Source organism: Bradyrhizobium diversitatis (genome assembly GCF_016031635.1).
In the GTDB taxonomy this organism is placed as follows: domain Bacteria; phylum Pseudomonadota; class Alphaproteobacteria; order Rhizobiales; family Xanthobacteraceae; genus Bradyrhizobium; species Bradyrhizobium diversitatis.
In genome coordinates this window covers 1-41291 of record NZ_JACEGD010000052.1, presented here as the reverse complement: position 1 = coordinate 41291, position 41291 = coordinate 1, and the positions used below count along the sequence as shown (strand labels likewise).

The 41291-nt window shown below is 64.8% G+C and carries 39 protein-coding genes and 3 pseudogenes; 24 read left to right on the top strand and 18 right to left on the bottom strand.

Annotation, left to right across the window (positions count from 1 at the left end; translation table 11 throughout):
* Positions 1-286: transposase (locus tag H1B27_RS35995; protein WP_197965649.1), on the top strand; the 286-nt coding region annotated here is incomplete at its 5' end.
* On the opposite strand, the gene H1B27_RS35990 is transcribed toward H1B27_RS35995, so the two are convergent.
* Genes H1B27_RS35990 through H1B27_RS35975 form a run of 4 tightly spaced genes read right to left on the bottom strand, consistent with a single transcriptional unit; the run spans position 270 to position 3070 of the window.
* Entirely contained in the window at positions 270-446 is a 177-nt protein-coding gene (locus tag H1B27_RS35990; protein ID WP_197969308.1) for a hypothetical protein, read from the bottom strand. The genes H1B27_RS35995 and H1B27_RS35990 overlap by 17 nt on opposite strands.
* A gap of 47 nt (positions 447-493) precedes the next feature.
* Positions 494-865, bottom strand: coding sequence for a dimethylsulfonioproprionate lyase family protein (locus H1B27_RS35985; RefSeq protein WP_197969303.1), 372 nt, complete (start codon positions 863-865; stop codon positions 494-496).
* A 27-nt stretch (positions 866-892) separates the two neighbouring features.
* Entirely contained in the window at positions 893-1531 is a 639-nt protein-coding gene (locus H1B27_RS35980) for an RraA family protein (protein WP_197969302.1), read from the bottom strand.
* Between the two features lie 21 nt (positions 1532-1552).
* Entirely contained in the window at positions 1553-3070 is a 1518-nt protein-coding gene (locus tag H1B27_RS35975) for an AMP-binding protein (RefSeq protein ID WP_197969301.1), read from the bottom strand.
* Positions 3071-3301: 231 nt separating this feature from the next.
* On the opposite strand from H1B27_RS35975, the gene H1B27_RS35970 reads away from it, so the two are divergent.
* Entirely contained in the window at positions 3302-3925 is a 624-nt protein-coding gene (locus tag H1B27_RS35970; protein ID WP_197969300.1) for a hypothetical protein, read from the top strand.
* Positions 3926-4000: 75 nt separating this feature from the next.
* Here the strand turns inward: H1B27_RS35970 and H1B27_RS35965 are convergent, their stop codons facing one another.
* Positions 4001-5038, bottom strand: a complete 1038-nt coding sequence (locus H1B27_RS35965; RefSeq protein WP_197969299.1) for a 2-dehydropantoate 2-reductase — start codon at positions 5036-5038, stop codon at positions 4001-4003.
* A gap of 166 nt (positions 5039-5204) precedes the next feature.
* Between H1B27_RS35965 and H1B27_RS35960 the strand changes: the two genes are divergently transcribed.
* Complete coding sequence (locus tag H1B27_RS35960; protein WP_197969298.1) at positions 5205-5786, top strand: YidB family protein; 582 nt, start codon at positions 5205-5207, stop codon at positions 5784-5786.
* Between the two features lie 90 nt (positions 5787-5876).
* Entirely contained in the window at positions 5877-6149 is a 273-nt protein-coding gene (locus tag H1B27_RS35955; protein ID WP_196236584.1) for a GlsB/YeaQ/YmgE family stress response membrane protein, read from the top strand.
* Positions 6150-6351: 202 nt separating this feature from the next.
* On the opposite strand, the gene H1B27_RS35950 is transcribed toward H1B27_RS35955, so the two are convergent.
* Entirely contained in the window at positions 6352-7137 is a 786-nt protein-coding gene (locus H1B27_RS35950) for an SDR family NAD(P)-dependent oxidoreductase (RefSeq protein WP_197969297.1), read from the bottom strand.
* 247 nt (positions 7138-7384) lie between these two features.
* Here H1B27_RS35950 and H1B27_RS35945 point away from each other — a divergent pair, with 247 nt between their 5' ends.
* The 3 genes from H1B27_RS35945 to H1B27_RS35935 are packed head-to-tail and all read left to right on the top strand — an operon-like array spanning position 7385 to position 10481.
* On the top strand, positions 7385-8449 hold the full coding sequence (locus H1B27_RS35945; protein ID WP_197969296.1) for an acyl-CoA dehydrogenase family protein: 1065 nt from the start codon (positions 7385-7387) through the stop codon (positions 8447-8449).
* Positions 8450-8466: 17 nt separating this feature from the next.
* Complete coding sequence (locus tag H1B27_RS35940; protein ID WP_197969295.1) at positions 8467-9627, top strand: acyl-CoA dehydrogenase family protein; 1161 nt, start codon at positions 8467-8469, stop codon at positions 9625-9627.
* A gap of 41 nt (positions 9628-9668) precedes the next feature.
* The gene (locus H1B27_RS35935; protein WP_197969294.1) at positions 9669-10481 is read left to right on the top strand and encodes an enoyl-CoA hydratase/isomerase family protein; all 813 of its coding nucleotides are present in this window, start codon (positions 9669-9671) and stop codon (positions 10479-10481) included.
* Between the two features lie 199 nt (positions 10482-10680).
* Here the strand turns inward: H1B27_RS35935 and H1B27_RS35930 are convergent.
* The 3 genes and pseudogenes from H1B27_RS35930 to H1B27_RS35920 form a co-directional block, all read right to left on the bottom strand.
* Positions 10681-11432: pseudogene (locus H1B27_RS35930) on the bottom strand (VOC family protein).
* A gap of 2 nt (positions 11433-11434) precedes the next feature.
* Positions 11435-12226: an enoyl-CoA hydratase gene (locus H1B27_RS35925; protein ID WP_197969293.1), complete on the bottom strand. Its 792-nt coding sequence runs from the start codon at positions 12224-12226 to the stop codon at positions 11435-11437.
* A 177-nt stretch (positions 12227-12403) separates the two neighbouring features.
* Positions 12404-13609, bottom strand: a complete 1206-nt coding sequence (locus H1B27_RS35920; RefSeq protein ID WP_197969292.1) for an ABC transporter substrate-binding protein — start codon at positions 13607-13609, stop codon at positions 12404-12406.
* 287 nt (positions 13610-13896) lie between these two features.
* On the opposite strand from H1B27_RS35920, the gene H1B27_RS35915 reads away from it, so the two are divergent.
* On the top strand, positions 13897-14667 hold the full coding sequence (locus H1B27_RS35915; protein WP_376709021.1) for a thermonuclease family protein: 771 nt from the start codon (positions 13897-13899) through the stop codon (positions 14665-14667).
* A 36-nt stretch (positions 14668-14703) separates the two neighbouring features.
* Positions 14704-16197 (top strand): M48 family metalloprotease, encoded by a 1494-nt coding sequence (locus H1B27_RS35910; protein WP_197969291.1) that lies wholly within the window; start codon positions 14704-14706, stop codon positions 16195-16197.
* A gap of 282 nt (positions 16198-16479) precedes the next feature.
* Here H1B27_RS35910 and H1B27_RS35905 read toward each other — a convergent pair whose 3' ends face one another.
* The gene (locus H1B27_RS35905) at positions 16480-17808 is read right to left on the bottom strand and encodes an MFS transporter (RefSeq protein WP_061882597.1); all 1329 of its coding nucleotides are present in this window, start codon (positions 17806-17808) and stop codon (positions 16480-16482) included.
* A 181-nt stretch (positions 17809-17989) separates the two neighbouring features.
* Here H1B27_RS35905 and cyoA point away from each other — a divergent pair, with 181 nt between their 5' ends.
* The 7 genes from cyoA to H1B27_RS35870 are packed head-to-tail and all read left to right on the top strand — an operon-like array spanning position 17990 to position 24930.
* Positions 17990-19150 (top strand): ubiquinol oxidase subunit II, encoded by a 1161-nt coding sequence (gene cyoA / locus H1B27_RS35900; RefSeq protein ID WP_197969290.1) that lies wholly within the window; start codon positions 17990-17992, stop codon positions 19148-19150.
* 12 nt (positions 19151-19162) lie between these two features.
* The gene (gene cyoB / locus H1B27_RS35895) at positions 19163-21160 is read left to right on the top strand and encodes a cytochrome o ubiquinol oxidase subunit I (protein ID WP_197969289.1); all 1998 of its coding nucleotides are present in this window, start codon (positions 19163-19165) and stop codon (positions 21158-21160) included.
* Positions 21161-21790, top strand: a complete 630-nt coding sequence (cyoC, locus tag H1B27_RS35890; protein ID WP_197969288.1) for a cytochrome o ubiquinol oxidase subunit III — start codon at positions 21161-21163, stop codon at positions 21788-21790.
* The gene (cyoD, locus tag H1B27_RS35885; protein ID WP_061882601.1) at positions 21787-22167 is read left to right on the top strand and encodes a cytochrome o ubiquinol oxidase subunit IV; all 381 of its coding nucleotides are present in this window, start codon (positions 21787-21789) and stop codon (positions 22165-22167) included. The genes cyoC and cyoD overlap by 4 nt, the downstream gene beginning before the upstream one ends.
* A gap of 13 nt (positions 22168-22180) precedes the next feature.
* Positions 22181-23032 carry an SURF1 family protein gene (locus H1B27_RS35880; protein ID WP_197969287.1) on the top strand — a complete coding sequence of 284 codons (852 nt, stop codon included), beginning with the start codon at positions 22181-22183 and terminating at the stop codon, positions 23030-23032.
* Complete coding sequence (locus tag H1B27_RS35875) at positions 23004-24407, top strand: ATP-binding protein (RefSeq protein ID WP_197969286.1); 1404 nt, start codon at positions 23004-23006, stop codon at positions 24405-24407. The genes H1B27_RS35880 and H1B27_RS35875 overlap by 29 nt, the downstream gene beginning before the upstream one ends.
* Positions 24397-24930: a response regulator transcription factor gene (locus H1B27_RS35870; RefSeq protein ID WP_061882604.1), complete on the top strand. Its 534-nt coding sequence runs from the start codon at positions 24397-24399 to the stop codon at positions 24928-24930. The genes H1B27_RS35875 and H1B27_RS35870 overlap by 11 nt, the downstream gene beginning before the upstream one ends.
* 282 nt (positions 24931-25212) lie before the next feature.
* Here the strand turns inward: H1B27_RS35870 and H1B27_RS35865 are convergent, their stop codons facing one another.
* The 4 genes and pseudogenes from H1B27_RS35865 to H1B27_RS35850 all read right to left on the bottom strand — a co-directional run bounded on the left by H1B27_RS35865 (position 25213) and on the right by H1B27_RS35850 (position 30648).
* The gene (locus H1B27_RS35865) at positions 25213-26040 is read right to left on the bottom strand and encodes a CarD family transcriptional regulator (RefSeq protein ID WP_197969285.1); all 828 of its coding nucleotides are present in this window, start codon (positions 26038-26040) and stop codon (positions 25213-25215) included.
* A 344-nt stretch (positions 26041-26384) separates the two neighbouring features.
* On the bottom strand, positions 26385-26723 hold the full coding sequence (gene fdxA / locus H1B27_RS35860; protein ID WP_018643465.1) for a ferredoxin FdxA: 339 nt from the start codon (positions 26721-26723) through the stop codon (positions 26385-26387).
* A 132-nt stretch (positions 26724-26855) separates the two neighbouring features.
* Positions 26856-27119: pseudogene (locus H1B27_RS35855) on the bottom strand (RNA-binding S4 domain-containing protein); the annotation flags it as partial.
* Positions 27120-27201: 82 nt separating this feature from the next.
* Positions 27202-30648: a helicase-related protein gene (locus tag H1B27_RS35850; protein WP_197969284.1), complete on the bottom strand. Its 3447-nt coding sequence runs from the start codon at positions 30646-30648 to the stop codon at positions 27202-27204.
* 114 nt (positions 30649-30762) lie between these two features.
* Here H1B27_RS35850 and H1B27_RS35845 point away from each other — a divergent pair, with 114 nt between their 5' ends.
* Positions 30763-30990 carry a hypothetical protein gene (locus tag H1B27_RS35845; RefSeq protein ID WP_197969283.1) on the top strand — a complete coding sequence of 76 codons (228 nt, stop codon included), beginning with the start codon at positions 30763-30765 and terminating at the stop codon, positions 30988-30990.
* A 484-nt stretch (positions 30991-31474) separates the two neighbouring features.
* Here H1B27_RS35845 and H1B27_RS35840 read toward each other — a convergent pair whose 3' ends face one another.
* A complete protein-coding gene (locus tag H1B27_RS35840; RefSeq protein ID WP_197969305.1) occupies positions 31475-32284 on the bottom strand; it encodes a DUF3108 domain-containing protein in 810 nt (269 codons plus the stop codon).
* A gap of 526 nt (positions 32285-32810) precedes the next feature.
* Here H1B27_RS35840 and rpmB point away from each other — a divergent pair.
* The 3 genes from rpmB (at position 32811) to H1B27_RS35825 (ending at position 35903) form a co-directional block, all read left to right on the top strand.
* Complete coding sequence (gene rpmB / locus H1B27_RS35835; RefSeq protein ID WP_061882608.1) at positions 32811-33119, top strand: 50S ribosomal protein L28; 309 nt, start codon at positions 32811-32813, stop codon at positions 33117-33119.
* 596 nt (positions 33120-33715) lie between these two features.
* A complete protein-coding gene (locus tag H1B27_RS35830; protein ID WP_197969282.1) occupies positions 33716-34441 on the top strand; it encodes a hypothetical protein in 726 nt (241 codons plus the stop codon).
* Positions 34442-34535: 94 nt separating this feature from the next.
* On the top strand, positions 34536-35903 hold the full coding sequence (locus H1B27_RS35825) for a T6SS phospholipase effector Tle1-like catalytic domain-containing protein (RefSeq protein ID WP_197969281.1): 1368 nt from the start codon (positions 34536-34538) through the stop codon (positions 35901-35903).
* Positions 35904-36100: 197 nt separating this feature from the next.
* Here the strand turns inward: H1B27_RS35825 and H1B27_RS41130 are convergent, their stop codons facing one another.
* The gene (locus H1B27_RS41130; protein WP_311977596.1) at positions 36101-37192 is read right to left on the bottom strand and encodes a helix-turn-helix transcriptional regulator; all 1092 of its coding nucleotides are present in this window, start codon (positions 37190-37192) and stop codon (positions 36101-36103) included.
* A 31-nt stretch (positions 37193-37223) separates the two neighbouring features.
* Between H1B27_RS41130 and H1B27_RS35815 the strand changes: the two genes are divergently transcribed.
* The 4 genes and pseudogenes from H1B27_RS35815 (at position 37224) to H1B27_RS35800 (ending at position 39113) form a co-directional block, all read left to right on the top strand.
* The gene (locus H1B27_RS35815; protein ID WP_131872640.1) at positions 37224-37538 is read left to right on the top strand and encodes a hypothetical protein; all 315 of its coding nucleotides are present in this window, start codon (positions 37224-37226) and stop codon (positions 37536-37538) included.
* A gap of 269 nt (positions 37539-37807) precedes the next feature.
* Complete coding sequence (locus tag H1B27_RS35810; RefSeq protein WP_061882615.1) at positions 37808-38227, top strand: DUF6647 family protein; 420 nt, start codon at positions 37808-37810, stop codon at positions 38225-38227.
* Between the two features lie 130 nt (positions 38228-38357).
* A pseudogene (locus H1B27_RS35805) lies at positions 38358-38591 on the top strand (caspase family protein); the annotation flags it as partial.
* A 276-nt stretch (positions 38592-38867) separates the two neighbouring features.
* Positions 38868-39113 carry a PilZ domain-containing protein gene (locus H1B27_RS35800; protein ID WP_165936267.1) on the top strand — a complete coding sequence of 82 codons (246 nt, stop codon included), beginning with the start codon at positions 38868-38870 and terminating at the stop codon, positions 39111-39113.
* A 265-nt stretch (positions 39114-39378) separates the two neighbouring features.
* On the opposite strand, the gene H1B27_RS35795 is transcribed toward H1B27_RS35800, so the two are convergent.
* Entirely contained in the window at positions 39379-39786 is a 408-nt protein-coding gene (locus H1B27_RS35795; RefSeq protein ID WP_197969279.1) for a hypothetical protein, read from the bottom strand.
* Between the two features lie 341 nt (positions 39787-40127).
* Positions 40128-41240 (bottom strand): NADH:flavin oxidoreductase/NADH oxidase, encoded by a 1113-nt coding sequence (locus H1B27_RS35790; protein WP_197969278.1) that lies wholly within the window; start codon positions 41238-41240, stop codon positions 40128-40130.
* Positions 41241-41291: the final 51 nt, after the last annotated feature.

Below are 41291 nucleotides of genomic sequence, written 5' to 3'. Positions count from 1 at the left end.
CCGAATCTTCATCTCTGGCCAGAAGCGCGGCGTCTTCGGTGTCATCAAGCGCGAGCTGCGCCGCCGTTCCGCCATCGAACCCATCATCGGACACCTGAAGACCGATGGCCACCTCGGCCGCTGCTACCTCAAAGGCCGCGCCGGCGATGCGGCCAACGTCATCCTCTCAGCCGTCGGCCACAACTTCCGCCGCATCCTCGCCTGGATCAGAGAACTCTTGTGCCTGTTCCTGATCCAGCTCTGGCGCACGCGCGCCTGTCCGGCCCCGCTCAATTCGGCTTCTTAACGGACGACTGCAGATTGCTCTGCAGCAGCCGCGCCATCGCGTCGGTCGAGCCGCCCGGCGGGAACGGCACCACCAGCGTAATCTTGCCGGCCTGCGCCGACGATGGCGCGATTGCGAGAATAGCGGGCGCTGTCAGCAGCGCCCGTCTTGTGATCGTCATCGTCCCCTCCCTCGTGTCTCCGCGCCCGGCTTTTGCTCTTTGGCGCTTCAGGTCGTTCCGAAACCCGACCCTGCTTTTCTGTATTCTGGCCGAGGCGGACTGAAGATGTCCAGCACCCGGGCGCCGTCGGGGCCGGCGCGCATGGTGTGCGGCACGTTGCCCGGCGTGCGCCAGAAATCGCCCTTCTTCACCGGGATCTCCTCGTCGCCCTGAACGCGGATGGCGGAGCCGTCGAGCAGCACGCCCCATTGCTCCTCGGGATGGTGATGCAGCGTGCCCTGCGCATGCGGCGCCAGCGTCACCACCGAGAGCATCGCCTGCTCGCCGGAGAAGATGCGCGTCGTCACTCCGCTTGCGAGCTCGCGGAACAGCCCATCGCTGGCATCGTCGACGTTGTGGAATTCGTCCTTCTGGCTCACACCACCCTCCCCTTCACGCGTGTCTGATCAGGCTTTGCCATAAGAGCCCTGGTAGCGGCCCTCGCGGATCGCCTTCAGCGTCTCCTCCTCGCGGGCGACCTGGGCGCGCACCGCGTCCAGCAGCGCGGCGGCGCCGGCGGCGGGAAACGACACCACGCCGTCCTCGTCGCCGACGACGATGTCGCCGGGCGAGATCACGCTGCCGCCGATGGTGACAGGCACGTTGATCTCGCCGGGGCCGTTCTTGTAGGGACCGCGATGGATCACCGCGCGCGCAAAGCAGGGAAAGTCGTCGGCCGCGAAAGCGGCGACGTCGCGGATGGCGCCGTCGATGACATAGCCTTCGGCTTTGCGCCACTGCGCGATGTTCTTCATGATCTCGCCGACCAGCGCCCGCGTCTCGTCGCCGCCGCCGTCGACCACGATGACGTCACCCGGGCCGACCAGGTCGAGCGCGCGGTGGATGGCGAGATTGTCGCCGGGGCGCGTGCGCACGGTGAAGGCGGTCCCCACCAGCTTGCCGCCGCGGTGATAGGGCTTCAGGCCCACCGCGCCCGGCAGCCGGGCGAGATTGTCCGAGATCACCGACGTCGGCGCGCCCCTGAAACCTTCGATGATATCGGCCGGCGGCTTCGGCACGCTGCTCGCCGCAATGGTGATCGTCATGTCAGTCCTTCCGTGTTTGTCTTACTCGACCTGCGCCCGCGCCTTCGAAGGCAAGATCCGGAAGGCGCGCCCCTCCTTCATCCACGCCGCGCGCTCATCGCGCAACAGCGTGCGGCGGACTTTACCGGAATCATCGCGCGGCGGAGCGCCGACGAACTCGAAACTTTCCGGATGCTTGTAGCGGCTCAGCCTGTCCTTCAGGAAGCCGGCCATGCCGTCGGCGATGGCCTGGCCGTCGGCATCGGGCTCCGGCTCGATGATGGCGTGGACACGCTGGCCCAATTCCGGATCGGGCAAGCCCACCACGACGCAGGAGCGCACGCCGGGGCAGGCAGAGACCGCGGCCTCGACCTCGGCCGGATAGATGTTGGCGCCGCCGCGCAAGACCATGTCGGCGAGGCGGTCGCCGAGATACAGATAGCCTTCCGCATCCAGCCGGCCGATGTCGCCGAGCGATTCCCAGCCATCAGTGCGGCGCTTCGGCTCGGCACCGAGATAGTGATAGGTGGCGTCCTTGCCGTCATTGTTGAGGAAGTAGATCTCGCCGGTTTCCCCGGGCGCAACATCGTTGCCGTCCTCGCCGATGATGCGAAGCTTCGCCATGTCGCCGATCTTGCCGACCGAGCCCTTGTGCGTCAGCCATTCCGTGCCGGAGATGATGCAGGCGCCCTGGCGCTCGGTGCCGCCATAGAGCTCCCAGATCCGCTCGGGCCCGAGCCAGGCGATCCAGTTCTCCTTCAGCCAGGGCGGCATCGGCGCGGCCATGTGGAAGACCGTCTGCAGGCTCGACACATCGTAGGCGTTGCGCACGTTATCCGGCAGCGCCCAGATCCGGTGCATCATGGTCGGCACGAAATTGACCCATTGCACGCGCTCGCGTTCGATCTGGCGCAGCGTCTCCTCGGCATCGAACTTGGTAAGGCCGGTGAGCTTGCCGCCGACGAACAGGGCGTAATGCGACACGATGAACGGTGCATTGTGGTAGAGCGGGCCGGGATTGAGCAGCGAAACCCCGAAGGGGATGTTGAGCGGCGGCGCGGCGACCGTGTCGGTCACCGCCGGCTGATGGTCGAGGATCACCTTGGGACGGCCGGTCGAGCCGCCTGAGGTCATCGCTTTCCAGTAGCGCGCCACCGGCGCATTGAGCGGCTCGTCCGAGAAACCTTCCGGCACGAAGTCCGCAGCCAGCCGGTTCGGCGCATTCCAGTCGGCCTCGCCGCCGACCACAAGCGTCGGCTTCAGAATATCGAGCACCGCGGCGGCTTCGCCGCGCGGCAGCCGCCATGACAGCGAAGTCGGCGTCGCCCCGCACTTCCATACCGCAAAGGAGGTCTCGAAGAACGTGTTGCCGTTCGGCAAGCCGATCGCCACGAAATCGCCGGGCTTGACGCCCCTGGCCGCGAACGCCCGGGCGCGCCGGTTGGCGCCACGCTCGAGCTCGTCCCAGGTCAGCGTGTCCTGCCCGTGACGGATGGCGATCGTGCCATGCGGTTTGCGTTCAGCGTACCAGCGCGGCACGTCGGACAGGGGCAGCAGCATCAGGCGTTTCCACTTCGTCTTCTTGGCGACGCCTCGGGAGTGAGGCGCTCACGGCATGAGTGTAACAGTCTGCCGGCAGGGCGCGGTGACTCCGGCGCCACGTCAAGCACAAAATGTCAGCATTGCAGCCATGAAATTTCCGAGTTCCATGGGTGACAAGGCGGCGATAAAGGGGCAAAAATCCGTCTCGACTCAGTTCGGGTTGAGTCTTGCAAGGAATGCTCTCGTAGAATGTCGGCCGTGGCTACATCGCGTCGTGCGGCGCTGTTTCTTGTGACCGCAGCAGGGTCTCTCCTGCTGACGCATGCGCACGCCGAGGCGCAATGGTGGAAACGCGCGCCGGTCGATTTCGAGGAATGCGCCGACGCCGCCGAGAAGGCCGCAACCAAATCCGAGAAGACTGCCGCGCTTGCCGATTGCAACGCCAAGTTTGCCGGCCGCCGCAAGCCGGGCGGCGGCTATTCCTATTACGACTTCCTTCAGGATCGCACCTTCGACATCGCCGGCCCCAATCCGACGCCGGAGGAACAGAAGAAGATCGACGAAGCCTACACCGCCTATCTCGCCAGCCAGCGCCGCAGCAATGAAGCGGCCCAGGCCACCGCTCGCCAGCAGCGCGAGCAGCAAGAGCAATTGGTGCAGCAGCTTCAGCAGGTTGCACTGCGAACCGAAGTCGAGCGCGTGCCTATTCCGGTCGAGCGGCCGAAGGTCCAGCAGGCAGCAGGCCCGAGGCCGAAGGGCGCGCCCTGCACCAAGGGCTCGTTCTCCTGCGAATGGCCGCGGCTATCGGAAAGCTTGAACGATCTGAAGAAGCTGTTCAACCCGACCCCGAGCAAGCCCGCGAAGAAGGGCTGAACTGGGGCCAAACACTCCGCTGTCGTCCCGGACAAGCGTAAGCGCAGATCCGGGACGACAGCGGAGAATGCAGCGTCAGTTCGTGCGCTTCTTCTTGCCCTGCTTCGGTTTGGCCACCGGCGTACTCGCAGGCTCCGTTACCGTCGGCGAACCACCCAACTGCGACCTGCTCTCCTGCAACCGCCTGTCGTAGCCGGGCGAGTTCATGACCGTCGGCGGGTTCCGCTCGGCGAGCGCGATGACCGCGCCCTGGAGATAGTCGATCTCGGTCCTGCGGCCCTGCTTCAGATCCTGCCACATCGAGGAGCGCGCCTCGGGATCGATCTTCATCGTGCGTCCCAGGATCGCATTGAAGATCGCATCGGGCAGCCGCAGCAAGGCCGGAGACCAGCTCATCGGGATCGGCGTCGCCGAGACCGGCGCGATGCCGGCCGCCTTCAGCGCGGCGAGCCCCTCGGCCATCTGGTCGGCGAACAATCTGCGCCAGTCGCGGTTCGCCAGTTGCGCGGCGAGCGGCAAGTCCGACAACGCGCTGAGCGCATTGTTCAAATTGATGATCAGCTTGCCCCATTGCACCCCGGTGATGTCGCCGCTCGCGCGCATCGTGAGGCCGGCGACCGAGAGCTTTCCGGCCGTGTTCTCCGCATCCTCCCCAATATGAATGTCGCCGGAGGTCGAGCGGTGGAAGCGGCCCCCGCCCATCGCGATCACGTTGAACGGCGCCATGCCGGCCAGCACGCGGCGGCCGCCGAGCCGCTCGCGCAGCACAGCGACATTGCCGACGCCGTTCTGAAGCGAGACGATGACGGCATCCTCAGGCGCATGCTGCGCGATCTGCTCGGCGACAGCGGCGGTGTCGGCGCTCTTCACCGTCACCAGCACGATGCCGGCGCTGTGGAAGATCGAGGGATCCTCCGACAGCGCCAGTTGCCCCGCACCGAGCCTCTTCTCGGAGCCGTCGAAATCGGTCAGAAGCAGGCCGAACCGTTCGATCTCGGTCTTCACCCGCGGCCGCACCAGCAGCGCGACGCGGCGGTCGGCGGCCGCCAGCATGCCGCCGACGAAACAGCCGATGGCGCCCGCGCCGGCGACTACGATCGGTCGATTTGTCATAACTCGCGTTGCTCAACCTGAACGGCCCGCCTTCGATAGCAGAGGCCAGGCCGGCAACCAATCGCGGTGCATCCGACTTGTAACGGTCATGCGTGCCCCATATGTTTTCGCTCCGGGGGCAGTCAGCGGCGAGCGCTCGCCGAACCAGAGGCCAAAGGAGAGCACCATGGGTCTACTCGACGTCCTCAATGGCATGCAGAACGGCCCGCGCGGCCCGAGCACACCGAGCTCCGAGAAATCCTCCGGCGGCATGTCGCCGATGACCATGGCGCTGCTCGGCCTGCTCGCCTGGAAGGCATTCAAGCATTTGACGGCAGGCCAGCAGCCCGGTGCGGCGCCTGCCCCGCAACCGCGGTCGCCGCTACCGCCTCCGACGCAGGCAAATGCGGGCGGCCCCGGCGGCGGTCTCGGCGATTTGCTCAAAGGTGGCCTCGGCGGCCTGCTCGCGGGCGGCGCGGCCGGCACCGTGCTCAGCGGTGGGCTCGGTGATCTCCTCAACCAGCTCCAGCAGGGCGGCCAGGGCGAAGCCGCGAATTCCTGGGTCGGCAGGGGCGAGAACAAGCCGATCGCACCGGGCGATCTCGCCAGCGCGCTCGGCGCCGACCAGATCGACAGCCTATCCGCCCAGAGCGGCCTGTCACGCGAGGAACTGCTCTCCGGCCTCAGCCAATATCTGCCGCAGGTGATCGACCATCTGACGCCGGACGGACGGCTGCCGACCGAGAACGAAATCTCGGGCCGAATCTGAACTTCTTGGTCTGAGCATGATCTATTCGGAGAACCGCGACACACTTCTCCGGATCATGCTCGAAGCGTTCTCGGGAAGGGGAGCACACTCATGAGCATGGGCGGCCTGTTGTGGATCATCGTCGTCGGCTTCGTCGCCGGCCTCATCGCGCGCTGGCTGGCGCCGGGACCGAACAACCCGAGCGGCTTCATCCTCACAACCATCCTCGGCATCGCGGGCGCATTTCTGGCGACTTTCATCGGCCAGGCCATCGGCCATTACAGCCCCGACCAGGGCGCTGGCTTCATCATGGCCACGATCGGCGCCGTGGTGGTGCTGTTCATCTGGCACCGGCTGGTGGCGAGCGGCGTGATCAAGGGGTGATCACACTCGGTGTCGTCCCGGACAAGCGCGCCCCAAGCGCGCGCCGATCCGGGACCCATAGTCACAGGGAGCAGTTTGGCGAAGACTCGGAGTGATCAGAGTCGCGCAGCAACTCCTCCCCGTGGTTATGGATCCCCGCGTTCGCGGGGATGACACCCGTGTTGGCCGCACCATTGGAGCGTCACAGCGACAAGACACCCAATCACGCAATCAAGTGCATCCCCGCATCCATGCGCACGACCTCGCCGGTCATGTTGCTGGAGGCCGGCATCGCCAGGAAGCAGACGAGTTGCGCGATGTCTTCTGCGCGCGAGGCGACCTTCAGCGGCACCCTCGCGACAACGCTGTCGCGCACCTGCTTGGCCCCTGCCTCGCCGCGGCCCTTGGTGAACCAGGGCGTGTCGATATAGCCGGGGCATACCGTGTTGACGCGGATCAGCGGCGCCAGCGCACGCGACAGCGACAACGTCATGGTGTTGAGTGCGCCCTTGCTCGCGGCGTACGCGATCGACGAGCCGACACCGCTGATGCCGGCGACCGAGGACACGTTGACCACCGCGGACGGACGCCCCGAAGCCTTCGCGCCCGCCTCGAGCAGGCTGCGCGCCGCGCGCACCATCTGGAACGGGCCGATGGTGTTGACGCCGTAGACCCGCTGGAAATCCTCCGCCGACAATCCGTCGAGATCGGCGTGAGCGACATGCTTGGTGGTGCCGGCATTGTTGACGAGCACGTCGAGCCGGCCCCAGGGCGCAGCGGCAGCTACGATCCTGCGGCAATCATCATCCTTTGAGACGTCGCCCTGCACGACAAGGACCTCCGCCGCGCCGGCCTTGCGGCAGAGTTCGGCCGTGGCCTCGGCGTCCTTCTGGCTCGACGAATAGTTGATGACGAGCCGCGCCCCGCTCCGCGCGAAAATCTCCGCGGTCGCCGCGCCGAGGCCGGATGCCGATCCTGTCACGATTGCGCACAGATTGTCCTCTGCCATCCCGAATTCCTTCCCCTGTTCTGACGTTGGCGTCCTCTTTAGCGAGTTTGCCGCGCCCTGCAAATCGAGCAAACTCCGCTAAGCGGAATTAGCCTCCTGTTGGCCCTTGCGCCCATGCCCGCGCCGCAGGTTGACCTGCGGTCAACGCTTGTCAGGGCCATGGCTTTTTCCGATCATCGGGCGCAAGAAGAGACCGCGCACCCGCCTACGGAACGGGATGCGCCAATGGCAAGACACGGGGAACGCTGTGGCGGAGAGTGATAATATCGTCGTCGAGACTGCGGAGAAAATCTTCGCCGATCTCGCCGATCCGCAAACCATCAACAACGACAAGAAGGATTCATGGCAGGCGCCGCTGTGGCGGGCGCTGAGCGAGGCGGGCCTTCCATTGTCCTGGGTGCCCGATGATCTCGGCGGCTCCGGCGCGAGCCTCGCCGATGGCTTTGCGCTGCTGAACGCCGCCGGCCGTTTCGCGGTCGCGGTGCCTCTGGCCGAGACCATGCTGGCGGGGTGGCTGCTGGCGCAGGCCAGGATCTCATCGCCCGAAGGCGAGATGACGGTGCTGCCGGCTTCGCCGAAGGACCGCATCAGCCTCGATGCCGATGGCGCGCTCTCCGGACGTGCCCGCGGCGTGCCGTTCGCGAAGACAGCGAGGCACTTCGCGGTGCTGGCGCACGGCAAGGACGGTGTTTCCATCGCGCTGGTCGATGCGGCCAGGACGCGGATCGAGGCCGGGCTCAATGTCGGCTACGACCACAGCGATACCGTCACGCTCGACAAGGTCCAGCCCGTCGCCATCAAGCCCGCGCCGAAGGGCTGCGACCAGACCACCCTGATGCTGATGGGCGGCGTCGCGCGCAGCCTTCAGATCGCCGGTGCATTGGAATCGATGCTCGATATCTCCGTGCGCTATTCCAACGAGCGCGTCGCCTTCGAGAAGAAGATCTCGAAATTCCAGGCCGTGCAACACAATCTCGCGCGCCTTGCCGGCGAGTCCGCCGCGGCGCTTGCGGCGGCGACGTCGGCCGCCGACGCGATCGCCAACGCAAGATCCTTCAACGACGAGGTCTATCTCGAAGCCGCCTCCGCCAAGATCCGCTGCGCGGAAGCAGCCGAGAAAGGCGGCGGCATCGCGCATCAGGTCCACGGCGCGATTGGCTTCACCATGGAGCACATCCTGCACCGCTATTCGCTACGGGCGCTGGCCTGGCGCGACGATTTCGGCTCGGAAAGCTACTGGGCCGTCGAGCTCGGCAGGCTGGTCGCAAACCGCGGCGCCGACGAATTGTGGCCGCTCGTGGCGTCGCGCTGATCAGGAGACGAGACACAATGACCGCTGCCCTCCGTTTCGATCCGATCCGCCTGCCGGAGAAGTGCGAACAGCTGCGCAAGGAAGTGCGCGCCTTCCTCGCCGAGGAAATCGCCGCCGGCACCTTCGACCCGCACAAGCCCAACCGCGAGGACACCGACGCGCCGGAATTTTCCCGCCGGGTCGGCGCCAAGGGCTGGCTCGGCATGACCTGGCCGAAAAAGTATGGCGGCCAGGAACGCTCCTTCCTCGAGCGCTACGTGGTGACCGAGGAGATGCGCGTCGCCAACGCGCCGACGCGGCGCTTCTTCGTCGCCGACCGCCAGAGCGGGCCGGTGCTGCTGAAATACGCCCCTGAAAACATCAAGATGGAGATCCTGCCGCGCATCTGCCGCGGCGAGGTCTGCTTTGCCATCGGCATGAGCGAGCCGAACTCCGGCTCCGACCTGTTTGCGGCGAAGACGCGCGCGACCAGGACCGATGGCGGCTATCTCATCAACGGCACCAAGATCTGGACCTCATCGGCACACATCGCAGACTACATGATCGCGATCTTCCGGACCTCGCCGCCGACCAAGGAAAACCGCCGCCACGGCCTGACGCAGTTCCTGGTCAAGATGAAGCAGCCGGGCATCAAGGTGAACCCGATCGGCCAGATCACCGGCCAGTACGAGTTCAACGAGGTCGTCTTCACCGACCATTTCATCCCTGATGATCACGTGCTCGGCGAGGTCGACGGCGCCTGGAAGCAGGCGACCTCGGAGCTCGCCTACGAGCGCTCGGGCCCCGAGCGCTTCCTCGAAACCTATTACGTACTGACCGAGCTCGTCCGCGCAGTCGGTCCCAATCCGGACACGCGCAGCGCCGAGGGCATCGGCCGGCTGGTGGCGCAACTCCACACCATGCGGCGCATGTCGGTCTCGGTTGCCGGCATGCTGGAAGCCGGCAAGGAGCCGGTGGTCGAAGCGTCCATCGTCAAGGACATCGGCACGGTCTGGGAGCAGCAGCTTCCGCACCGCGTGCGCGACCTCGCCGCCTTCGTCGAGGAGACCGCGAGCAACCGCGAGACGCTGGAGCGGCAGCTCGACTTCGCCATCAAGACCGCGCCGAAACTCACCATCCAGGGCGGCACCACCGAGGTGCTGCGCGGCATCATCGCCCGCGGCCTTGGCTTGCGCTAATCGCGCGGATCTGGCTTGCGCTAATTCAATCGAGGATCATCATGAGCACCTATAAAGATATCGGCGTCGAGAAGGTCGGGCATGTCGGCAACATCGAGATCCGCCGGCCGCCGCTCAACTTCTTCGACATCTCGCTGATCAACCAGATCGCGGATGCGCTCGAGGAGTTCGACCGCGACATCGAGATCCGTGCTTCCGTTCTTTCCGCGCAGGGCAAGGCGTTCTGCGCCGGCGCGAATTTCGGCGATCCGGCCCGGCAGGAACAGGAGGCGCGCGAGGCTAACAAGAAAGGCGACCCCGCCGACAGCCTTGGCCCAATCAACCATCTCTACATCCAGGCGGTGCGCATCTTCCGCGCCAAGAAGCCAATCGTTGCCGCCGTTCAGGGCGCGGCCATCGGCGGCGGACTCGGGCTCGCGGTCTCCGCCGATTTCCGCGTCACCTGCCCCGAGGCGCGCTTCTCCGCGAACTTCACCAAGCTCGGCTTCCATCCCGGCTTCGGCCTGACCGTGACGCTGCCGGAGCTGATCGGCAAGAACAACGCCGAACTGATGTTCTACACCAGCCGCCGCGTCACCGGCGAGGAGGCCTACAAATGGGGCCTCGCCAACGAGCTGGTGCCGCAGGACCAGGTGAAATCGGCCGCGATGAAGCTCGCCGGCGAGATCGCCGAATGCTCCCCGCTCGGCCTGCTCTCCACCCGCGCCACGATGCGCGCCGGCCTCGCCGACCGCGTCATGGCCGCGACCAATCACGAGCTCGCCGAGCAGACCAGGTTGCGGGCGACGGAAGACTTCAAGGAAGGCGTGAAGGCGACGGAAGAGCGGCGGGTCGCGAATTTCAAAGGGCGGTGATTGCGGCGGCGTTCGCCGTATCACTTTGACATCGCCACAACTTCCCCTGTCGTCCCTGCGAAAGCAGGGACCCATAACCACAGGGAGGAGTTTGGCGAAGACTCGGAATTTTCATCCCGTCATAACCTCTCCCCGTGGCTATGGGTCCCGGATCTGCGCTTCGCTTGTCCGGGACGACGCCGGGGTGTGTGGCAACCGCTCAAGCCCCAAGCCGAAACGTCACCCCGCTGAGCAGAAACTCGTTGCCCCCGACCGCGAGCCCCTTTGCCTTGGCGGTATGCAGCACCTGCGCCACGTCGGTCACACGAAACTCCAGCGCGCTCATGATCTCGCTGGCGCCCTTGACGAAGCGGAAGGTCGCATTGGGCAGCTTCAGTTCAGCCTCATCATTCGGCGCAATCCCGATGATCTTGCCCCAATGCTCCGCCAGCCCTTGCGGGTCCGGGCTCTGCATCTCCACCGCCGTCAGCGCCTGCTCACATCCTTGCGGATGAATTTTTGCCAGTCGGGTCCCGCCGGCGGGTAGGCGCCAAGAATGTCGTCGCTGCCTTCGGTGTGGTTGAACTCGATGAAGGCGGCGCGGCAGTCGCGGGGGTGAAGCTGCACGCCGTGATAGGGCGCATGGTCGATGACGTTGGCGGTGCGCACGCCGAGCGCGTTGGCGTTGCGGCCGCGCTCGTCCGGATCGTTGCAGCAGAAGATCGCCATGTAGCCGCCGCGGCCGCCGGTCTTCTCGATGAAGCGGCCGGCCGTAGTGCCCTCCTTGAACGGCGCAACCACCTCCAGCAGAATCGTGTCGACCGGGAGCAGCGCGTTCTCCAGACCGTACTTGGCGACATTACCGTCGCGGTAGCAGACGGCGAGGCCCATGATCCGACCGATATCCGTGATGACGGGCTCGAGCTGCGGCGCGACCAGGCAGATCTGCCGCAGCCGGACATAGGGCGCCATCGTCATGCGCCCTTGAAGGTCGGCTTGCGCTTCTCGACGAAGGCCTTAGCGGCCTCCTTGTGGTCCTCGGTGTCGCCGCAACGGGTGTGATGGATCGCCTCGCCGTCGAAGCAATCCTCCAGCGCCAGATGCTCGGCATTGTTGATGTTGCGCTTGATGAAGCCGAGCGCGATTGACGGGCCCTGCGCCAGCGACAGCGCGAGCTCGTGCGCGGCGGCATCGATCTCGGCGTCGGGCACGACCTTCGTCACCATACCGATCGCATGTGCCTCCTTCGCGGTGAGCACCGGCGACATCAGATAGAGCTCGCGTGCCCGCGCGCTGCCGAGCAGCTGGGTGAGAAAATAGGTGCCGCCGTAGTCACCGGAGAAGCCGACCTTCGCAAAAGCAGTCGTGATCTTGCAGGATTCGGAGGCAATCCGCAGGTCGCAGGACAGCGCCATCGACAGGCCGGCGCCGGCCGCCGCGCCATCGAGCTGGGCCACCACGGGCTTCGGCATCTGATGCAGGATGCGCGAGACCTCCATGCCGCGGCGGAGGTTTGCGAGCTTCTGCTCGAACGGCAGCGGCGCGCGCCCTGCTGCCATCGACTTGACGTCGCCGCCGACGCAGAAGGAGCCGCCGGCGCCCTTGAACAGCACCGCCCGCACCTCCGGATCATCAGCCGCGCGCCGCGCCGCTTCGACCAGCCCGGCGACCATCTCGGGGTTGAGCGCGTTCTTCCGCTCGGGACGGTTCATGGTGATGGTGAGCAGCCCACCTTCGAGCTTCTGCAGGACCATGTCGTTGCTCATGCGGCGTCTCCCTTGTTGTTATTCGGCTCCGTCATTCCGGGGCGCGACGAAGTCGCGAGCCCGGAATCCATTTCTCAACCGTCGATGCCGCCCGATGGATCCCGGGTTCTCGCTACGCGAGCCCCGGGATGACGACCCATTGTTGAGGCGCGCTCGTCGTCACGACGACTCACGCCGTCACTTCTTCACCAGCGGGCAGCGCGACTGCTCCAGTGACTGGAACGCCTCGTTGCCGGGGACGGTGGCGAGCAGCTTGTAGTCGTCCCAGCGGCCCTTGGACTCCGACGGCTTCTTCACCTCGAACAGATACATGTCGTGGATCATGCGGCCGTCCTCGCGGATCTTGCCATTCTTGGCGAAGAAGTCGTTGATCGGCGTTTCCTTCATCACCTTCATCACCGCCGCGGCGTCAGTCGTGCCGGCCGCCTTCACGGCCTTCAGGTAGTGTGTGACGGAGGAATAGACACCGGCCTGCGCCGAGGTCGGCACCCGCTTGGTGCGCTCCATGAAGCGCTTCGAGAAGGCGCGCGTGTCGTCGTTGAGGTCCCAGTAGAACGCCTCGGCCAGCAACAGGCCCTGCGCGGTCTCGAGCCCGATCGAATCGATATCGGAGACGAAGGCGAGCAGCGGCGAGACCTTCTGTCCGCCCTTGGTGATGCCGAACTCGGCCGCCTGCTTGATCGCGTTGACGGTGTCGCCGCCGGCATTGGCGAGCCCGATGACTTTGGCTTTGGAAGCCTGGGCCTGCAGCAGGAACGAGGAGAAATCCGACGTGTTGAGCGGATGGCGCACGCTGCCGAGCACCTTGCCGCCGGTCTTGGTCACGACGCTGCCGGTGTCCTTCTCCAGGTCCTGGCCGAAGGCGTAATCGGCGGTGAGGAAGAACCAGGTGTCGAGACCCGACTTCACAGCCGCAAGGCCGGTCACGTTGGCCTGGCCGTAGGTGTCGAACACGTAGTGCACGGTGTAGGGACCGCAGGCCTCGTTGGTGAGGCGGATCGAGCCCGGGCCGTTGAACATGATGATCTTGTTGCGCGCTTTCGCGATCTCGCCGGCGGCAAGCGCGGTCGCGGAGGCCGCGACGTCGTAGATCATCTCGACGCCCTGGTTGTCGAGCATGTCGCGGGCGATGTTGGCGGAGAGATCCGCCTTGTTGAGATGGTCGGCCGCCAGCACCTGGATCTTGCGCCCCAGCACCTCGCCTCCAAAATCCTCGACGGCCATTTTGGCCGCAGTTTCGCTGCCGGGACCGGTGATGTCGGCATACAGGCTCGACATGTCGAGGATGCCGCCGATCTTCAGCGGCGGCTTGTCCTGAGCCTGCGCCGCGCTTGCACTCAATGCAAAAGCGGCGGCAAAAATGCTGGGCAAGAGTCTCTTCATCGAAAACGATCTCCCTTTATCGCGCCGTACTCTGATGGCGGCTTGGTTATTGCTCTTGGCTATAGCTCTTGGCTATAGCTGTTCGCTCTCGCTATTGCCGCAATCCTGCCGCATGCGCAACAGCGCAGCACGCATGCGGGTGTTGAGAGCACACGATTGCCGCGCGCGTTTTCCGCAAAGCGGAATGGTGAGATGCGGAGCCTCCGCGCCGTCACTGCGAGGAAGACTCTTCGTGGCCCACGGCGCTTGAGTTATGATCCGCCTGCAACGCAACCTCTCCGGGTCACGTGACGCGACTGCTTCATCTCATCGTCACATGTCTTCTCGTCGCGAGAAGCACCGCGCTCGCCAATCCGTGCCAGTTCGAATCCCAGGACGAAGGCCGCGTTGCCGCGATCGTCGATGCGCGCAGCGTGCGTCTCGACGACGGCCGCGATATTCGCCTTAGCGGGATCGAGCCGACAGCGGCGACGAAGCAGGCGCTGGCCTCGCTGCTCTCCGGCCGCGACGTGACGCTGCGAAGCGCTGACGACACGCCCGATCGCTATGGCCGCCAGGGCGCGCTGGTCTTCGTCGGCGGAAGCGACACCCCGGTGCAGGCGACGCTGCTCGCCCGGGGCGACGCCATGGTCTCGGCCGAGATCGCGGACAAGGACTGCGCGGCCTCCCTGATGGCGTCAGAAGCCGCGGCACGGCGCCAAAAAATTGGCAGCTGGGCTGACCCGTCGGCCATAAAAAACGCGGAAAGTCCGGACGATATTTTGGCGGAGATCGGGCGTTTTACGGTGGTCGAAGGCAAAGTCCTGTCGGTCCGGCAAGCTGGGGCAACGACCTACCTCAACTTCGGACGGAACTGGACACGTGGCTTTGCCGTGACTATTTCAAAGCGCACGCTGTCGGCGTTCGAAGGCGCCGGTATCAGCCTTAAGTCCCTGGAGAATAAGCGTATTCGGGTTCGGGGCTGGGTTGAGGGGAGTACGGGGCCGCGCATCGATGTGCGCCTCGTGGGGCAGGTCGAGTTGCTGGGCGCAAACGAGCCGACAGGGGTAAGGCCTTAAGGTCAGGCCAGGCACGGGTTAAGCGACGTGGATGGGGTGCTAGAACGGCACGTACGGGTTGAACGCCGCCGCCTGCGGGCGGCGCCGGCCGCGCTGTGCCTTGTTCTGGGCACGGCTGCTCTCGCCGGTTGTGGCGATATGGGCCGGTTCCAGACCGCAGCGGCCCCGGCGACCGTCGTGCTGCCGAAGCCGAAGCCCGCCGTGGCTCAAACCCCCGCCACCGAGAAGGAGCACGAGCGCATCCTGGCGAGCTATGGCGGCACCTATGACGATCCCAAGCTCGAGGCGCTGGTCAGCAAGACCGTCGACCGGCTGGTCGCGGCTTCCGACCGCCCCGATCAGGGCTACAAGGTCACCATCCTCAATTCCGGCGCGGTGAACGCGTTCGCACTGCCGAACGGCCAGCTCTATGTCACGCGCGGCCTGCTCGCGCTCGCCAGCGACACCTCCGAATTGTCTTCCGTGCTCAGCCACGAGATGGCGCATGTGCTGTCCAAGCACGCCGCGATGCGCGAGGACCAGGCCCGCCAGGCCGCGATCGTCACCCGCGTCGTCACCGACATGAGCAACGATCCGGATCTCACCGCGCTGGCGCTGGCCAAGACCAAGCTCACCATGGCGAGTTTCTCGCGCAAGCAGGAGATCGAGGCCGACGGCATCGGGGTCGGCATTTCCGCCAAGGCACATTTCGATCCCTATGGCGCGGCGCGCTTCCTCTCGGCGATGGAGCGCAATGCCGAGCTGAAGGCCGGCAAGAGCTCGCTCGATCCGCGCGCGCAGGATTTCACCTCGTCGCATCCGGCAACTCCGGAACGCGTGCAGAACGCGCAGAATATCGCGCGGCAATACACGGCGCCGGAGGGCGCCGAGCGCGACCGCGAAAGCTATCTCGCCGCGATCGATAACCTCGTCTATGGCGAAGATCCCAGCGAAGGCTTCGTCCGCGGCCGGCGTTTCCTGCATCCGAAGCTCGGCTTCACCTTCCAGGCGCCGGACAATTTCACGCTCGACAACACCGCGCAGGCCGTGATCGGCGTGCGCGAGGGCGGCGCGCAGGCGATGCGCTTCGACGTGGTGCGCGTGCCGGCCGAACAGTCGCTCGGCGACTACCTGAATTCGGGCTGGATGGAAGGCGTCGAGAAGGCGTCGACCGAGGATATCACGATTAACGGGTTTCCGGCAGCGTTCGCGACCGCCAAGGGCGATCAGTGGCAGTTCAAGGTCTATGCGCTGCGCTTCGGCAGCGACGTCTACCGCTTCATCTTCGCGACACGGCAGAGGTCGACCGAGAGCGATCGCAACGCGCGCGAGACTGTCAACTCGTTCCGTCGCCTGACACTCGAAGAGATCCAGGCTGCGCGCCCGCTGCGCATCAAGGTCATCACCGTGCAGCCCGGCGATACCGTGGAATCGCTCTCCCACCGCATGGCCGGCGTCGATCATCCCACCGAGCGCTTCCGCGTGCTGAACGGCCTCGATCGCACCGCCCAGGTGAAGGTGCGCGATCGCGTGAAGATCGTGGCGGATTGACGTGCGCTAAGCGCACGTCATCCCGGGGCGCGCTTGGCGCGAACCCGGGATCTGGAGCAACACATTCCGCTGTCGTCCCGGACAAGCGTCAGCGCAGATCCGGGACCCATGGCCACGGGATTTGATTTGGCGAAGACTTCGGAGTGCTCAACCAGCTCCATAACCCCTCGCCGGGATTATGGGTCCCGGATCGGCGCTCCGCTCCAGACAACGCTGCGCGTTGTCTGGAGCTGCGCTTGTCCGGGACGACGACTTGAGTAGGAGGAGCCGTCTGCGCGCCAATCAGCGCCCCGCGTCCATGTCGCCGGCCTCACGCTGGCCGCTGAGCCAGAGCGCGAGCAGGGTCCAGAACGCGCCCGAGAGCAGATACGCACCCGAAGCGATGACGCCGAGATTGGTGGCGAGCAGCAGCGCCACCAGCGGGGCAAAGCCGGCGCCGAACAGCCAGGCCATGTCGGAGGTCAATGCCGAAGCCGTGTAGCGGTACGTCTGCCGGAAGTTCGAGGCGATTGCACCGGAGGACTGGCCAAAGGAGAGGCCGAGCAGGATGAAGCCGATCACCATGTAGATGGTCTCTCCGAACGCGCCGGCATCGAGCAGCTGCGGGGCAAAGCCGCTATAGATCGCGATCGCGATCGCCGATCCCATCAGCAGCGATTTGCGGCCGACGCGGTCGGCGATGATCCCGGAGATCACGATCGCGGCGACACCGAACATGGCGGCGACGATCTCGATGATCAGGAAGCGCACCGGGCTCTCGCGGGTGAACAGGAACACCCAGGACAGCGGAAACACCGTGACCATGTGGAACAGCGCAAAGCTCGCCAGCGGCGCGAAGGCCCCGAGCATGATGTTCTGGCCTTCGCGCGCGACCGTCTCGGAGATGCGCGAGGGCTGCAATTCGCGGCTCTCGAACAGCGAGGCGTATTCTTCCGTCGTCACCATGCGCAGGCGCGCGAACAGCGCCACGACGTTGATGGCGAAGGCGACGAAGAACGGGTAGCGCCAGCCCCAGTCGAAGAAATCATCGGCCGAGAGGAGGCCGGCGAAATAGGCGAACAGCGCGCTCGCCACGATCAGGCCCAGCGGTGCGCCGAGCTGCGGCACCATCGCGTACCAGCCGCGCTGGGAAGCCGGTGCATTCAGCGCCAGCAGCGAAGCCATGCCGTCCCAGGCGCCGCCCCAGGCCAGACCCTGCGCGATGCGCGCCAGCGCCAGCAGCCAGATCGCGGCAACGCCGATCTCGTGATAGCCGGGCAGGAACGCGAGCGCGACGGTGGCGGTGCCGAGCAGGAACAGCGCCGAGATCAGCTTGGCCGTCTTGCCGTATTCCCGGTCGATCGTCATGAAAATGACGGTGCCGATCGGCCGGGCCATGAAGGCCAGCGCGAAGATCATGAACGAATAAAGCGTGCCGGTCAGTTCGCTCGCGAACGGAAACACCAGGCGCGGGAACACGATCACCGAGGCGATCGCGAAGACGAAGAAGTCGAAGAATTCCGAGGTGCGGCCGATGATGACGCCGATAGCGATCTCGCCTGGACTGGCCTGGTCGTGGCCATGCTCGCCCGTGTGGAGGTCTGCCATTGCGGGGGTCTGTGCCGTCGCCATTCGTGCGCCCTTAACGTCCTGAAAACCAAAGCCGACCGCCCGGCTGAAGGCCAGGCAATCCGGTTCTGTCTGTCCCAACATTCCGCACTGCAACATTGGACAAATTGTCCAATGTCCGGATTGTTGCATCGCAGCTACCCGTTGCCCCCGCAAAGGAAACTCATTCTCAAAGGCTCGGCCCGTGTCTCGTCTCAAGATCCTGGCGCTACTACCCCTGGCAGTTGCGCTCAGCGGCTGCAACTACGTCGTGCTGGCGCCAGCCGGCGACATCGCTGCCCAGCAGCGCGACCTCGTCATCATCTCCACCGTCCTGATGCTCCTGATCGTCCTCCCCGTGATGGCGCTGACGGCGCTGTTCGCCTGGCGCTACCGCCAGTCCAACACGGCCGCTCGCTACGAGCCGGAATGGGACCACTCGACCAAGCTTGAGCTGGTGATCTGGTCGGCGCCGCTGCTGATCATCGTCTGCCTGGGCGCGCTGACCTGGATGGGCACGCATCTGCTCGATCCGTACCGCACGCTCGGCCGCATTCATGCCGACCGCGCCGTGGACCAGTCCAAGGCCCCGCTCGAGGTCGATGTCGTCGCGCTCGACTGGAAGTGGCTCTTCATCTATCCGGGCTACGGCATTGCGACCGTCAACGAGTTGGCCGCGCCCATCGATCGTCCGATCAACTTCCGCATCACCGCCTCCTCGGTGATGAACTCGTTCTACATCCCCGCGCTCGCCGGCCAGATCTACGCAATGCCGGGCATGGAGACCAAGCTCCACGCCGTCGTCAACCACCCCGGCACCTACAAGGGGTTCTCGGCGAATTACAGCGGCGCCGGCTTCTCCGGCATGCACTTCAACTTCCAGGGCCTCGACGACAAGGGCTTTGACGCCTGGATCGCCAGCGCCAAGTCGGCCGGCGGCTCGCTCGGCCGCGCCGAATATCTCCAGCTCGAAAAGCCCAGCCAGAACGAGCCGGTGCGGCGCTGGGGCACCGTCGATGCCGATCTCTACCGCCTGATCCTCAATATGTGCGTCGAGACCGGCAAGATGTGCCAGAGCGAGATGATGGCGATCGACGCCAAGGGCGGCGCCGGCCATCAGGGCCTGAACAACACGCTGCCGCTGGCCTACGACAAATACGCCCGCCGCGGCACCGCGCTTGGGCCGGAGCCGAGCTTCGTCGCCGGCACCTGCACGCCGGATGCGCCGCAGGGCAAGACCACCGCCTCGATCGCGGCCCCGACCGACACCATGCCGCTCATCGGCGCCGGCCTGAAGCGGCCGTCGTTCACGCCGCTCAAGTCCTCGTCCTTCTTCCTCGGACAGCGTCCGAAGTCAGACTCCTAGTAGAGATCCAGCATGTCTCCTGATTTTCTCAAGCTCATCTTCGGCCGGCTCACCTTCGAGTCACTGCCGCTGCACGAGCCGATCGTCGTCGGCACTTTCGTGGTGGTCGCGCTCGGCGGCGTCGCGCTGCTCGGCGGCCTCACCTATTTCCGTCTCTGGGGCTATCTCTGGCGCGAGTGGTTCACCACGGTGGACCACAAGCGCATCGGCATCATGTACATGATCCTCGGCATCGTGATGCTGCTGCGCGGCTTTGCCGACGCGCTGATGATGCGCGGCCAGCAGATGCTCGCCTTTGGCGGCTCCGAAGGCTATCTCAACGCCCATCATTACGACCAGGTCTTCACCGCCCACGGCGTGATCATGATCTTCTTCGTGGCGATGCCGCTGGTCACGGGCCTGATGAACTATGTGGTGCCGCTCCAGATCGGCGCACGTGACGTGTCGTTCCCGTTCCTGAACAATTTCAGCTTCTGGATGACGGTCGGCGGCGCGGTGCTGGTGATGGCCTCGCTGTTCATCGGCGAATTCGCCCGCACCGGCTGGCTGGCGTATCCGCCGCTCTCGAACATCGGCTACAGTCCCGATGTCGGCGTCGACTATTACATCTGGGCGCTGCAGGTCGCCGGCGTCGGAACGACGCTATCCGGCATCAACCTGATCTGTACCATCGTCAAGCTGCGGTGCCCCGGCATGACGATGATGAAGATGCCGGTGTTCACCTGGACCTCGCTCTGCACCAACGTCCTGATCGTCGCCTCCTTCCCGGTCCTGACCGTCGTGCTCGCGCTGCTCTCGCTCGACCGCTACGTCGGCACCAACTTCTTCACGAACGATTTCGGCGGCAGCCCGATGATGTACGTGAACCTGATCTGGATCTGGGGCCACCCCGAGGTCTACATCCTGGTTCTCCCGGCGTTCGGCATCTTCTCCGAGGTCACCTCGACCTTCTCGGGCAAGCGGCTGTTCGGCTACACCTCGATGGTCTATGCCACGGTCGTCATCACCATCCTGTCGTACCTGGTGTGGCTGCACCATTTCTTCACGATGGGTTCGGGCGCCAGCGTCAATTCGTTCTTCGGCATCACCACGATGATCATCTCGATCCCGACGGGCGCGAAGATGTTCAACTGGCTGTTCACGATGTATCGCGGCCGCATCCGCTACGAACTGCCGATGATGTGGACGATCGCCTTCATGCTGACCTTCGTGATCGGCGGCATGACCGGCGTTCTGCTCGCGGTGCCGCCGGCCGACTTCGTCCTGCACAACAGCCTGTTCCTGATCGCGCACTTCCACAACGTGATCATCGGCGGCGTGGTGTTCGGCGCGTTCGCAGGTATCAACTACTGGTTCCCGAAGGCGTTCGGCTTCAAGCTCGATCCGTTCTGGGGCAAGATGTCGTTCTGGTTCTGGGTCACCGGCTTCTATCTCGCCTTCATGCCGCTCTACGTGCTCGGCCTGATGGGCGTGACCCGCCGCCTGCGCGTGTTCGAAGATCCCTCGCTTCAGATCTGGTTCGTCATCGCCGCGATCGGTGCCCTCTTCATCTTCATCGGCATCCTCTCCATGCTGATGCAGTTCGCGGTCAGCCTGCTCAAGCGCGAGCAGCTCAAGGACGTCACCGGCGATCCCTGGGACGCGCGTACGCTGGAATGGGCGACCTCCTCGCCCCCGCCGGACTACAACTTCGCCTTCACCCCGGTCGTTCACGACAATGACGCGTGGTGGGACATGAAGAAGCGCGGTTATCAGCGTCCGCTCACCGGGTTCAAGCCGATCCACATGCCCAGCAGCACCGGCACCGGCATCATCCTTGCCGGCCTCGCCACCGCGATGGGTTTCGGCCTGATCTGGTACATGTGGTGGCTGGCGGCCGCGAGCTTCATCGCGATGCTCGCCGTCGGGATCGGCCATACCTTCAACTATCACCGCGACTTCGACATTCCGGCTGAAGACATCATCCGGACGGAGGATTCGCGCACCAAACTGCTCGCCGGAGCCAGGTAAATGACTGTCGCTGTCAATCCCTCACAAACCGGCGAGCCGCTCTTCTATCTCGCCGACGAACATCCGCATCCGGAAGGCTGGAGCACCGCGCTCGGCTTCTGGATCTACCTGATGAGCGACTGTCTCATCTTCGCGATCCTGTTCGCCACCTACGGCGTGCTCGGCGGCAATTATGCCGCCGGCCCCGCCCCGAAGGACCTGTTCGACCTGAACCTGGTCGCGGTGAACACGTCGATGCTGCTGCTGTCGTCGATCACCTACGGCTTTGCGATGCTGACGATGCAGCAGAACGAGGTCGCGCAGACGCAAGTCTGGCTGGCGATCACCGGCCTGTTCGGCCTCGCCTTCATCGGCATCGAGCTCTTCGAGTTCGCCCACATGATCCACGAGGGCGCCACGCCGCAGCGCAGCGCCTTCCTGTCGGCCTTCTTCACCTTGGTCGGCACCCACGGCCTGCACGTTTCGTGCGGCCTGATCTGGCTCGTGACGCTGATGGTGCAGGTCCAGAAGTTCGGCCTGATCGAGGCCAACCGCCGCCGCCTGATGTGCCTGTCGATGTTCTGGCACTTCCTCGACGTGGTCTGGATCGGCGTCTTCACCTTCGTCTATCTCCTGGGAGTTCTGCGATGAACACCGATACCCACGCCGCCCACGCGGACCATCATCACCATGGCGACGGCCACGCCCACGGCACGTTCTCGACCTATCTGCTCGGCTTCGTGCTCTCGGTGGTGCTCACCGCGATCCCGTTCTGGCTGGTGATGAGCGGGGCGCTTCCGAGCAAGCAGATCACCGCGCTGGTCATCATGGCCTTCGCGGTCGTGCAGATCGTCGTGCACATGATCTACTTCCTGCACATGAACACGACCTCCGAGAACGGCTGGAGCATGATGGCGCTGATCTTCACCATCGTGATGGTGGTGATCGCGCTGTCCGGTTCGCTGTGGGTGATGAGCCACCTCAACAGCAACATGATGCCGATGCACCAGATGTCGGGAATGAACTGAACGAGGCTCCGAGGTGAGCAAGACCGGGACCGTGACGAGCAAGCCAGGGGGAGAGCGCAGCGAGGCTGTGCGCGCCCCCTCCTTGTGGCTCACGGCGCTCTTGCTCATCGCCTTTGCAATTCTCGTCGCGCTCGGAGTTTGGCAGATCGAACGCCGGGCCTGGAAGCTGGCGCTGATCGACCGCGTCGAGCAGCGCGTTCATGCCCCGGCGCAGCCGGTTCCCTCGCCCGCGTCATGGCCCACCATCGGCGCCGCGAACGACGAATACAGGCACGTCCACGTCAGCGGCCGCTTCCTGCATGACCGCGAGACTCTGGTTCAGGCTGTCACCGAGGAAGGCCCGGGCTATTGGGTGCTGACGCCGCTGAAGCGCAGCGACGGCACGCTGGTGCTGATCAATCGCGGCTTCGTGCCGTCCGAGCGGCGCGACGCATCGACGCGCAGGGGCGGCAATCCCGACGGCCAGGTCGAGATCACCGGCCTGATCCGCATGACGGAGCCGAAGGGCGGATTTCTCCGGGACAACGCACCCCAGCACAACCGCTGGTACTCACGCGACGTCGCCGCGATTGCGGAGGCACGCGGCCTTCACGACGTCGCGCCCTTCTTCGTCGATGCGGACGCCGGATCACAAATCGCCGGCGGTCCGATCGGCGGATTGACCGTGATCCGCTTTCCCAATAACCACCTGATCTACGCGCTGACGTGGTTTGCCCTGGCTTTCATGCTGGCCGGTAAACTCTTCGTCACATTCGGCGGCGGGCTGTTCCGCCGCAAGCGCTTCGTCCACGAAAGGGCCGGCGGCTCGGATGCCGTCGCCCGCAGGACGGGATCAGATGCTGGAACGATCGTCGAGCCGACCTGACGACGGGAAAACGCTTTCCCAGACGCTTGCGCGTGACGGGCTCGCCGTCACGCTGCAGTCGCAGGCCGATGCGCGCAGCGAGCTGATCGGCACCGCTCCGACCGACGACGAGACCAACCGCAAGAACATGGCGCTGTTGATCCAGCTGCGCTGGACCGCGGTGGTCGGCCAGATCGTGACCATCGGCGCCGTGCATTTTGGTCTCGGCATCCCCCTGCCATTGGAGCGGATGGGTGCGGTCATCGGCGCGCTGGTGCTGCTCAACGTGTCCAGCCTGGTCTGGGTGCGCCATCGCGCCGCGATCACCAATAACGAGCTCCTGGTCGCCCTGATGCTGGACGTCGCCGCGCTGACCGCGCAGCTCTATCTCTCAGGCGGCGCCACCAATCCCTTCACCTCGCTGTTCCTGCTCCAGGTGACGCTGGGCGCGGTGCTGCTCGATGCCCGCTCGACCTGGTCGCTGGTCGCATTGAGCTGCGCGAGCTTCGTCTGGCTGACATTGGCCCACCGGCCGCTCGACCTGCCGCCCAATCCGCTGAGCGAGACCTATACCCTCACCGTAACAGGCATGCTGCTCGGCTTCGTGCTCAACGCCGTGCTGCTGGTGGTGTTCGTCACCCGCATCAACAGGAATTTGCGTGAGCGCGATGCGCACCTGGCGGCGCTGCGTCAGAATGCCGCCGAGCAGGACCACATCGTGCGCATGGGCCTGCTCGCCTCCGGCGCGGCACATGAGCTCGGCACGCCGCTGGCCTCGCTCTCGGTGATCCTCAGCGACTGGCGTCGCATGCCGGATCTCGCCGCCGATCAGGAGCTCGCCGAGGACCTCGCGGAGATGGAAACCTCGCTGCAACGCTGCAAATCAATCGTCACGGGGATCCTGGTGTCGGCGGGCGAAGCGCGCGGCGAAGGCTCCTCGCCGACGACGGTGACGGCCTTCGTCACGGCACTGGTCGAAGAGTGGCGCAACGCGCGCTCGGCCCGCACGCTCTACTTCGTCAATACGTTCGGCGAGGACGTCGCGATCGTCTCCGACGTCGCGTTGAAGCAGGTGATCTTCAACGTGCTCGACAATGCCTATGAGGTCTCGCGCGACTGGGTCGAGCTCGTGGCCGAGCGCGAAGGCGACAATCTGGTGCTGTCGATCAGTGACCGTGGCCCGGGTTTTGCGCCGGAGATGCTGGCGCAGCTCGGCAAGCCCTACCACTCGAGCAAGGGGCGCGCCGGCGGCGGGCTCGGCCTATTCCTGGTGGTGAACGTCGTACGCAAATTGGGGGGCACCGTGACTGCCGAGAACCACAGGAAGCGCGGCGCCACGGTTCGTCTGACGTTGCCGCTCGCAACGCTCGCGATCGGAGGGAATTTTGACGCCTGACCGCTCCCTCATCGTCGTCGAGGACGACGCCGGCTTCGCGCGCACGCTGAAGCGCTCGTTCGAGCGCCGCGGCTACGAGGTCGTTCTCGCCGCCACGATCGAGGAGGTGCGCCAGGTGCTGGAGCAACGCTCCTTCGGCCACGCCGTGGTCGACCTCAAGCTCGGCGGCGCCTCGGGCCTTGCCTGCGTCGAGCTCTTGCACACGCACGATCCGGACATGCTGATCGTGGTGCTGACCGGCTTTGCCAGCATCTCCACCGCCGTCGAAGCGATCAAGCTGGGCGCATGCCACTACCTGGCAAAGCCGTCGAACACCGATGACATCGAAGCCGCGTTCACCAAGGCCGAAGGGAACGCCGAGGTCGCACTCGACGCACGGCCGACCTCGATCAAGACGCTGGAATGGGAGCGCATCCACCAGACCCTGATCGAGACCGAGTTCAACATCTCGGAAGCGGCACGACGGCTGGGCATGCACCGGCGGACGCTCGCAAGGAAGCTCGAGAAGCGACCGGTGAAGTGATGAAAGCGTCGCGCGTCGTTTGACGAAGACTCTCTCCTCTCGTCGTCCCGGCGAACGCCGGGACCCATACCGCGGAATCTATCGTTGCGATCGGTAGGCGTACCGAACGACTAATCTTCGTCAAATTTCTCCCTGGGGTTATGGGTCCCGGCGTTCGCCGGGACGACATCGAATTTGTTGAGATGCCTTTGCGCAAAGCTCCGGTCGTTCCAGATGACGGTCCCCAAACAAAAAGCCCGGCCGAACGGCCGGGCTTTTGATCTCTTGCGTTCGACGCGGGGCTTACGCCGCCTCGTCGGCGACGGTGGTGTCGTCGCCATCGGTATCGTCCGTCTCACCCTCGGCATCCGCGTCGGCTTCGCCCTCGGCGGCTTCCGCCTTGGCGTTGCGGCGCGGGCTCTTGGCGAGCTGGGCTTCGATCTCCTTGACCGCTTCGGTCTCGGTCGAGTGCTGCACCACCGCGATCTCGCGGGAGAGACGGTCGAGCGCCGCTTCATAGAGCTGGCGTTCGCTGTAGGACTGCTCCGGCTGCGACTCCGAGCGATAGAGGTCGCGCACGACTTCCGCGATCGCGACGATGTCGCCCGAATTGATCTTCGCTTCGTATTCCTGGGCGCGGCGCGACCACATGGTGCGCTTGACGCGGGCGCGGCCCTTGAGCGTCTCCAGCGCCTTCTTGACCAGCGCCGGATCGGACAGCTTGCGCATCCCGACATTGGCGACCTTGGCGGTGGGCACGCGCAGCGTCATCTTGTCCTTGATGAAGTTGATGACGAACAGCTCGAGCTTCGCGCCGGCGATCTCCTGCTCCTCGATGGCCAGGATCTGGCCGACGCCGTGAGCGGGATAGACGACGAACTCGTTGGCCTTGAAGCCCTGACGCTGGGTCACGACCTTCTTTTCCTCGACCTTCGGCGCAGCAGCGGGCTTGGCAGCCGGCTTTGCGGCGGCGGGAGCCTTGGCAGGCGCAGCAGCAACAGGAGCCTTCGTCGCGGGCTTGGCAGCGGCAGCGGGAGCCTTGGCAGTTACCGGCTTTGCAGTCACAGGCTTGGCGGCAGAAGGCTTGGCAGCGGTCGCTTTCGCGGCCGGTTTGGCAGTCTTGTTAGGCATTGCGCTTCTTTTGTTCTTCGAGGACTTTGCAGCCGGCGCCTTCGTCGCGGTCCGACCCTTGGATGCGCTACGGCTGGCCGCGGCGACTTTTTTGGCCTCCTTATGGGAAGCCCTCGCTGAAGTACTCTTTTTACGCGTTTTCTGTGACACAGCCTGCGCGCGGAAACTGCCACGCCCCTGTTCGACATTTGGTTTCACGGGAACCCTGAGGGGCCAAACGGGCTGACGGGGTTCGGCTTAATGTGCTCAATATAGCACATTTCCCGCAAAAATCAATGATTTAGGGGTCTTGAGGGCTGGTTTTCGGCGGCAGCGCCGCTATTAGGGTTAAGTTTGGGCGCGAATTAGTCCCCCGAGCCCGGGTTCGGAGAAAAATATTTCTCGAACTTGCCTTCCATGCCGTCGAATTCCTTGGCGTCGGCGGGCGATTCTTTCTTCTGGGTGATGTTGGGCCAGCTCTTGGCGTAGTCGGCGTTGACCTGCAGCCACTTTTCCAGGCCCGGTTCCGTGTCCGGCTTGATGGCGTCGGCGGGGCATTCCGGCTCGCACACGCCGCAATCGATGCACTCGTCGGGGTGGATGACGAGCATGTTGTCGCCTTCGTAGAAGCAATCGACCGGGCAGACCTCGACGCAGTCGGTGTACTTGCACTTGATGCAGTTTTCAGTGACGACGTAAGTCATCCAACGCTCCGAAAAGCTCTTTTAAAAGTCGTGGCTTGCGTAGCGCGGATGGCCCGGCGCCGCAAGATCGGGAAGGCCGATCATGACGGCTTTGCGCCGTTTGATCGACCAAGAAATGAATACAAGGCGCAATTAATTGCGCGTCCCGAGCTCCTCATAGAGCACCCGTGCCGAGGCAGCATCGCCGCGGCGTTCGTTGAAGCCCGTCACCTTCAGGACGCGCACCGTGCGATCGAGCGCGACGGTGAGCACGTCGCCGATCTTGACGGCATGCCCCGGCGAGGTCTCGCGCGCGCCGTTGATGCGGACATGGCCGGTGACGACGAGCTCGGCGGCGGAGGTGCGCGCCTTCACCACCCGCGCATGCCACAGCCATTTGTCGAGGCGCTGCCGCTCGGTCGTCGTGACTCTACTCCTTGCTCCTTCCGACGCATTGTCTTCACGCGAACCGCTCCGTACGTCGCCTGAAAACGCGACGTTACTCCTTCCGGCCGGACAGCTGCTCCTTCAGCGCGGCAAGCTTGGCGAAGGGCGAGTTCGGATCGGCCGGGCGGTCGCGCTCGCGGGGGCCTGCGCTCGAGGCGTAGGGACGGAGCGACGGACCACCCTGGCGGTCGCGGCCCTTGTCGCGGTCACGGCCACGGTTGTCGCGGCCCTTGTCGCGGTCTCCACCGAACTTGCCCTTGTCGCGGTTGCGATCCTTGTCGCCGCCCTTGCCCTCGAAACGACGATTCCTGTCGTCGCGGCCCTCGGGACGCGGCGTGCCGTCCGCTGCGCCTTCGCGCGCCTTGCGGAAGTCCCTGCCGCCATCGCGGCGACCGCCGCCGTGACGATGGCCCGGCTTCGCGCCGTCGGCTGCTTCGCCGGGCGCGGCGCTCGCTGCATCGGGCGCAGCGCCAGCCTCAGCGCCGGGCCGCGAACGCTGATTGCGGTGACGCTGGTGGCGATGGCGCTCGTGGCGCGGCTTGCGATCCTCGTGACGGCCGGCCGGGCGCCAGACCTCGACAAGCACGGGCTCGGCGGCTGTCGCCGCGGCCTCGACCGGCGCAGCAGCATCGGGCGAGGCAGCGGCTTCGATGGCGGCGGTCTCGGCCGGAGCGGCTTCGAGCCCCTCAGCCTCGGGGGACGTCGCAGCATCGGGGGACGTCACAGCCTCTTCTGCCGGCGGCGCAATGCCGGGAGCATCTTCGGGCGTGACGGGGATCTCGGGAGAGGCTTCGAGCGCCGGCTCCTCATGGGCGGGCTCGTCGTGCGGCTCCATGCCGGGCGCGTCTTCGACCGTGACGGCCTGGTCAGCGGCTTCGGGGGAGACGGTCGTCTCCGCCGGCAGGCCGGCAACGGCCTCCGCCGCGGTCTCGGTCGAAGTCTCGGTCGAACTCTCCGCGCTGCCCTCTGCGGGCGGCGTTTCGGCCGCAACCGTTTCGACGACAACCGGCTTTGGCGGCAGCGGCGGACGCTTCTCCATGCGATAGCCGAGCGCGCGCAGCACGGAGGCAAAGTCTTCGCCGGCTGAACCCGTGAGCGAGGTCATCGCCTGCGTAACCACGAAGCTGCGGCCGTCGAAGGCGCCGGCGGGCTTTTCGCCGGGCGAGTTGTCGCGCCAGGCCAGCGCCGGGCGGATCAGATCGGCGAGGCGTTCCAGGATGTCGACGCGCACGGCGCGCTCGCCGGCCTGCTTGTAGCCGAGCACGCGATAGGCATCGCGCGGCAGCTGCTTGTCGACCGGGAACGAGGTGCGGCCCGACGACGCCAGATGCTGCGCGCCCGAGAGCGCGGAGAGATCGACGTTGTCCTGCTTCAGCGCCCAGAGCAGCGCAGCGAGTGCACGCGCGGCGGGCTTGAGCAGGCCGGGGAAATAGATGTGATAGGCGCCGAAGCGGACGCCGTATTTCCGCAAGGTCGCGCGCGAGGACTGGTCGAGATCCTTCAGCTCGCTGGCGATCTTCGGGCGCTCGAGCACGCCGAGCGCCTCGACCAGCTGATAGGCGATGCCGCGGGCAATGCCGGTGACGTCCTCGGCCTTCGACAGCTCGAACATCGGCCCGAGCAGTTTCTCGATATGCGTCTTGAGCCAGAGCTCGAGCCGCGCCTGCACCTTGTCGCGGGGGCCGCCGGTCAGGCGCTCGTCGGAGATGATGCGGATGCGCGGATGCAGCGCGTCGTCTGCGGCAGACAGCCGCGCCACGGCATCGCCGGTCCAGCGGATGATGCCTTCGGAGGTCAGCACGAACTGCTCGTCCGGCGCATTGCCGAGCTTCTCGGCGCGCGCGTTGATCTCGCCGGCGAGCACCGCTTGCGCTGCGGCCTGCAAGGCTTTCGCATCGGAGCCGGCTTCCGCCGCATCCGGTGCAAAGGTGAAGCCGTCGAGGCGGCCGATGACATGGCCTTCGACGATGACTTCGCCGGTCTTGCCGATTTCAGTATTCAAGCTCGTGTTCTCCCGCAGGCGGCGCATCAATACACTGGTCCGGCGATCAACGAAACGCTCAGTCAAGCGTTCATGGAGCGCATCCGATAATTTATTTTCGACCTCCCGCGCGATCCCCTGCCAGCGTTCGGGGTCTCTCAGCCAGTCCGGGCGGTTGGCGACGAAGGTCCAGGTGCGGATTTGCGCGATTCGGGCCGACAGCGTGTCGATATCGCCGTCGATGCGGTCGGCCTGGGTGACCTGGGACTCGAACCAGGCATCGGGAATGCAGCCCTTCCGCATCAGGAAGCCGTACAGCGTCGTCACCAGCTCGGCATGGGCGGCGGGCGACAGTTTCCTGTAGTCGGGGACCTGGCAGGTTTCCCAGAGCCGTTCCACGGCGGCCTTGCCATGCGCGATATCGCGCACCTCGCCGTCGCGGGCGGCGTGGTCGAGCACGCGCATGTCCTCGGCGATGGGCGCGCGCGTCAGCGCCTCGTGGCCGGGGGCGAGGTTCAGCGACACCTGGAGCGCGCCGAGCGAGGAGAAATCCAGCTTCGAATTGCGCCATTGCAGCACCTTCACCGGATCGAAGGTGTGGTTCTGCAGCGCGTTGACGAGCTCGGGCTCGAACGGCGCGCAGCGGCCCGTGGTGCCGAAGGTGCCGTTGCGGGTGGCGCGGCCGGCACGGCCGGCGACTTGCGCGAACTCGGCCGGCGTCAGGCGGCGGAACTGGTAGCCGTCGAACTTGCGGTCGGAGGCGAAGGCGACGTGGTCGACGTCGAGATTGAGGCCCATGCCGACGGCGTCGGTGGCGACGAGATAGTCGACATCGCCGTTCTGGAACATCGCCACCTGCGCATTGCGCGTGCGGGGCGACAGCGATCCCAGCACCACGGCGGCGCCGCCGTGCTGGCGGCGGATCAGCTCGGCGATGGCGTAGACTTCATCGGCGGAGAACGCGACGATGGCGGTGCGGCGCGGCTGGCGCGTGATCTTGCGGTCGCCGGCGAATTCGAGCTGCGACAGCCTGGGACGCGTGATCATGGACACGCCCGGCAACAGGCGCTCGATGATCGGGCGCATCGTCGCAGCCCCGAGCAGCAGCGTCTCGTCGCGGCCGCGGCGGTTGAGGATGCGATCGGTGAAGACGTGGCCGCGCTCGAGATCGGCGGCGATCTGGACCTCGTCGACGGCGAGGAAGGAGACGTCGAGGTCGCGCGGCATCGCCTCGACGGTGGAGACCCAATAGCGCGGGTTCTTCGGCTTGATCTTCTCCTCGCCGGTGACGAGCGCGACGCTGGCCTCGCCGGCCCTGGCGGCGATCTTGTTGTAGACCTCGCGCGCGAGCAGGCGCAGCGGCAGGCCGATCATGCCGGAGGGATGCGCGAGCATCCGCTCGATGGCGAGATGGGTCTTGCCGGTGTTGGTCGGTCCGAGCACCGCAGTGACGCCGGCGCCAGACACGCGATCGGACGGTGCGCGCTCGGAGGCGAAGGGGGAGGAGGAAAAAGCCATGTCTGGGGATTAGGTAGTGGCGATTGGGGCGAATGTCAGTGCTGGATGAGGCGGGCGGGGGGCTGGGTGTCCGCCATGTCTCCGAACGCTGCGCGGCAACCACGCTCCACTGTCATGCCCCGGCTCGACCGGGGCATCCAGTACGGCGCGGCCTCTCCGCTCGACCACAACCGCCTCGGCGTACTGGATCGCCCGGTCAAGCCGGGCGATGACACCGTGGGTGCGGGAACGCCCTCGCCGAATCCTCCGCAACTGTTTCACTTTGCGACGCTTTTCCCGTTCGCCTTAAGCTTCGGAACGACTCTAGAACGAATCGCGGCCGAATCGCTGACTCCCCGTTGAGTCCCGTTCCGTTCTCGCAACATGTCGCGGGACTCGCGTTGGTTGTGCACTAGATGGAGTTTTGCGCGGTCGCACAAGCGACCGTATCGGTTAAAGCTGGGGACGGAGCGGAGTCGAATCAGAATCGGGGAGGAGTCAAATGGATTCCCGTTTGTCTCGCTCTGCCGTCATGCCCGGGCTCGTCCCGGGCATCCACGTTCTCGACCCCGCGCAGCAAGGACGTGGATGGCCGGGACAAGCCCGGCCATGACGCGGGTGCTGAGCGGGCGCCTTTTTCGCGAAAACAACCCCATGCACAGTAGGTAAGTGATTGAAATAATTGGGGTCTGTTTTGGACCCGAATTCTTTCGTCATTCCGGGGCGCGCCCCTTGGCGCGAGCCCGGAATCCATCGGGCCGCAGCGACTGTCTCGCGATGGATTCCGGACTCGCGCCTACGGCGCGCTCCGGAATGACGGCGGAGAGAGAAGGGACTCCGTCCTCGCCTACTGCGTCTTGGCGACGCGCGGCGGCTGGGCCGAGGTGATGAAGCTGGTGGCTTCCAGCAAGGCGGGCCCGAGCGGCGTCGGCACTTTCAGCCAGAACGGAACCAGGATGCGCGTGCCGGCGACCGGGGCGAAGGCGATCTCGATGTTGCGCTGGGCGGCGAGGTATTTGATCACGGGACGATCGGGGATGTAGCCCGCGACCGGCACGAAATAGAGCGAGCACACGACGACCGGGCCCTTGTAGCCCTTCTCCGCCTTGACGGTCTCCATGCGCTTGAAATCGAGCTTGAGGTCGTAGCGCATGCGGCCGTCGAACACCGGCGCACCGTTGTGGCAGGCGTCCGGCGAGACGGGATCGCCAGTGCCGGGCACGCGCAGCAGCGAGGCCGTCATGGGGTCCCAGACGCCGCGGCGATGCGCCTCGGTGACGACGATGCGATCAGGATCGACCGGCGGTTCGGGGAGGATCGCAAAATCCTTCACATTGCCCTTGTCGAGGGTGATGCGGATCTCTTCGGTCTTCTTCTGGGTGGTGGTGGAGGCCTGGTAGCCGGTCGCCACCAGCGCGCCGTTGACGACGCGGCCCTGCGAGGCGCCGGTGCCCGAGCCGCCCGTGAAGGACTTCAAGAGCCCCGTGGTGCCGCCGGCGGCCGCCGCCGAAAACACGTCGTCCTGGATGTCGATGTTCCAGGCGCCCTTGCCGACGGGAATGCCCGCCAGCGAGGCCTCATACTGCGCCTCGAGCTTGCCTTGCGCCGCGGCCGGCACCGCGCCCCACGCCAGGGCCAGCGCGCAAAGCGCCATCAGCCAGCCGGCCAGGCGCGGCCGGGCTGAGCGCAAATCCTGCGCAAAATGGGACGTTGCAAGCACGAAGCTATCCAATCGGGGCGCGATGCGCTGTTACTTAAACCAAAAACCGCGGCAAACAATGTGTCCGGACGTATCCGCCCCGGAACTCCACCTGATATTTCGGCGGCGAATACGCCCTTTATGTGATGGTAAGACGCGATAATCATTGCCGTTTTGGTGATCGGGCGGTAACCCTCTCCCCCCATATTCCACTGTCATGCCCCGCGAAGGCGGGACATCCAGTACGCCGCGGCCCCTCGCCTCCAGCCGCGCCGCCCCGGCGTACTGGATCGCCCGCCTGCGCGGGCGATGACACCTCGCGTGGGACAAAGCGCGGGGTACGAATCCCCGCCCAAAACCTTGACGTCCCGCCCCTTCCCCCCTATACGTCCGCCCGCTCCCTGCAAGGACAAAAGAATTTGCCCCCGTGGCGCCCCGAATGGCGGCCGCAGATCGTTGGGGGTTCAGGATAAGGATTTTTGCCATGTCTCGCCGCTGCGAACTGACGGCCAAGGGCCCCCTCGTCGGCCACAAGGTCAGCCACTCCAACATCAAGACCAAGCGCCGCTTCCTGCCGAACCTCGTCAACGTGACGTTCATCTCGGAAGCGCTGGGCCGCAACGTGCGCCTGCGCGTCTCCACCAACGCGGTCAAGAGCGTCGACCACAATGGCGGCCTCGACCCCTTCCTGCTCAAGGCCAACGCCGACAACCTGTCGCCGCGCGCCCTCGAGCTGAAGCGCGCCATCCAGAAGAAGGTCGGCGACGCGCAGCCGGCCAAGCAGGCGAGCTGAGTTTTCGGAAATTGGGCGGGGGCTAAGTAGCGTCGCGTGGCGTAGGCTTAGCCGAGTAAGAGTTTGCGTTGCGGCCGGATCGGAAGATCCGGCCGTTTTTGTTTGTGGGCGATAGGTGCTTCTTCGGAGCGATTCATCCTATGGTCGAAATGGAGTTTTCCTGCCATCTAACCTAGTGTCTCGCTAGGGGGAAGAGCCGTTGACCAAGAAGGTTACGGGCGGATCGGATTCAGCCTTATCTGATGTGGCCTTAGCCGCCGCAATCCTAGACTTATTGAAGGATCACTCCAGCCTGGGAATTAGGCTGAAGGAAATTCCATACAATTGGTCCACAGGACAGCATCGATTAGCGGGCAAATTTTACTACATATCATTTGCAGATGGAGTGCCAACCATCGGCGAGTTTGTCGAATATCTTTACGACTGCCTTATCCCGTACTGCCTTCCCCAAAAGCTATACGCCCCTCTTTTAGAGAATGCTGATCCGTTGAAGGATTACGCTCGAATAATCCGCTTGGGGGATGAGGCTAAGGCGCGGTCAACTCGACGAAACATTCGATCGAGTCGCGACTCTATCACCCGATGCACGCACGCAAATGCGCCAAGCATTGGAGACTGCGAGTTCTCAAATAAGCATCGACGTTGATACGTTAGACGCCAGCCCGCAGATATCTGCTTTTCGGCAACAACAATTGTACGAGTACATGGTGGAGAAAATCCGAGAAAAAGGTGCCGAGTACCTCATTCCACCTCACCCAAGCTCTCCGTTTATGGATGCGTTGAACAAACTGAGGCCAGTCTTTGCGCGAGTACACAAATATTTAGAGCTCAACTCTGGGCGGCACCATCTATATTGGGCACCGCTCGCTCTTCGCTGGATGCGTGGCGAATCGCTTCCCTCGATAATCGACGAGGCGATAAAATATCACGAGAAGAAAGGTCGATCGCGAAGTAACCGCACTGTAATAAGAGAGGTTCTAACTGACATTGAGAGCGATCTTCGCTTTCGTTACGTTAACTTGCTGGGATGCTATACTGCAGTCCTAAAACGCGCCTTGATTGATTGCGATCACGCTTCAAGCGCAACAAAGATCCCTGCTCTAACGCTTTACCTAGAACTTGGCGCAGCTTCTCAAACAATGATTCAGCTGATGAGCTTAGGTCTTTCGCGTCACACAGCTGGCATAGTTGCTGGACAAAGTATCAACAAGGACATGGATGCTTCCGCCGCACGAGCTTTCCTTCAGCGTTTCTCGCCAGAGGCTGCCGGCCTTTCCTCCTACCTGGCTAGCGAAATTACGCGCGTCAAAGATGCGATGTAGTATGAGTGGCGCTTGCAAGACCAGCGTTGTTATTCGCAAAATTGGCCAAATCGCGCTATACTCGCCCCGGTAGCATCACCCCGAGGCGCATCCCATGGATCAGGCAGCCACTCCCGACCGCAAGCCCGAGCCCAAACACCTCGTCATCTGCTGTGACGGCACCGGGAACGAGATCAGCGAGAACATCTCCAACGTCCTGAAGCTCTATCGCTGCCTGCGCAAGACGGACAGGACGTCGCCGCGACAGATGGTCTATTACGATCCCGGGGTCGGCACGGTGACGGAGCCGACGACGTGGCATCGCTTCAAGGCCAACGTCAACATGGTGCTGGGGCTCGCCACCGGCTACGGGCTCGATGACAACGTGCTCTCGGCCTATTGCTTCCTGGTCGAGCATTATGCGCCGGGCGACCGCATCTACCTGTTCGGCTTCTCGCGCGGGGCCTATACCGTGCGGGTGCTGGCGGGGCTCATTCACAAGATCGGGCTGATCTCGCCGGAGCAGGCGAACCTCGCGGGCTCGGGCCTCGTCGCCTACAAGCAGTATTCCGGCACCGGGCGCGGCAACGCGATCGAAGACGTCGAGGGCATCGCGACCGACGAAAGCGGGCCGCTGCCGAAGGACGCATTCGATCTCGCCGCGCAGTTCGCGCGCATCACCTCGACGCGCTGGCCGACCATCCACTTCATCGGCGTCTGGGACACGGTGGCGAGCGTGATCGTGCCGCGGCGCGACAATTTCTTCTTCCTGTTCAGCCTGGAGGAGCTCGCCTTCACGCTGCGCAACCCCAGCGTCAGGATCTTCCGGCAGGCGATCGCGATCGACGAGCGGCGCTGCATGTTCCGCCTGAAGCAATACCGGGAGCCGCAGGACTTCTGGAGCAACCGCTACGTGCCCGACGAGAAGAAGGTGCCGCAGGACATTCTGCAGGTGTGGTTCGCCGGCGTGCATTGCGACGTCGGCGGCGGCTATCCGGAAGCCGAGAGCGGCGAGTCGAAATACCCGCTGATCTGGATGATCGAGGAAGCCGCGAAGGCCGGGCTGAACTTCAACCCGCGCACGGTGAACCAGCTCGCCTGGGGCGTCCAGCGCAAGAACTCGCCGTTCCACTATGTCGCGCCGGCCTACACCGGCAGGACGGGCCAATTGCACGATTCGATGACGCCGGCCTGGCGCGTGCTGGAGTATCTGCCGAAGAAGGCCAGGTACAAGGAATGGCCGGCGCGGAAGGTCCATTTCGGCTTCTACATCCCCGACCGCGAGCCGCGCGTCATCCCCGAAGGCGCGCACGTGCATGAGAGCGTGCTAAAGCGGATGGCGGTGGAGCCCGACTACCGGCCGGTGAACATGCCGAAGGATTACGTGACGGTGCCGATGCCGGTGGGGCCGGGGCACGCGGAGACGGCCGGAGGGACGGAGGGCGCGGCTTCGCCGGCGCCCGGAGTGCCGACGACGGACTAGGGCGCGGAAACATCAACGTCAGCTTGCCGGGGCACGGTGGAGGTCTTGCACCTCGGGCGTGACGCTGCCACCCGGCGGCTGCGAGCGAGCGTCAGTTCCGGAGGGGACAGCTTGTCCTTGGCGTGCGCCCTGCGCAGAGTCCCTGGCGTGCGCCTTGCGCCGAGATTGACGTATGGCTGACGCTCGGGCTCAACGCATCATCGCAGCTTGCCGAGCCAGAGCGCGGCGAGCGCCGCGCGGTTGCGCACGCCGAACTTGGCGTAGATCGACTTGACGTGGAAGTGCGTGGTGTTCGGACTTTGGCCAAGCTTCTGCGCAATCTCCTTTTCCGCGTGACCGTCGAGCAGCGAGAGCAAGACCCTGCGCTCGGCGGCTGTCAGGGCCGCGTTGGCGATGAGCAGACCGTGACTGAGCAGCTGTTGGCGGTGAAACCATCTCAACCCCCGCATCGTGAAGCCCAGAAGCTGGCCGTCCTGCGCCGAGAAGCGGGGTGCCTGCGCATCGCGAAATACGAACAGGCGGATTCTCACGTCCTCATTGAGCGCAATGCGCACTGAAATGCTGTCGGCGAATCCGACATCCAGATAGTGCCGGCGATAATGCTCGCCCTCGAACCATTCCGGCGGCAGCGTTTCGAACAACAGGCGGACGCGGAACGGCTCATCTCCCGACATGGACAGAATCTGAGACAGATCGACGTTGGCGGACCAGAGCGTATCGTACTGCTTCTGCACGGATGCCGCCACGGCCGGTATCGGGTCCAGCACCCGGACAAGGCGCGGACGCCAGCCAAGCAGGGGATCGGTCCGCTTGCGTGACGGCAATCGCACGACCGCCCCCCACAGAACATTGCGTGCCGACAACATGGTCCGCAGTGCGGACAGCAGGTGCGTCAGCGCGGCGTCACCGTCGGAGACCGAGAAGTCGGCCAGCTGATCCCAGAGTGCATAGATTTCTTGGTTTTGCGGATCGACAGGACCCGTGGAGAGATGCATGTCATTCCCGAAGCGTGTGCAGGCCGCCGACCGCGCGTGTATATCCATAAAGCACAACGAACCACCTTTCCAGGTAGTTCTCAGACCCATCAATCGGCGCGATAGTCGGCACGGTTGTCGGGAAGCGGGTCCTCCCACCGTAATGACATTGGGAGGCCCGCCGGAGAGCGAACCGAGAACCGAATGGCTTCCCGGCTCTTTCACCATCCCGTCATGCGCCGCTCCGCTGCAAAAGCGAGCATCGAGCGGTGAATTTCCACGCGCTTTCTTTTCAGAAACGTCATCGCGGACCACACTGCCTCGGGAGGTTTTCCTGCAGATCTACATGATTGAACGCGGCCACGCCGACCATCCGCTTGCGCGACTGCCTTTCACATGGTGGGAGCGCGCCTGCTTCCGGTCAGAGCTGCGCGCGGATATCAGGGACAGATCCGAGTTTCTACGCGATATCGGCGTCGACGCGTTCGAAGCGCATGCCGAGGCGCGTCGCTTTTTCTGGCAACCGATCACGCTGAAGCGCCCGGCGATGCTGGATTGCGCCCCTGCAACCGCCGCCGTCGCGCGGCCAGCCGTCGATGCCAACGGTTCCAGATATCGCGCTGACAGCGCTCCACGTCATCAACCGACCCTGGCGTCCTGATCATGAAAAACACTTCGCAGCCTTCGTCCGCACTGCCGACTTCTGCGTCGTTTCCAATCGCGAATGAAGGGCGGCGCTTCCTTGCTTCCATCGCGTCGGCGCTGCGAAGCTCGCGACGCCTTCAGGCTGATCGGATCCTGCGTCAGTACGCACATCTGATCGCGCATCCCAGGCAATCCGCCGCGGGGCCAACCTAGCAGAATAGGAAACTCGAAAATCCTCGTCACCAGCAGGCCGCGCTGCGCATCTTACTGCAGGAAGCCGTTTCCTTGGAAAATCTGATCGCAATCTACATCGCATGGATCGTTGCCAAGACCGGCTTGTCGGCTCCTGATCATCCGCGGATCCATTTCGTGACAGCGGCGGACATGGCAATGCGACATGGCTCGCCGGAGGACCGCGGGCTGGAGTTGCAGGCGCTCTACAATCGCGACGAGGGGGCGATCTACCTGCCTCAGGGCTGGCGACCCGATGATCTGCGACAGAAAAGCACTCTGTTGCACGAAGTGGTGCACCACGTGCAGAGGGCAAACAACATCGTCCTTCCCTGTATTGCTGCCTACGAACGCCAGGCCTACGAATTGCAGATTGAATGGCTGCGGGAAGAAGGAGTGGCCGATCCGTACGCGCTCATCAAGACCAACGAGCTGGGCATCTACATCGCGAGCGCATGCCGCGACGGATCATAGGCGCCAGGTGTCAGAGGGGCCCGTATGACGGGATGGGATGACGGTCCCTCGCGTTGAGCACGGCCCCTGCCGGGACATCACCCGCCCCACACACGCGCCCCACGGGCGAGCTTCGCTCTGCGGGCGGGCGCGGTGGGCGCTGCGCGATTTCATCGAACGGTCCCGCGATGCCGAGGTTGCGGTCGTCTACTATGCGAGTCATGGCATCGAGGTCGATGGGGTCAACTATCTCGTTCCGATCGATGCCGCTCTCGAACGCGACACCGACATCTATGACGAAGCATTGTCGCTGGATCGGGTGCTGATCGCCATCGAACCCGCGACAAAGTTGCGGCTGGTGGTTCTCGACGCATGCCGTGACAGCCAAGATGAGCACTGACAACGGACAATGTCCCTCCGGCAGTTGCGCTATGGACGGATCGGCTTTCGCAAAGCACCGAAAGTATTGTTCGTCGGCCAATTGTCTGAAGAACCGTTTCGGCAAGAAGCAGACGCAGGGGTAGAATCCGCATGCCGCTTGCAGCCTTCGCCGGCACTTTTCGTTAAAATTCTCCTGCCGGCCTTAGCTGCTTCGCATCAACTCCCCGGCATTATCGTCACCCGAACCCGCCGCTAGATGCGGAATTGGAGGAGAGTGCCAATGCATCCGCGCCGCCATGTCCGCGTCAAGCCCGCAGGGCTGGTGTCGCGCCAGGCCAAGATCATCACCGACCCGCGCGCGCCGGTGATCCCCTGCACGCTGATCGACTATTCGCCCGGCGGGGCCTGCGTCGATCTCGGCGGCCAGGTGACGATCCCCGATCGCTTCGAGCTGCTGCACGTCAACACCAAGAAGCGCTGCCGCATCGCCTGGAAGCGCGGCACGCGCGTGGGCGTGGTGTTCTGAGCCGTGCTGCTGCTGACTCTCCACGGGAGGGCAGGGCCATCGCATGTGAGTTCCTGGCGACGCCTGAGCGAGCGCCTCGTCCTTCGAGACGACCGCTTTGCGGTCTCCTCAGGATGAGGCTGAGCGGCATCTTTGCTTGCGGAAACTGCTGTCAGGCACTCGGTCCTCATCCTGAGGGCCCGCCAAAGGCGGGCGTCTCGAAGGATGGCCGCAGGGAAAGTTTCTCAAATGCGATAGCCCTGCCCTGGAGGGGAGGGTCAGAAAGTTACTTCCGCATCCTCGCCTTGGCGCCCGCGACGATCTGCATGACGACGCCGGCGAGCCAGCCGGCGAGGACGAGCCAGGTCCAGAGCATGTGCGGGTCAATCCGCAGCACGATGACGAAGACGGAGACGAAGGCGGTGAGCGTGGCAAGCAGCGTGCCGGCGGAGCTCATGAATTCGGCGGCGTCGATCTGGCTGTGCGCATCGTCGAACGGCAGCTGCGGCGTGTCGATGCCAAGATAGAAGCCGATGCCGCCGAGCACCATCATCAGCAGCAGGAAGCCCTGGGTGGTGAGCACGGGAATCGCCGATCCGACATAGGCCCCGACGAACAGCCCGCACGATGCACCGGCCATCGCAAGGCCGACGCGCTCGAAGATGTGAGCAGCTTTGCGAACAGGATAACGCATGGGCGGCCCTCCATTGCCTCGGCTGCGTGGAAGGTTAGGCCAGTTTCGGGGGGCGTGGAAGGTGGGGGGAGTTACGGAGGTGAGGTAGGACGGCGCCTCCAACACCCCGCTGTCGTCCCGGACAAGCGCGCCTAAAAGCGCGCGCCGATCCGGGACCTCCGCGCGAGCGCTTGCGCTCGTCGCCATAACCACAGGGAGGGGTTTGACGAAGATTCGAAGTTGTTTGATCGACGTATACTCCGCGCCATCGAGGGATCACGCGGCATGGGTCCCGGATCTGCGCTTGCGCTTGTCCGGGACGACAGCGGAGATTATCGCGCCGTCATCGCACCACTCGCCCCTCACCTCGCGCCGAACGTGGTCTTGCCGAACAGCGCCTTCTGCGCCTGTGGCTGCGAGCGCCAATATTGCGGCGGCGCTTCGACCTCGCCGCCGAGCTCGGCGGCGGCGTGCCAGGGCCAGCGCGGGTCGTAGAGCATGCCGCGGGCGAGCGCGACCATGTCGGCCTTGCCCGATGCGACGATCTCCTCGGCCTGCCTTGCTTCCGTGATCAGGCCGACCGCGATGGTGGGCAGGCCGGTTTCGCGCTTGATGGCGTCCGCGAACTGCACCTGATAGCCGGGGCCGAGCGCGATCTTCTGCAGCGGCGAGACGCCGCCGGAGGAGGCATCGATCCAGTCGACGCCGCGCGCCTTCAGCGCGCGCGCAAATTCGATGGTCTGCGCCAGATCCCAGCCGCCCTCGACCCAGTCGGTCGACGACACCCGCATACCGACCGGCTTGTCGGCGGGGAATGCGGCACGGACGGCGTCGAACACTTCGAGCGGATAGCGCATGCGGTTCTCGAGGCTGCCGCCATATTCGTCGGTGCGCCGGTTCGAGATCGGCGACAGGAATTGATGCAGGAGATAGCCGTGCGCGCCGTGCACCTCGATGGCGTCGATGCCGAGCCGCGCGGCGCGCTTCGCTGAATCGACGAAGGCCTCGCGGATGCGCTTGAGGCCCGAAGCATCCAGCGCCAGCGGGGCGGCCTCGCCCTCCTTGTGCGGCACCGCGCTCGGGCCGACCGTCTGCCAGCCGCCGTCGCCGACCGGAATCAGCTGGCCGCCATCCCAGGGCCGCGCGCTCGAGGCCTTGCGGCCGGCATGGGCGAGCTGCATCGCGATCGCCGTGGAGGAATATCTGCGCACCGAATTGAGGATCGGCTTCAGCGCGGCCTCGCAGGCATCGCTGTAGAGCCCGAGGCAGCCCGGCGTGATGCGGCCGATCGCCTCCACATGCGTCGCCTCGATGCAGAACATCGCCGCGCCCGACAGGCTGAGATTGTTGATGTGGGTGAAGTGCCAGTCGGTGGCGACGCCGTCATCGGCCGAATACTGGCACATCGGCGACACCACGATGCGATTCTTCAACGTCAGGCCGCGCAGCTTGATCGGGGAAAACAGGACGCTCATGCGGGGAGTTCCGGAAGGTGGGAGGGGCAATGCAGGGGGGAGTGTAATGGG

Excerpts from the sequence above, each read along its gene's own strand:
- H1B27_RS35990 (WP_197969308.1), bottom strand. The coding sequence starts at position 446 with ATGACGATCACAAGACGGGCGCTGCTGACAGCGCCCGCTATTCTCGCA.
- H1B27_RS35980 (WP_197969302.1), bottom strand. The coding sequence starts at position 1,531 with ATGACGATCACCATTGCGGCGAGCAGCGTGCCGAAGCCGCCGGCCGAT.
- H1B27_RS35975 (WP_197969301.1), bottom strand. The coding sequence starts at position 3,070 with ATGCTGCTGCCCCTGTCCGACGTGCCGCGCTGGTACGCTGAACGCAAA.
- H1B27_RS35970 (WP_197969300.1), top strand. The coding sequence starts at position 3,302 with ATGTCGGCCGTGGCTACATCGCGTCGTGCGGCGCTGTTTCTTGTGACC.
- H1B27_RS35965 (WP_197969299.1), bottom strand. The coding sequence starts at position 5,038 with ATGACAAATCGACCGATCGTAGTCGCCGGCGCGGGCGCCATCGGCTGT.
- H1B27_RS35960 (WP_197969298.1), top strand. The coding sequence starts at position 5,205 with ATGGGTCTACTCGACGTCCTCAATGGCATGCAGAACGGCCCGCGCGGC.
- H1B27_RS35955 (WP_196236584.1), top strand. The coding sequence starts at position 5,877 with ATGAGCATGGGCGGCCTGTTGTGGATCATCGTCGTCGGCTTCGTCGCC.
- H1B27_RS35950 (WP_197969297.1), bottom strand. The coding sequence starts at position 7,137 with ATGGCAGAGGACAATCTGTGCGCAATCGTGACAGGATCGGCATCCGGC.
- H1B27_RS35940 (WP_197969295.1), top strand. The coding sequence starts at position 8,467 with ATGACCGCTGCCCTCCGTTTCGATCCGATCCGCCTGCCGGAGAAGTGC.
- H1B27_RS35935 (WP_197969294.1), top strand. The coding sequence starts at position 9,669 with ATGAGCACCTATAAAGATATCGGCGTCGAGAAGGTCGGGCATGTCGGC.
- H1B27_RS35925 (WP_197969293.1), bottom strand. The coding sequence starts at position 12,226 with ATGAGCAACGACATGGTCCTGCAGAAGCTCGAAGGTGGGCTGCTCACC.
- H1B27_RS35920 (WP_197969292.1), bottom strand. The coding sequence starts at position 13,609 with ATGAAGAGACTCTTGCCCAGCATTTTTGCCGCCGCTTTTGCATTGAGT.
- H1B27_RS35905 (WP_061882597.1), bottom strand. The coding sequence starts at position 17,808 with ATGGCGACGGCACAGACCCCCGCAATGGCAGACCTCCACACGGGCGAG.
- cyoB (WP_197969289.1), top strand. The coding sequence starts at position 19,163 with ATGTCTCCTGATTTTCTCAAGCTCATCTTCGGCCGGCTCACCTTCGAG.
- cyoC (WP_197969288.1), top strand. The coding sequence starts at position 21,161 with ATGACTGTCGCTGTCAATCCCTCACAAACCGGCGAGCCGCTCTTCTAT.
- cyoD (WP_061882601.1), top strand. The coding sequence starts at position 21,787 with ATGAACACCGATACCCACGCCGCCCACGCGGACCATCATCACCATGGC.
- H1B27_RS35875 (WP_197969286.1), top strand. The coding sequence starts at position 23,004 with ATGCTGGAACGATCGTCGAGCCGACCTGACGACGGGAAAACGCTTTCC.
- H1B27_RS35865 (WP_197969285.1), bottom strand. The coding sequence starts at position 26,040 with ATGCCTAACAAGACTGCCAAACCGGCCGCGAAAGCGACCGCTGCCAAG.
- fdxA (WP_018643465.1), bottom strand. The coding sequence starts at position 26,723 with ATGACTTACGTCGTCACTGAAAACTGCATCAAGTGCAAGTACACCGAC.
- H1B27_RS35850 (WP_197969284.1), bottom strand. The coding sequence starts at position 30,648 with ATGGCTTTTTCCTCCTCCCCCTTCGCCTCCGAGCGCGCACCGTCCGAT.
- H1B27_RS35845 (WP_197969283.1), top strand. The coding sequence starts at position 30,763 with ATGCCCCGGCTCGACCGGGGCATCCAGTACGGCGCGGCCTCTCCGCTC.
- rpmB (WP_061882608.1), top strand. The coding sequence starts at position 32,811 with ATGTCTCGCCGCTGCGAACTGACGGCCAAGGGCCCCCTCGTCGGCCAC.
- H1B27_RS35830 (WP_197969282.1), top strand. The coding sequence starts at position 33,716 with ATGCGCCAAGCATTGGAGACTGCGAGTTCTCAAATAAGCATCGACGTT.
- H1B27_RS35825 (WP_197969281.1), top strand. The coding sequence starts at position 34,536 with ATGGATCAGGCAGCCACTCCCGACCGCAAGCCCGAGCCCAAACACCTC.
- H1B27_RS35815 (WP_131872640.1), top strand. The coding sequence starts at position 37,224 with ATGATTGAACGCGGCCACGCCGACCATCCGCTTGCGCGACTGCCTTTC.
- H1B27_RS35800 (WP_165936267.1), top strand. The coding sequence starts at position 38,868 with ATGCATCCGCGCCGCCATGTCCGCGTCAAGCCCGCAGGGCTGGTGTCG.
- H1B27_RS35795 (WP_197969279.1), bottom strand. The coding sequence starts at position 39,786 with ATGCGTTATCCTGTTCGCAAAGCTGCTCACATCTTCGAGCGCGTCGGC.
- H1B27_RS35790 (WP_197969278.1), bottom strand. The coding sequence starts at position 41,240 with ATGAGCGTCCTGTTTTCCCCGATCAAGCTGCGCGGCCTGACGTTGAAG.